Annotated in this window: 60 protein-coding genes, 1 other RNA gene and 1 pseudogene (2 of these 62 only partly in view); 52 read left to right on the top strand and 10 right to left on the bottom strand. The window is 48.4% G+C overall.

Annotation, left to right across the window (positions count from 1 at the left end):
* The 8 genes in view from ABDB98_RS16110 to ABDB98_RS16075 are tightly spaced (at most 11 nt apart) and all read left to right on the top strand, a layout consistent with a single transcriptional unit that may run on beyond the window.
* Positions 1-632: the 3' portion of a DegT/DnrJ/EryC1/StrS family aminotransferase gene (locus ABDB98_RS16110; RefSeq protein ID WP_438420668.1), read on the top strand. 499 nt of this gene lie to the left of the window's left edge; the window shows 632 of its 1131 coding nt (coding positions 500-1131); the start codon falls outside the window, past its left edge; its stop codon occupies positions 630-632.
* Complete coding sequence (locus tag ABDB98_RS16105; RefSeq protein ID WP_438420667.1) at positions 629-1558, top strand: NAD-dependent epimerase/dehydratase family protein; 930 nt, start codon at positions 629-631, stop codon at positions 1556-1558. Before ABDB98_RS16110 ends, ABDB98_RS16105 begins: the two co-directional genes overlap by 4 nt.
* The gene (locus tag ABDB98_RS16100) at positions 1524-2780 is read left to right on the top strand and encodes an aminotransferase class V-fold PLP-dependent enzyme (protein WP_438420666.1); all 1257 of its coding nucleotides are present in this window, start codon (positions 1524-1526) and stop codon (positions 2778-2780) included. The genes ABDB98_RS16105 and ABDB98_RS16100 overlap by 35 nt, the downstream gene beginning before the upstream one ends.
* 11 nt (positions 2781-2791) lie before the next feature.
* Positions 2792-3673: a GNAT family N-acetyltransferase gene (locus tag ABDB98_RS16095; RefSeq protein WP_438420665.1), complete on the top strand. Its 882-nt coding sequence runs from the start codon at positions 2792-2794 to the stop codon at positions 3671-3673.
* Positions 3646-4404, top strand: a complete 759-nt coding sequence (locus ABDB98_RS16090) for a WbqC family protein (RefSeq protein ID WP_438420664.1) — start codon at positions 3646-3648, stop codon at positions 4402-4404. Before ABDB98_RS16095 ends, ABDB98_RS16090 begins: the two co-directional genes overlap by 28 nt.
* Entirely contained in the window at positions 4367-5044 is a 678-nt protein-coding gene (locus ABDB98_RS16085; RefSeq protein WP_438420663.1) for a PIG-L deacetylase family protein, read from the top strand. Before ABDB98_RS16090 ends, ABDB98_RS16085 begins: the two co-directional genes overlap by 38 nt.
* A gap of 7 nt (positions 5045-5051) precedes the next feature.
* Positions 5052-5972, top strand: coding sequence for a TIM barrel protein (locus ABDB98_RS16080; RefSeq protein ID WP_438420662.1), 921 nt, complete (start codon positions 5052-5054; stop codon positions 5970-5972).
* The gene (locus ABDB98_RS16075; RefSeq protein WP_438420661.1) at positions 5947-7182 is read left to right on the top strand and encodes an MFS transporter; all 1236 of its coding nucleotides are present in this window, start codon (positions 5947-5949) and stop codon (positions 7180-7182) included. The genes ABDB98_RS16080 and ABDB98_RS16075 overlap by 26 nt, the downstream gene beginning before the upstream one ends.
* A gap of 45 nt (positions 7183-7227) precedes the next feature.
* On the opposite strand, the gene ABDB98_RS16070 is transcribed toward ABDB98_RS16075, so the two are convergent.
* Positions 7228-7689: a GNAT family N-acetyltransferase gene (locus ABDB98_RS16070; protein ID WP_438420660.1), complete on the bottom strand. Its 462-nt coding sequence runs from the start codon at positions 7687-7689 to the stop codon at positions 7228-7230.
* 132 nt (positions 7690-7821) lie between these two features.
* On the opposite strand from ABDB98_RS16070, the gene ABDB98_RS16065 reads away from it, so the two are divergent.
* Positions 7822-9600, top strand: coding sequence for a zinc ribbon domain-containing protein (locus ABDB98_RS16065; RefSeq protein WP_438420659.1), 1779 nt, complete (start codon positions 7822-7824; stop codon positions 9598-9600).
* 40 nt (positions 9601-9640) lie between these two features.
* Here the strand turns inward: ABDB98_RS16065 and ABDB98_RS16060 are convergent, their stop codons facing one another.
* Positions 9641-10336: a zinc ribbon domain-containing protein gene (locus ABDB98_RS16060; RefSeq protein WP_326351477.1), complete on the bottom strand. Its 696-nt coding sequence runs from the start codon at positions 10334-10336 to the stop codon at positions 9641-9643.
* A 413-nt stretch (positions 10337-10749) separates the two neighbouring features.
* Here ABDB98_RS16060 and ABDB98_RS16055 point away from each other — a divergent pair, with 413 nt between their 5' ends.
* The gene (locus ABDB98_RS16055) at positions 10750-11382 is read left to right on the top strand and encodes an NAAT family transporter (RefSeq protein ID WP_438420658.1); all 633 of its coding nucleotides are present in this window, start codon (positions 10750-10752) and stop codon (positions 11380-11382) included.
* 21 nt (positions 11383-11403) lie between these two features.
* Here the strand turns inward: ABDB98_RS16055 and ABDB98_RS16050 are convergent, their stop codons facing one another.
* The gene (locus ABDB98_RS16050) at positions 11404-11961 is read right to left on the bottom strand and encodes a GbsR/MarR family transcriptional regulator (RefSeq protein WP_438420657.1); all 558 of its coding nucleotides are present in this window, start codon (positions 11959-11961) and stop codon (positions 11404-11406) included.
* 260 nt (positions 11962-12221) lie between these two features.
* Between ABDB98_RS16050 and opuCA the strand changes: the two genes are divergently transcribed.
* The 4 genes from opuCA to opuCD are packed head-to-tail and all read left to right on the top strand — an operon-like array spanning position 12222 to position 15658.
* Positions 12222-13361 carry an osmoprotectant ABC transporter ATP-binding protein OpuCA gene (opuCA, locus tag ABDB98_RS16045; RefSeq protein WP_016937896.1) on the top strand — a complete coding sequence of 380 codons (1140 nt, stop codon included), beginning with the start codon at positions 12222-12224 and terminating at the stop codon, positions 13359-13361.
* A 20-nt stretch (positions 13362-13381) separates the two neighbouring features.
* Entirely contained in the window at positions 13382-14035 is a 654-nt protein-coding gene (locus ABDB98_RS16040; RefSeq protein ID WP_045925938.1) for an ABC transporter permease, read from the top strand.
* A 37-nt stretch (positions 14036-14072) separates the two neighbouring features.
* Positions 14073-14966: an osmoprotectant ABC transporter substrate-binding lipoprotein OpuCC gene (gene opuCC / locus ABDB98_RS16035; RefSeq protein ID WP_438422160.1), complete on the top strand. Its 894-nt coding sequence runs from the start codon at positions 14073-14075 to the stop codon at positions 14964-14966.
* A gap of 17 nt (positions 14967-14983) precedes the next feature.
* On the top strand, positions 14984-15658 hold the full coding sequence (gene opuCD / locus ABDB98_RS16030; RefSeq protein ID WP_060964245.1) for a glycine betaine/carnitine/choline/choline sulfate ABC transporter permease OpuCD: 675 nt from the start codon (positions 14984-14986) through the stop codon (positions 15656-15658).
* A gap of 32 nt (positions 15659-15690) precedes the next feature.
* Here opuCD and ABDB98_RS16025 read toward each other — a convergent pair whose 3' ends face one another.
* Positions 15691-16224 (bottom strand): GbsR/MarR family transcriptional regulator, encoded by a 534-nt coding sequence (locus ABDB98_RS16025; protein ID WP_003151660.1) that lies wholly within the window; start codon positions 16222-16224, stop codon positions 15691-15693.
* Positions 16225-16509: 285 nt separating this feature from the next.
* Between ABDB98_RS16025 and ABDB98_RS16020 the strand changes: the two genes are divergently transcribed.
* From ABDB98_RS16020 to ABDB98_RS15980, 9 genes are all read left to right on the top strand, one after another.
* Positions 16510-17655 (top strand): betaine/proline/choline family ABC transporter ATP-binding protein, encoded by a 1146-nt coding sequence (locus tag ABDB98_RS16020; RefSeq protein ID WP_438420656.1) that lies wholly within the window; start codon positions 16510-16512, stop codon positions 17653-17655.
* Between the two features lie 16 nt (positions 17656-17671).
* Positions 17672-18325 (top strand): ABC transporter permease, encoded by a 654-nt coding sequence (locus tag ABDB98_RS16015; protein WP_438420655.1) that lies wholly within the window; start codon positions 17672-17674, stop codon positions 18323-18325.
* A gap of 62 nt (positions 18326-18387) precedes the next feature.
* Entirely contained in the window at positions 18388-19257 is an 870-nt protein-coding gene (locus tag ABDB98_RS16010; protein ID WP_438422159.1) for an osmoprotectant ABC transporter substrate-binding protein, read from the top strand.
* Positions 19258-19275: 18 nt separating this feature from the next.
* Positions 19276-19953, top strand: a complete 678-nt coding sequence (locus ABDB98_RS16005; protein WP_049627419.1) for an ABC transporter permease — start codon at positions 19276-19278, stop codon at positions 19951-19953.
* 110 nt (positions 19954-20063) lie between these two features.
* On the top strand, positions 20064-20777 hold the full coding sequence (locus ABDB98_RS16000; protein ID WP_438420654.1) for a lantibiotic protection ABC transporter ATP-binding protein: 714 nt from the start codon (positions 20064-20066) through the stop codon (positions 20775-20777).
* Positions 20774-21508: a lantibiotic immunity ABC transporter MutE/EpiE family permease subunit gene (locus ABDB98_RS15995; RefSeq protein WP_438420653.1), complete on the top strand. Its 735-nt coding sequence runs from the start codon at positions 20774-20776 to the stop codon at positions 21506-21508. Before ABDB98_RS16000 ends, ABDB98_RS15995 begins: the two co-directional genes overlap by 4 nt.
* Positions 21505-22275, top strand: coding sequence for a lantibiotic immunity ABC transporter MutG family permease subunit (locus ABDB98_RS15990; protein WP_438420652.1), 771 nt, complete (start codon positions 21505-21507; stop codon positions 22273-22275). Before ABDB98_RS15995 ends, ABDB98_RS15990 begins: the two co-directional genes overlap by 4 nt.
* A 21-nt stretch (positions 22276-22296) precedes the next feature.
* Positions 22297-22959, top strand: coding sequence for a response regulator transcription factor (locus ABDB98_RS15985; RefSeq protein ID WP_016937907.1), 663 nt, complete (start codon positions 22297-22299; stop codon positions 22957-22959).
* The gene (locus ABDB98_RS15980; protein WP_438420651.1) at positions 22950-24353 is read left to right on the top strand and encodes a sensor histidine kinase; all 1404 of its coding nucleotides are present in this window, start codon (positions 22950-22952) and stop codon (positions 24351-24353) included. Before ABDB98_RS15985 ends, ABDB98_RS15980 begins: the two co-directional genes overlap by 10 nt.
* A gap of 84 nt (positions 24354-24437) precedes the next feature.
* Here ABDB98_RS15980 and ABDB98_RS15975 read toward each other — a convergent pair whose 3' ends face one another.
* From ABDB98_RS15975 to ABDB98_RS15965, 3 genes are all read right to left on the bottom strand, one after another.
* On the bottom strand, positions 24438-24755 hold the full coding sequence (locus ABDB98_RS15975) for a winged helix-turn-helix transcriptional regulator (protein WP_016937909.1): 318 nt from the start codon (positions 24753-24755) through the stop codon (positions 24438-24440).
* Between the two features lie 81 nt (positions 24756-24836).
* Positions 24837-25268, bottom strand: a complete 432-nt coding sequence (locus ABDB98_RS15970) for a helix-turn-helix domain-containing protein (protein WP_016937910.1) — start codon at positions 25266-25268, stop codon at positions 24837-24839.
* Positions 25269-25292: 24 nt separating this feature from the next.
* Positions 25293-25703, bottom strand: coding sequence for a helix-turn-helix domain-containing protein (locus ABDB98_RS15965; protein WP_045925948.1), 411 nt, complete (start codon positions 25701-25703; stop codon positions 25293-25295).
* Positions 25704-25898: 195 nt separating this feature from the next.
* On the opposite strand from ABDB98_RS15965, the gene ABDB98_RS15960 reads away from it, so the two are divergent.
* The 8 genes and pseudogenes from ABDB98_RS15960 (at position 25899) to ABDB98_RS15925 (ending at position 32081) form a co-directional block, all read left to right on the top strand.
* Complete coding sequence (locus ABDB98_RS15960) at positions 25899-26087, top strand: helix-turn-helix domain-containing protein (protein ID WP_095241444.1); 189 nt, start codon at positions 25899-25901, stop codon at positions 26085-26087.
* 121 nt (positions 26088-26208) lie between these two features.
* Positions 26209-26439, top strand: a complete 231-nt coding sequence (gene secG / locus ABDB98_RS15955) for a preprotein translocase subunit SecG (protein ID WP_013353627.1) — start codon at positions 26209-26211, stop codon at positions 26437-26439.
* Between the two features lie 118 nt (positions 26440-26557).
* Positions 26558-27298 carry an alpha/beta hydrolase gene (locus tag ABDB98_RS15950; RefSeq protein ID WP_016937913.1) on the top strand — a complete coding sequence of 247 codons (741 nt, stop codon included), beginning with the start codon at positions 26558-26560 and terminating at the stop codon, positions 27296-27298.
* Between the two features lie 18 nt (positions 27299-27316).
* Positions 27317-29650 carry a ribonuclease R gene (rnr, locus tag ABDB98_RS15945; RefSeq protein WP_438420650.1) on the top strand — a complete coding sequence of 778 codons (2334 nt, stop codon included), beginning with the start codon at positions 27317-27319 and terminating at the stop codon, positions 29648-29650.
* A 139-nt stretch (positions 29651-29789) separates the two neighbouring features.
* Entirely contained in the window at positions 29790-30260 is a 471-nt protein-coding gene (smpB, locus tag ABDB98_RS15940; RefSeq protein WP_438420649.1) for an SsrA-binding protein, read from the top strand.
* Positions 30261-30428: 168 nt separating this feature from the next.
* Positions 30429-30791: a transfer-messenger RNA gene (gene ssrA, locus ABDB98_RS15935) on the top strand.
* 75 nt (positions 30792-30866) lie between these two features.
* Positions 30867-31172: pseudogene (locus ABDB98_RS15930) on the top strand (barstar family protein).
* Between the two features lie 114 nt (positions 31173-31286).
* A complete protein-coding gene (locus ABDB98_RS15925) occupies positions 31287-32081 on the top strand; it encodes an SDR family NAD(P)-dependent oxidoreductase (RefSeq protein ID WP_015418226.1) in 795 nt (264 codons plus the stop codon).
* Between the two features lie 40 nt (positions 32082-32121).
* Here the strand turns inward: ABDB98_RS15925 and ABDB98_RS15920 are convergent, their stop codons facing one another.
* On the bottom strand, positions 32122-33012 hold the full coding sequence (locus ABDB98_RS15920) for a LysR family transcriptional regulator (protein WP_438420648.1): 891 nt from the start codon (positions 33010-33012) through the stop codon (positions 32122-32124).
* Between the two features lie 151 nt (positions 33013-33163).
* On the opposite strand from ABDB98_RS15920, the gene ABDB98_RS15915 reads away from it, so the two are divergent.
* From ABDB98_RS15915 to azoRB, 10 genes are all read left to right on the top strand, one after another.
* Positions 33164-33703, top strand: a complete 540-nt coding sequence (locus tag ABDB98_RS15915) for a GNAT family N-acetyltransferase (protein WP_060964259.1) — start codon at positions 33164-33166, stop codon at positions 33701-33703.
* Entirely contained in the window at positions 33700-34512 is an 813-nt protein-coding gene (locus ABDB98_RS15910) for an amino acid ABC transporter substrate-binding protein (RefSeq protein ID WP_412676560.1), read from the top strand. Before ABDB98_RS15915 ends, ABDB98_RS15910 begins: the two co-directional genes overlap by 4 nt.
* 25 nt (positions 34513-34537) lie before the next feature.
* Positions 34538-35350, top strand: a complete 813-nt coding sequence (locus tag ABDB98_RS15905) for a transporter substrate-binding domain-containing protein (RefSeq protein ID WP_438420647.1) — start codon at positions 34538-34540, stop codon at positions 35348-35350.
* A 22-nt stretch (positions 35351-35372) separates the two neighbouring features.
* Complete coding sequence (locus ABDB98_RS15900) at positions 35373-36095, top strand: amino acid ABC transporter permease (protein WP_438420646.1); 723 nt, start codon at positions 35373-35375, stop codon at positions 36093-36095.
* A 14-nt stretch (positions 36096-36109) separates the two neighbouring features.
* A complete protein-coding gene (locus ABDB98_RS15895; RefSeq protein ID WP_438420645.1) occupies positions 36110-36817 on the top strand; it encodes an amino acid ABC transporter permease in 708 nt (235 codons plus the stop codon).
* On the top strand, positions 36814-37593 hold the full coding sequence (locus ABDB98_RS15890) for an amino acid ABC transporter ATP-binding protein (RefSeq protein ID WP_016937923.1): 780 nt from the start codon (positions 36814-36816) through the stop codon (positions 37591-37593). The genes ABDB98_RS15895 and ABDB98_RS15890 overlap by 4 nt, the downstream gene beginning before the upstream one ends.
* Positions 37590-38606 (top strand): LLM class flavin-dependent oxidoreductase, encoded by a 1017-nt coding sequence (locus ABDB98_RS15885; protein WP_438420644.1) that lies wholly within the window; start codon positions 37590-37592, stop codon positions 38604-38606. The genes ABDB98_RS15890 and ABDB98_RS15885 overlap by 4 nt, the downstream gene beginning before the upstream one ends.
* Before the next feature lie 2 nt (positions 38607-38608).
* A complete protein-coding gene (locus tag ABDB98_RS15880; RefSeq protein WP_438420643.1) occupies positions 38609-38896 on the top strand; it encodes a glutaredoxin family protein in 288 nt (95 codons plus the stop codon).
* Positions 38893-40221, top strand: a complete 1329-nt coding sequence (locus ABDB98_RS15875; protein ID WP_438420642.1) for an LLM class flavin-dependent oxidoreductase — start codon at positions 38893-38895, stop codon at positions 40219-40221. The genes ABDB98_RS15880 and ABDB98_RS15875 overlap by 4 nt, the downstream gene beginning before the upstream one ends.
* Positions 40222-40415: 194 nt before the next feature.
* Positions 40416-41051, top strand: coding sequence for an FMN-dependent NADH-azoreductase AzoRB (gene azoRB, locus ABDB98_RS15870; protein ID WP_003151719.1), 636 nt, complete (start codon positions 40416-40418; stop codon positions 41049-41051).
* Between the two features lie 42 nt (positions 41052-41093).
* Here the strand turns inward: azoRB and ABDB98_RS15865 are convergent, their stop codons facing one another.
* Entirely contained in the window at positions 41094-42134 is a 1041-nt protein-coding gene (locus tag ABDB98_RS15865; RefSeq protein ID WP_438420641.1) for an oxidoreductase, read from the bottom strand.
* A gap of 137 nt (positions 42135-42271) precedes the next feature.
* Between ABDB98_RS15865 and csoR the strand changes: the two genes are divergently transcribed.
* From csoR to ABDB98_RS15835, 6 genes are all read left to right on the top strand, one after another.
* A complete protein-coding gene (csoR, locus tag ABDB98_RS15860) occupies positions 42272-42577 on the top strand; it encodes a copper-sensing transcriptional repressor CsoR (protein ID WP_013353610.1) in 306 nt (101 codons plus the stop codon).
* 75 nt (positions 42578-42652) lie between these two features.
* Complete coding sequence (gene copZ, locus ABDB98_RS15855; RefSeq protein WP_438420640.1) at positions 42653-42859, top strand: copper chaperone CopZ; 207 nt, start codon at positions 42653-42655, stop codon at positions 42857-42859.
* Between the two features lie 83 nt (positions 42860-42942).
* A complete protein-coding gene (locus ABDB98_RS15850) occupies positions 42943-45372 on the top strand; it encodes a heavy metal translocating P-type ATPase (RefSeq protein ID WP_438420639.1) in 2430 nt (809 codons plus the stop codon).
* 149 nt (positions 45373-45521) lie between these two features.
* Positions 45522-47633 (top strand): heavy metal translocating P-type ATPase, encoded by a 2112-nt coding sequence (locus ABDB98_RS15845; protein ID WP_438420638.1) that lies wholly within the window; start codon positions 45522-45524, stop codon positions 47631-47633.
* A 117-nt stretch (positions 47634-47750) separates the two neighbouring features.
* Positions 47751-48422, top strand: coding sequence for a DsbA family protein (locus ABDB98_RS15840; protein WP_438420637.1), 672 nt, complete (start codon positions 47751-47753; stop codon positions 48420-48422).
* Entirely contained in the window at positions 48412-48831 is a 420-nt protein-coding gene (locus ABDB98_RS15835) for a disulfide oxidoreductase (RefSeq protein ID WP_013353605.1), read from the top strand. The genes ABDB98_RS15840 and ABDB98_RS15835 overlap by 11 nt, the downstream gene beginning before the upstream one ends.
* A gap of 33 nt (positions 48832-48864) precedes the next feature.
* On the opposite strand, the gene ABDB98_RS15830 is transcribed toward ABDB98_RS15835, so the two are convergent.
* Positions 48865-49665 carry a zinc-dependent metalloprotease gene (locus ABDB98_RS15830; protein ID WP_013353604.1) on the bottom strand — a complete coding sequence of 267 codons (801 nt, stop codon included), beginning with the start codon at positions 49663-49665 and terminating at the stop codon, positions 48865-48867.
* A gap of 225 nt (positions 49666-49890) precedes the next feature.
* Between ABDB98_RS15830 and ABDB98_RS15825 the strand changes: the two genes are divergently transcribed.
* The 5 genes from ABDB98_RS15825 to ABDB98_RS15805 form a co-directional block, all read left to right on the top strand.
* Complete coding sequence (locus tag ABDB98_RS15825; protein WP_016937932.1) at positions 49891-50499, top strand: trimeric intracellular cation channel family protein; 609 nt, start codon at positions 49891-49893, stop codon at positions 50497-50499.
* Between the two features lie 153 nt (positions 50500-50652).
* Complete coding sequence (helD, locus tag ABDB98_RS15820; RefSeq protein WP_438420635.1) at positions 50653-52968, top strand: RNA polymerase recycling motor HelD; 2316 nt, start codon at positions 50653-50655, stop codon at positions 52966-52968.
* Positions 52969-53143: 175 nt separating this feature from the next.
* On the top strand, positions 53144-54946 hold the full coding sequence (locus ABDB98_RS15815; RefSeq protein WP_438420634.1) for an assimilatory sulfite reductase (NADPH) flavoprotein subunit: 1803 nt from the start codon (positions 53144-53146) through the stop codon (positions 54944-54946).
* Positions 54947-54973: 27 nt separating this feature from the next.
* Positions 54974-56689, top strand: a complete 1716-nt coding sequence (gene cysI / locus ABDB98_RS15810) for an assimilatory sulfite reductase (NADPH) hemoprotein subunit (protein WP_438420633.1) — start codon at positions 54974-54976, stop codon at positions 56687-56689.
* Between the two features lie 287 nt (positions 56690-56976).
* Positions 56977-57084, top strand: the start of a protein-coding gene (locus ABDB98_RS15805) for a Na+/H+ antiporter (RefSeq protein WP_438420632.1). Its footprint extends 1908 nt past the window's final position; only the first 108 of its 2016 coding nucleotides appear in the window; its start codon is at positions 56977-56979; the stop codon falls past the right edge of the window.

The raw sequence follows: 57084 nt of genomic DNA, 5'->3' as shown, positions 1-57084 counted from the left end.
GCTTTTACGCCACCAAAAATATAACGACCGGTGAAGGCGGAGCCCTCGTCATGAAAGACGGACAGGCCGCGGAAAGAGCGAGACTGTACGGCTGGCACGGGATCACCAAAAACGCCTGGAACCGTTACGGTGAAAAAGGCAGCTGGAGATACGACGTTTTATTGCCGGGATTTAAATATAATATGACGGATATTCAGGCCGCTCTCGGTCTGGTTCAATTGAAACGCGCAAATGAAATTCAAGAGAAACGGGAGCAGATCGCTCAATTTTATGTGCGTGAACTGTCCGGCCAACCCGACAAAGCGGGGCTTCCGCTTTCTGACATTCCAACCGGCACAACGCACTCATGGCATTTATTTATTTTGCGGATACGAGAAAACGGCAGCATGGACAGAGATTTGTTTATTGAGAAAATGAAAGAAAAACAGATCGGGCTGAGCGTGCACTTTATTCCCGTGCATATGCATCCTTACTATCAAAAACATTTTCCTGCTGAGCTGCCGGTAACTGAACGTGTTTTCCGTGAGATCGTATCACTGCCTATTTACAGCCAGTTATCAGAAGAGGATTGCAGTTATATTGTAAAGTCTGTAAAAGAAGTTTTGACTATCAGCCAGGAGGTTGGATCATGAAGAATATTGCGATTATCGGAGGAGCCGGTTTTATCGGAAGCGAGCTGGCGTCATTATTACAGTCTAAAGGGTACCGAACCATTATTGCAGACCAAAAGAAGCCGGATTTTGACACTGAATTCCGCCAAACGGATATCCTTGACCGGACGTCTCTTAGAGAATCACTGCGGGGAGCGGATGCGGTTGTCCATTTGGCGGCAATGGTCGGAGTGGACAGCTGCCGAAGCAATGAAGAAGACGTCATACGGGTCAATTTTGAAGGAACGAAAAACGTCACCGAGGTATGCCGGGAATTGGGAATCGGCACTCTGCTTTTCTCATCGAGCTCAGAAGTGTTCGGCGATTCACCTGATTTTCCATATACCGAGACAAGCCGAAAACTTCCGAAATCGGCTTACGGAAAAGCCAAACTGCGATCAGAGGAATATTTGAGAGAACAGGCTTCCGATGAACTTCATATCCGGGTCGTCCGGTACTTTAATGTATACGGGCCGAAACAGCGCAAAGATTTTGTCATCAACAAGTTTTTCAGTCTGGCCGAGAAGGGCTCTGAACTTCCTCTTTACGGAGACGGCGGACAAATACGATGCTTCAGCTATATCAGTGATATCGTCACCGGGACTTACCTCGCGCTCGTTCATGAAGGAGCCGTCTTTGAAGACTTCAATATCGGCAACGACCAGCCGATCACGATCAAAGAATTGGCTGAGAAAGTCAATGTGCTCTCAGGCAGAGAGAAGGATAACTATCAGTTTAAAAAGCTCGGTGAAGACGGCGTGAGAGGAAAAGACATTGAAATTTTTAAACGGGCGCCGTCAATCGAGAAGGCGAAACGTTTACTCGGTTACGATCCGAAAGTAAGTCTGAATGAAGGCCTGGAGATCATAAAAGATGAAAGACAAAAGCACAAGCTTTCACTTTCCTAAAAACCCGGAAGTGGTCAAATATCCCGTTTATCCCGGACAGCTTTCCTTCAGGAACCGTCTGCGCGCGGTGAAGCACTTGCTTACTGCCGGACAAAGCGGACTGACTGAAAAACTGGAAAAACGGTATGGAAAAGGGGTGGTGCTGACCTCCAGCGGCAGTGCGGCATTGGTGCTCGCCTTAACATATTCGGGAGCCGGGCCGGGAAAAGAAGTGATTTTCTCATCCTTCAGCTGTCCGAATGTTATTGATGCCGTGCTCCAATCCGGTGCGACACCTGTTTTTGCACAGTTGGAGGAGCATCTTTCCTTATCGTTTGAGGATGTCAAAAAAAAAGCGACGCGGCAGACATGTGCGATTATCCTCACGCATGTATACGGCCGGAGAGAAAATACCGCCATTATTGATTGGGCGAAGGAACACGGTATTTTTGTCATTGATGATGCCGCTCAAGCCATGTTTACAAAACAAGCGGATACCTATGCCGGCGGTTTGGGCGATTTCGGTGTTCTAAGCTTTGGTCCGTCAAAACCGCTTGCGAGTATCGGAGGCGGCGCGTTAATCGCGCCGGAAGAATTACTGCGGCAGAACGCAGCTCCCCCGATGGAGCGGCGCGGCCAGGTGGCAGATGACTATCGATCCTATATCAAAAATCAAAGAATACAAGCTGTAATGAAGCTGAAACGGCATCATCCCCTTTCATATATTTATAGGAAAGCGGGCATCATGCCTTCCATGAAAGCCACAAAGCTCGAAACGCTGCCGGATAAACCGGCTGTTATACCGGTGCTGCGTATGCATCCGGCAAGGGAAGCCATTATTGACGATCAGTTCTCACGGATTGATCAGCTTGTAACAGCTTCGCTCCGTAACTTACAAGCGGCGGAAGCAATCTTTACGAAGGCGGAAGAGACATACGGCATAAAGATGATCCTGCCTCATGAAGGGGAACACCTGAATTATTTAACGATTGTATTTCCCCGGGATGAAGAGCGGTACGAGTGTTCCGTTTATTTAGCCGAGAGAGGAATTCAAACATGCTGGAACTATTTTCCCCTCGGACGCATTCCCATTTATGAAACATATGCGGAGGATGGAGAGGAAGATCCGCTTTGGAAAAGGGTTCTTTCTCTGCCGTTTAAAATGCCTCTTCAAAAGGAGCAAATCAGATATATAGCCGAATCCGTTTTATCATATGCTGAGCAAAAGAATAAGACTGAATAGTGGTGATATCGATGGAAAAAACAGCAGTATGCACGAGCCGCGAGGCATGGGATCGGGCCGCTGACATGTATCAGGCGGGACTGTTTCAAAGCTATGATTGGGGGACTCTTATGGAAGAGCTCCCAGGCACATCATTTCATCCTGTCAGACTGACAACGGACGGAGGACAAGTGATCTATCTGCCGCTTTTTGAACAGAATGGCGTATTATCCGGCAATATGATCGGATACGGCGGCGTTATTTCAGATCGTCCCATCTCATTTGAATGGCTTCAAAATGAAATTCATGCCATCTTCGGCCAAAACATATCCCGTATGCTGCTGCCATACGGTCAGACTTCTTTTACAGAAGAAATCGGAGATACGTGGACGGAGAAGACGACGCGGATCCTTTCGCTTCCGGACACGTTTGACGAACTTTGGACGGGCATTTCCGGAAAAGCCCGGACGGCAGTCAGGTATGCTGAAAAAGAGAACGTTGTCACCTGTCAGATCGGGCAGGATGAATTGGGAGCATTTTATGAACTTTATAAAGAGCATACGGCGGCAATCGGCGCGGCTTATGTGCTGAGTCAAAGCTTTTTTCAAAAGCTGCTTGACAATTTTTCAGACCGGATGTTTTGGATCGGAGCATACCAGGAGCAAACGCTGATCAGCAGCAGTATTTTTCTCTTTGACCGCTCCCATTTCTATTATTGGCAGAATGTTAACAGCCCTGCGGGGAAAAAAGCGCAGGCCTCTTACTTATTGATGCGTGACGCCCTGCAATTCGCCATTTGCCGCAAACTTCAATGGGCTGATTTTGGCTATTCACACAGTAAAGAAATCGCGAGACCTAAACGATATTGGGGAGCTGAAGAAAAACAATGCCGACTTTTTACGAAACCGGAGTGAAAACAATAAGCGGCCATCAATCCAGTTATCTGCCGTGGTACGGTTTTTTTGAAAAAATGTATAAGTCGGATCTGTTTGCCATTCATGACACGGCTCAATTTGAGAAAAAAGGATTTCTCAACCGCAACAGAATCAAAACGCCGCAAGGCCCCAGATGGCTGACGGTGCCTTTGCAGATGAAACAATATAAAGACATAGAGCTTCGGCATATGAAAATCGATCAGACACAGGATTGGCGGAAAAAACATTGGATGGCAATAAAAATGAACTATGCGAAAGCCCCGTATTTTGAGAGATATCAGTCTTTTTTTCAAGATGTCTATCAGCGGGAGTGGGAATATCTCCATGATTTGAATATGCACATTATTGATTTTTTCCGAAAAGAGCTCCGTATTGAAACGCCGATCTGTTATGTTTCTGAGCTTGAATGCCGAAAAGAGAAAAAAAGCGATTTTGTTTTAGCGCTTTGTCAGGAGCTGGGGGCGGACCGTTATTATTCAGGCAGTCAAGGTTCCGACTATTTAATAGAAAGCGATTTTGAAAGAGACGGAATTATCATTGAGTATCAGCAGATCAGGCATTTTGACTATCCTCAATTATTCGGGGAGCATATTCCTCATCTTTCCATGCTTGATATGCTGATGAACTGCGGGGCAGAAACAGCCGAAGTGTTAGTCAAAGGAGGTCAATATGATGAAAGTAATGGTATTTGCAGCGCATCCCGACGATGAAATTATCGGCGTCGGCGGCACACTCGCCAAACATGTCCGCCAAGGTGACAGCGTGTCGGCGGTCATTATGGCGGAAGGCAAATCATCAAGAAAAACCGATTATGAGAAGCCTGAAGAGTCCGTTATGCAGCATTCTAATCAAGAAACAGAACAGGCGCTCAGCACTCTCGGCATCCATGATTTTGTCAGGCTGAACCTTCCTGATAACAGAATGGATTCAATGGATTTGCTGGATGTCGTGAAGGAAGCGGAGAAACAAATCAGCCGTTTTCAGCCAGACATTGTGTATACCCAGTACGGCGGGGATATTAACATTGACCACTCCGTCGTATTCAGAGCGGTCATGACGGCAACCCGTCCGCTTCCCGGCCATACGGTAAAAAGGGTTTTTGCCTATGAAACATTGTCTTCGACGGAATGGAATTACTGTCAGAAGGATCAGTTCCATGCCAACTTCTTCGTTAATATTGAAGATGAGCTTGAAACGAAATTGAAATCGATGGCATGTTACGGTTCCGAGCTCAGGGACTTCCCTCATCCCCGCTCTTTGCAGGCGATCGAACATAATGCCCATGTGTGGGGGGCAAAAGCGGGTTTTGCGGCTGCGGAAGCGTTTATGCTTGTGAGAGGAACATGGTGACTGTCTTATGATTGCACAAATTCCGTTTTTCGGACTTGATCCGAAGCAGATTGATGAAAAATGGGTGGAAGCGGGATACGGTCTGGAAGCGAATATTTTTGACGGCCGCTCCTTTAGTGAAGCGGATTATCTCAAAACATTCAATCAGACGCTGCAATATGCAAAACAGCTTGATCCTTCATTATTGACGCTGCATTTCCCGACAGATCATGCCGATTATGTGCATGAAGATCACATCAAAAAACAGCTTTATCACTTTGCAGAGCTCGCTGTGAAATACGGTGCCAAAGGCATAACCGTTCATGCGAATCAATTTATGACGGTTGAGGAATTTCAAGTCTATGACCTGGAAGGAAACCGTAAAAAAATCATTGAATTTTTCGCGGAGTTTGATGAGCAGCTGAAAGGGACGGACATTTGGATCGGCGTGGAGAACCTTCCGATCATCGGGAATCTGGGAGAGGATTTTGATCCGATTTTCATTTATCCTGAAGATTTTACAGAACTGGTTCAGCTGGATCTGAAGCATGTCGGCATTACGTGGGATCTGTGCCATTGGGCGATTACCTATCAGACTCACTTGTCTTCTGCGCTTATGTTCAGAAATGACCGGCTGAGATACCCGGATTTCTTTCAGTTTCTCTCGATAAAAGAGAGCATTAAACATTATCACTTCAGCTCGTTTCGCCAGCTTGCGTTCCCTCATGGCGGAGTCCGCTGTTTTGAGGGCCGGCATCCGCGTGAAGGGACAATCGCAGAAGAGCTGCTCAGGCGGGCTGCCGATACATTGCAGGAACTTTATCGGAATCAAGATACCGGCATTGTATTTGAGGTGATGGAAAAGGATTATACCGAAAGACAGGAATCATGGAGAACGCTGGAATGGTTCGGCGGTGTTTCTGATGAACAGGATCAAAAAAGAGCCTGAAATGACGTACCGAACACCGAACTATGCAAAGCTTTGGTGTGCACAGGTGTTTTCCTCCGCAGCGGACGGGGTCTGGCTCATTGCACTGCCGCTGTTAGTGTTAGAATTGACCGGCAGTAAAATTCTTGTCGGCGTTATTTCTTTTATCGAACTCGTTCCGTTAACATTTGGCGTGCTGGCGGGACCGCTGATTGATCGATTCCGAAAAAAGCCGATCTTGTATGTGTGCAATACGGGCCGGGCCGTCATTATGATCCTCTTGGCTGTGCTCAGCGCGAACGATTTATTAACCGTGTGGATAGCCGGAGTGTGCGCCTTTTGTTTATCTCTGCAATCCATGTTGTTTGCGCCCGCGAAAGTCGCGATCATTCCGCTGCTCGTCCGCAAACGGCATCTTGATCAGGCGACATCTCTGATCAATACGAGTGATTTGATCGGCCTCATTGTCGGAAAGTTGATCAGCGGTATCATGATTGCGGCGATTCCCTTCGGATTACTGTTTGCCATAAACGGAACTGCTTTTTTTATCTCCGCGGTATTGATCGCATTTATCCGTATTTCAGAACAGCCCGGTGTAAAAAGCAACGGGGCTGAAGATATGAAGGCCGGCTGGAGAATGCTGAAAGGAAATGCGGCGTGGATGACATCAGTCGGGTATTTTTTCGTCGTGAACCTCGTCATTGCCGGTTTGATTTCAGTAATGGGGCCGATTCTTGCTGTCGAACGTTTTCAGCAGAACTATTCTGTATGGTTTGCCGTTATGTATTCCATGTTTCAGGCGGGGATGCTTTTGGGCAATCTGGCCGTATTTTTCAAATGGAATACAAAACGTCTCAACAGGCTGTACCCGCGGACGTTAACGGCAGCAGGACTGCTCATTATGGTGCTGTTTCTTCCGCTTCACGGGTTTGAGTGCATCATCTTCTTGGTTCTTGGCATTATCATCTCGTATATTGATGTGCAAACGGTGCTGTATTTTCAGAAGACGGTTCCGGCCGCATATTTCGGAAGAGTCTTTGCACTGATTTTTTCAATTGTAAAAATGGGTGAACCGCTGTCGGCGGCTGTTTACACAGGGCTTTTGCTGTTGATGAATGCGGACTATGTTTTTGCGGCGGTCGGACTGACCCTTACGATCGTTTTTGCTATTTTTTCAGTCAGACAGGGGAGTCAAAGAAATACAGAGAAACAAGCGGATCACTCCGTCTGAACCCTATATGAAGGGGCGCCGATTATCAGCCGGCGCCCCTTTTTATCATAAATCCAAATAAAGCCTTATCATATCCCGGCATTGAATGCCGTTTTCAAAAATATCTTCATCATAATGTCTGACAAAAAAATCATGGTCGACAGCCTGAATGCGGAATCCGCATTTTTGATAGAGTGACAGCTGATGAATGCTGGAGTTTCCGGTGCCGATTTCAATCGTGTCAGCTCCCGATTGTTTTGCTTTTTCAATGGCATCCCGCACCAGCTGCTTTCCAAACCCTCTGTTCTGCAGAGATTCTTTTACCGCGATGTTTACGATTTCTATGGTTTTCGGCCTTGTTTGCAATAAGACGTAAACCCCTGCAAGCTCGTCTGACGTCCAAGCCGTATAGCATTCGCCTCTGGCAAGATAATCATCGACAATTTCCCTTGACGGATCGGCCAGCAGCAATAATTCATACAGCGCTTCATCCCGCTCTGCCGCTTTTCGGATGCTCAGTTTTTGCATGTCCGTTTCTCCTCCTTCATTGTGATCGGCAGCTATTTTTTCAAAATAACTCCAAAATCATTCTACTTTATTATAAAATATGAAACATAGGAAAAGTTATACAAGTTTTGCAGATTGAATAGGAGGAAAGTCATGTTTTTTTGTAAATATTGCGGCCGACAGAATAATGAAGAGGCGCATTTCTGTAAAGAATGCGGAAAGCCGATCGGGAAAGGAAGCCGGCTGGAGCGGCAGGCGGCTGAATCCGCATCACAGCCGAGAAAGCCGATCCCTAAAAAAACGCTCTTCTTATGGGGAAGCATCGCCGCAGCGCTGATCTTATTGATTGCCGCATATAAAACCGGAGCCTGGCTGACATCTGAAAAAAGGCTCACGGATCAATTCGAACAGGCGGTTCATGACGGGGATACGAAAAAGCTCGCAGCCCTTCTCACTCCTTCAGACAAAAAATTGAAGCTGAATGAGACCAATGTCAAACCGCTCCTTGCATACGCAAAGAAACACGGTGAACTGCTGGAATCGCTTCGCGGCCATTCATCTGAAAAAGATGCGGTATACGTCAAAAAAGAGGGAAAAACCCTTCTCTTGTTCGACCATTATGAACTGAAAGTCGATCCGGTTTATTTCCGCATCACCAGCAATTATAAAGGCGCCGATCTTTATATCAACAGCGAGAAAATCGGTACGGTCAAAAAAGCTGATGAAGTCCAAACATTCGGTCCGTATGCACCCGGTGTCTATACGGCGGAAGCCAAGCTTCAAAATGACACGGTTGACGTTGTCAAAAAGCAAGAGGAGGAGGCAGCCGGAAGCCGGAATGTTGAGTTTGACCTGCCGTTAGACGCCGAGGATGTGACGTTCACTCCGGCAGACAGCTTCAAAAACGCGAAAGGCGATCTGCTGATAAACGGCAAGTCCGTCCATAAAGATCCTTTTAAGTCCGTTACATACGGCCCGCTCTTAACTGACGGCTCCATGACAGCCGCCGTGGAGGCTGATTTTCCTTGGGGGGAAACAAAAACTGCCGATGTTCCGATCAATGGCACTGACATGGAACTAACGCTAATTCCCGATCAAGATACACAAAAAACAATCATGGACACGATTGTCAAAACAACGAAGCAGTATACGAAAGCCATGGCAGACGGAAATACGGACCAGATGACAGAGGCTGGTTCAGCGTGGAAGGAGCAGACGAAAGAAGTGGTTTCCGGCATGAAGAGTTCCGGCACTTTTTTGAAGGATCAGTATAAAGAGACAAGCTTTGATCTGGACTCATTTGCGATTTCACAAGAGAACGGCCGCTGGCAAGTAACTGTTACAGGTAAAGAGCTTCATGAGTCTGCTTATTTCGACGGGAATACGAAGCCTGATATGGAAGAGGCTGAACCGAGCTTTCATTATGTACTGTCATATGATACAAAGCATAAAAAATGGGTTTTTGAAAAAGCTGATCCAGCCTCAGATTCTTCTGGGGCAAATGTGAAAAAAATAAAAAACGACCAGCCGAAAACCTACACATCCGCATGGGCGTCATCCAAAGGAAAGGCAGCTTCAGGCAGCCTCACGAATGAACAAGTCACATCGTTTATGGCTGATTACCTGACAAATCAATCAAGCGCCGTCAGCCTGAACAATTTCGCCATCATGGCGGGCAATTTGGAAGAGGGAAGCCCTTTGTATGCTGATCAGCAAAAACTGGTTAAAAAACTATACGGCGAGGGAACGACAGAAGTATTTAATGAAGTGAATGTCAAAAGCTTTTCGCAGAACGGCTCCCATCTGACGATTCATACGTATGAGGAGTTTTATATTACGAAAGCCGGCGGCAGTCCGAAGCTCAGAACATACAATTGGACGTATGGCGGCGTTGTGAAAGACGGAAGAATTTATTTAACATCCATTCAATAAAAAAATCCCCGCGCCAACCAGGCGGCGGGGGTTTTCGTTTTTAAAAGAAAAAATAATTCATGAGTTCTTTTGTGTAATGCTTGATTGTGAATTGAAACGTGACGCAAATGATGAAATAGATGACGATAACAGCATAAGTGATATCCGCTTTAGCCGTGAGCTGGTGCTGGTAGCTCGCCAGCATGAGCGGAGGCACGGCAAACGCCGCTCCTAAAAGACCGACAGCCAGGATGGTAAAGCAAACGGTTGTGTGCATCAGCATAAAAATGAGTGCAAGAAGCAAAATAGCCGTAAACGGAATCAAAAACGCCCCGAATCTGGACAGCGAATCTTTAAATGACACCTGCGCGCCGCCGGCCTTCAACGCGATAAAAATCAGGAGATACAGGCAGAATACACATATGGCAAAGGTAAGCGCCGGTTTGATCACAACCGCGGTAAAACTGACGTCACGAAAGCCGTCTGATAAGAGAATATACATCATAATCGGCGTTACCAGACAGAAAAGCACCATGTTGATTATGCTGCTGACAAGCTGTTCACCGCCTGTCGTTTTGCATGTCTGATACGGTTTCTTTAACACATTAAGCACGAATAAGGCAAATTGCTTTGAAGCCTGTTTAGCAGCAGCGCCGGCCTGCATTTGGCCTGAACCGGTCTGGTTGGGCTGGGGCGCACCGCACTTTTCACAAAACTTTCCGCCATCTGTATGATGGCCGCATTGAGGACAATACATTCTAAAACTCCTTTTACATGTAAGATAGGGATTTTGTTTAATATTTACATTATAAAAGAAAATAGGACGGATGTAACGGAGATTTCTAAAGATATACAATTCACTTTCTCTATTATTTGATAATAGAGAAAAAGTACCCATTATGGTAGAATTTTTAACGAGAGTATTGATTCAGGGTGATAGAGGAAATTAACAGATGCTAAAAAAATTAAAAATGCTTTATCGGCTGTTGAAATTCGGAAAAGGCTTATGGAGATAGCAAACGGAAAAAACCGTCCTGTAAGGGCGGTTTTTTTCTGTTTCCGGATCGGCCGGCTGAGGTTACAAGAAGCAGGCACCGGGGTAAAAATCATGCATAAGAAACAGCGGAAAACAAAACATAAATCACAACGGCAAGTCATAAGGAGGTACGCATGTTTTCATTTATCATTCATGTCTTCATTTCCCTGTTTGCAGTGTCCAACCCCATCGGAAACGTGCCGATTTTTCTTTCACTGACAGAGGGCTGCCCGGAGAAAGAACGGACAGCGATCGCACGCAAGGCGTCCGTGCTGTCGTTTATCATCTTGGCGGCATTTTTAATCTTCGGCCATCTGATCTTTAAACTGTTTGACATTAATATTCATGCCTTGCGTATCGCGGGCGGCATTTTTATTTTCGGCATCGCTTATAATCTTCTGAACGCGAAACAATCACATGTGCAGTCCCTTCATCATGAAGAGAAAGGGGAAAGCAAGGAGAAAGCGGATATTTCCGTGACGCCTCTGTCGATTCCGATTATCGCCGGTCCCGGAACGATTGCGACGGTAATGAGCCTGTCGGCCGGCCACGGCGGCATCTTCCATTACATCAGCGTGCTGATCGGTATTGCGGCCGTCATCGCGATGACTTTCATCTTCTTTCACTATTCTTCTTTCATCAGCAACAAGCTCGGAAAAACCGAAATGAACGTGATTACCCGGCTGATGGGTTTGATTTTGGCGGTAGTGGCGATCGGCATGATCGGCGCCGGTCTGAAAGGCATGTTCCCGATATTGGTATCCTGATTTAAAAAAAGCAGCGCCCGGTTATCTGCGGGCGCTGCTTTTTTCTATTTTCGGCACATGCTGAAACACTTCTTCACTCTCAAAAAATTCTATCAAACGGCTCAGCCAGTCATAATAATGAAGCCAGTCCGTCAGTTCGTCCAAAAGCTGACGGGCTTTTTCTTCAATTCCGGGACTGAGGTTTTCCGATTCCAGAAGCTCAGTCAGCTCACGGTTCAGCTTCTTATACAGCATTTTATTTTTGCTGACCGCCTTTGTCCAATTTGCCGTAAACAGGGAGATGAACGTCTGGTAATAATCACGCTCCACGTCGTAAAGGTCTTTCCGAACGCCTTTTTCAAACACTTTTTCAGCCAGATTGGCATCGGTCATCTCGCGGACCACCTGGCTCATCCTCGTTTTGCTCATGCCGGTCGCCTCTGACAGCTCATTTAACGTCATCGGCTTTCGGTTCATATAAATAATACCGAGCACACGCCCCAGTGTGGCCGGCATTCCGAATGTATGCATATTCTCGGCGATTCTCTCAATGAGATGCTCTTCAGCTTGACCGATGATATCAAGAGCGTTTTTTTCCACGGCTGATCATCCCTTCACTGGCTTTTCATGCTGACAATATATCATATTTTTTACAGTTGTTGAAAAAGATGATGCGGCAGGATATGCGAGCTATCCGGAGCGATTGTAAGAACGTCCCCGTTGTCAGCGGGATAACATCAAATAATACGTATATTATATGTAATTTCAACACATTGTAAACTTTTTATTTTATAAACTTCATCTTATAATAAAGATTATACTTTTCAGAAAAATAACGGAATCCTTCGGAGGTGCACGGATTGCTGAGATTAGAAAATGTATCAAAAATCTATAAAGGCGGAAAAAAAGCCGTCAACAGCATTGATTTAAATATCGAAAAAGGCGAGTTTATTTGTTTTATCGGGCCGAGCGGCTGCGGAAAAACAACGACGATGAAAATGATTAACAGACTGATTGAGCCGTCATCAGGAAAGATTTTTATCGATGGCGAAAATATCATGGAGCAGGACCCCGTGGAGCTGAGACGGAAAATCGGCTACGTCATTCAGCAGATCGGACTTTTCCCCCACATGACCATTCAGCAGAACATTTCCCTCGTGCCGAAACTGCTGAAATGGCCGGAACAAAAGCGGAAGGAACGGGCGCGGGAGCTTTTGAAGCTCGTCGATATGGGCCCGGAATATTTAGACCGCTATCCTCACGAGCTGAGCGGCGGACAGCAGCAGAGAATCGGCGTGCTGCGGGCCCTGGCAGCGGAACCTCCCCTTATTCTCATGGATGAACCGTTCGGAGCGCTTGATCCGATTACACGTGATTCGCTTCAGGAAGAATTCAAAAAACTGCAAAGAACACTGAATAAAACGATTGTGTTTGTAACCCACGACATGGATGAAGCCATTAAGCTGGCTGACCGGATCGTCATTTTAAAAGCGGGAGAGATCGTTCAGGCCGGCACTCCTGATGACATCCTCCGAAATCCGGCTAATGAGTTTGTCGAAGAATTTATCGGCAAAGAACGGTTATTGCAATCAAGACCGGACATTGAACGCGTCGAGCAAATGATGAACAAAAAGCCCGTCACCGTTACGGCGGACAAAACGCTTTCGCAGGCGATACAGGTAATGCGGGAGCACCGGGTCGATTCCCTGCTTGTCGTTGATGACCTGAATGTGCTGCAAGGATATGTAGATGTCGAAATCATTGATCAGAACCGGAAAAAAGCAAGCCTCGTCGGCGACGTGCTCCGCTCTGATCTGTATACGGTCGAACAGGGGACGCTGCTCCGCGATACTGTACGCAAAATTTTAAAGCGCGGAATGAAATACGTACCCGTCGTTGATGAACAAAGGCATTTGGTCGGGATTGTCACGAGAGCGAGCCTTGTCGACATCGTTTACGATTCAATCTGGGGCGAGGAAGACCAGCTGGTGACAGGCTGACAAGGGGAGGAACGCTTACAATGAATGAAATGATCAAGTTTTTGCAGACGAACGGCGGAGAGCTGTTATATAAAACGTGGGAGCATTTATATATTTCAATCATCGCCGTCATATTAGGCATTCTCGTCGCCGTTCCGCTCGGAGTGGCGCTGACGAGAATGAAAAAGGGCGCAGGCGCTGTCATCGGCGCCGTCAACATTGTGCAGACCTTGCCGAGCCTCGCGATACTGGCATTCTTTATCCCGCTGTTAGGGGTGGGAAAGCTGCCGGCGATCGTCGCGCTGTTTTTCTATTCGGTGCTGCCGATTCTCCGGAACACGTACACCGGCATTCAAGGCGTAAACAAAAATCTGCTGGAATCGGGAAAAGGCATCGGGATGACGGTCTGGGAGCAGATCAGGCTTGTGGAACTGCCGCTTGCGGTTCCGGTAATCATGGCGGGCATCCGCACATCCACCATTTATCTGATCGGCTGGGCGACGCTTGCTTCTTTTATCGGGGGCGGCGGGCTCGGAGACTATATTTTTATCGGCCTGAATCTCTATCAGCCTGAATATATTATCGGCGGCGCCGTGCCTGTCACCATTTTAGCCATTATCATCGATTATCTGCTGGCGGCGACGGAACGGAAGGTGACGCCGAAAGGGCTGAAAGGACTGAAGGAAGTATCATAAGGAGTTGGCTGTTTTGAAAAGAAACCTAAAGAGATGGATGTGCGCGCTGGCGCTGTCGGCTGCTCTATTTTTAGGCGGCTGTTCCCTTCCCGGGCTGAGCGGGGCTTCCGATGATACGATTAAAATCGGGGCGCAAAGCATGACGGAATCAGAAATTATCGCCAATATGCTCGCACAGATGATTGAGCACAATACAGATTTGAATACGGCATTAATTAAAAACCTCGGATCAAACTATGTCCAGCAGCAGGCGATGCTCGGCGGTGAAATCGATATCGCCGCGACGCGTTACTCAGGAACTGACTTAACGAGCACCCTCGGCATGGAAGCGGAAAAAGATCCGAAAAAAGCATTATCCATCGTGCAGAAAGAATTTGAGAAACGCTTCCATTACAAATGGTTTGATTCTTACGGGTTTGAAAACACATACGCTTTTACCGTCACGAAAGAGCTTGCGGAAAAAGACCATTTAGACAAAGTATCAGATATTAAGAAGTATGCGGATCAATTTAAGCTCGGTGTAGATAATGCGTGGCTGAAACGAAAAGGCGACGGCTATAAGGGCTTCACCGATACGTACGGCTTTGAATTCGGCACAACCTATCCGATGCAGATCGGACTTGTATACGATGCCGTGAAAAACGGGAAAATGGATGCCGTCCTCGCTTATTCAACGGACGGACGGATTAAAGCATACGATCTGAAAATTTTAAAAGACGACAAGCAGTTTTTCCCGCCGTATGACTGTTCGCCGGTCATCCCCGACAGCGTGCTGAAACAGCATCCGGAACTGAAAGGCATTGTGAATAAACTGATCGGCAAAATTGATACGCAAACGATGCAGGAATTGAATTACGAGGTGGACGGCAAGCTGAAAGAACCGTCCGTCGTCGCTAAGGAATTTTTGGAGAAACATCATTATTTTGAATAAGAAATGAGGTGGGGCAAATGGAAGTGCTGCAGCAGCTCGGCACTTATTATTCTCAAAACGGCGCCTATGTGCTTCAGGAGTTTTACCGCCATTTTCTCATGTCGGTATACGGCGTTTTATTTGCGGCGATCGTTGGGATTCCGCTCGGCATCTTCATTGCCAGATACAGAACATTAAGCGGCTGGGTATTCGCGGTGACAAACGTGATTCAGACCGTGCCGGCGCTTGCGATGCTCGCGGTGCTGATGCTTGTCATGGGGCTCGGCGCCAATACGGTGATTTTGTCGCTGTTTTTATATTCGCTTCTTCCGATCATCCGGAATACGTACACGGGAATCGCCAGCATTGAACACGCTTATCTTGAATCGGGAAAAGCGATGGGCATGACCAAATTTCAAGTGCTCCGCATGGTGGAATTGCCGCTTGCGCTCTCCGTCATCATGGCGGGGCTGCGGACGGCGCTCGTCATCGCGATCGGCATTACGGCAATCGGTACGTTTGTCGGCGCTGGCGGACTCGGTGACATTATTGTCAGAGGCTCAAACGCCACGAACGGAACCGCGATTATTTTAGCCGGCGCCATCCCGACAGCGCTGATGGCCGTTATCGCAGATCTTGTGATGGCGTGGCTGGAGCGGGCGCTGAGTCCGGGGAGAAAGAAAAAACGATCCAAAGCGCCGAATGCGGCATGAAAAAAACGCCTTGCGGGTCAGGGCGTTTTTTCTTATGGCTTCGGAACATGCTTGAAAATTTCTTCGCTTTCGAAAAACTCGATCAGGCGGCTGATCCAATTGTAGTAATCAAGCCAATCCTTTAATTCTTTCAGCAGTTCATTGATTTTTTCCTCAGCTTCCTCCGGCACGCCGTTTTCAAGAACGGCCGTCAGTTCGCGGTTCAGCTTTTTATGCATCATCTTATTTTTGCTGACGACCTTGCTCCATGTGGCCGTAAACAGCGTAATAAAGGTTTGGTAATAATCCTGCTCGACGTCGTATAAATCTTTGCGGACGCCTTTTTCAAACACTTTTTCCGCCAGATTGACGTCAAGCATTTCACGGACGGCCTGGCTCATTCTCGTTTTGCTCATGCCGGTCGCTTCTGATAATTCAGTTAAGGTCATCGGCTTGCGGTTCATATAAATAATGCCTAAAATGCGTCCCACCGTCGCGGGCATCCCGAATGTATGCATATTTTCAGCGATTCGTTCTATTAAATGATCTTCGGCTTGTTCGATTACGTGTAACGGATCTTTCTCCAACAGTTTCAATCCTTTCAGTCAGCAATTCCGATGTCAATATACCATATTTTTAAACCGGCGGAAATGCTCTTCCGAGAGAATTTGGCAGTAATTCGGAGCAATAAGAAGAACTTTGCCGGTCAATACGGGTAAATCAGTGCTTACACAACCTTTATATATAATATGGACAAATTGTAAACTTTTTTATTTATAAAGTTTAATTTATAATGGGAAACATTCAATTGTCTGAAAAGTTAAATACAAATTTAACGAATTGAATAAACTTAATCATGGAGGTGTGAGTATTTGCTGACATTAGAAAATGTCTCGAAAACGTATAAAGGCGGAAAAAAAGCCGTCAACAGCATCAACCTGAATATCGCTAAGGGCGAATTTATTTGTTTTATCGGGCCGAGCGGTTGCGGGAAAACGACGACGATGAAAATGATCAACCGCTTAATTGAACCGACAGAAGGCAGAATCCTGATAGAGGGCCGAAACATTATGGAACAAGACCCGGTGGAACTTAGAAGAAGCATCGGCTATGTCATTCAGCAGATCGGGCTGTTTCCGCATATGACCATTCAGCAAAACATTACCCTCGTTCCGAAACTTTTAAAACATCCTGAAAAAGAACGGAAGGAACGGGCGCGGGAGCTTTTAAAGCTCGTTGATATGGGGCCTGAATATTTAGACCGTTACCCTCATGAACTGAGCGGAGGACAGCAGCAGCGAATAGGTGTATTACGGGCACTTGCCGCAGAGCCGCCGCTTATCTTAATGGATGAACCGTTCGGGGCGCTTGACCCGATTACGAGGGATTCCCTTCAGGAAGAATTTAAAAAACTGCAAAAAACCTTACATAAAACCATCGTATTTGTTACCCATGATATGGACGAAGCCATCAAACTTGCGGACAGAATCGTCATTCTGAAAGCGGGAGAAATCGTCCAAGCCGGAACGCCTGATGACATTCTCAGATTTCCGGCGGATGAATTTGTCGAGGAGTTTATCGGCAAAGAACGGCTGATTCAATCATCCAGCCCTGATATTGAACGGGTGGAGCAGATCATGAATTCCGCCCCGGTGACGGTAACACCTGAGAAAACGCTGTCAGCTGCCATTCAGCTGATGCGCGCCGAGCGGGTGGATTCGCTGCTCGTCATCGATGAGAAGAATATTCTCCAAGGTTATGTCGATGTGGAAATGATTGACCGCAAACGAAGACAGGCGGCAACCGTCTCGGAAGTACTTGAGCGCGATCTATACACGGTCAGAAGCGGCACCCTGCTTCGCGACGCCGTCCATAAAATTTTAAAAAGAGGCATGAAATTTGTGCCCGTCATTGATGAAGCCGGCCGTTTAACGGGAATCGTGACAAGGGCAAGCCTCGTTGACATCGTCTATGACTCCATTTGGGGAGAAGAGAAAGAGCTCGCGGTGATGTCATGAGGAGGCTTCAATTGATATGAATCAGACCATGCAATTTTTACAGACAAACGGTGCGGAACTGCTTTATAAAACATGGGAGCACTTGTACATCTCATTAATCGCCGTCATGGCGGGCATTCTCGCCGCCGTTCCGCTCGGCGTCCTGCTGACGAGGATGAAAAGAGGCGCCGGCACAGTCATCGGCATCGTCAATATCATCCAAACTTTGCCGAGCCTTGCCATTCTCGCATTTTTTATTCCGCTTTTAGGCGTGGGAAAGGTCCCGGCCATTGCGGCGCTGTTTTTCTATTCCGTGCTGCCGATTCTCAGAAACACGTATACGGGAATCCTCGGCGTCAACCGGCATCTTCTTGAATCGGGAAAAGGGATCGGCATGACCGCATGGGAGCAGATCAGGCTTGTAGAGCTCCCGCTTGCCGCCCCGGTCATCATGGCGGGCATCCGGACGTCTTCGATTTATTTGATCGGCTGGGCGACACTTGCCTCATTTATCGGCGGAGGCGGGCTGGGAGATTACATTTTTATCGGCTTGAACCTTTATCAGCCGGAGTATATTATCGCCGGCGCCGTTCCGGTCACGATGTTAGCGGCGGCCGTCGACTGCATGCTCGGGATGACAGAACGGAAAGTCACGCCTGACGGGCTGAAAGACATAAAAAACGCTTCATAAGGAGGAGGTCTCTCGTGGGGAATAGATGCAAAAAACGGCTGCTCGCATTCGCCTGTATCGGCATGCTGCTCCTTGGCGGCTGTTCGCTTCCGGGATTGAGCGCCGCGTCGGAGGATACCATCAAAATCGGTGCGCAAAGCATGACCGAATCAGAAATCATCGCGAGCATGCTCGGACAGATGATTGAACATCACAGCGATTTGAAAACATCAGTTATTAAAAATCTCGGCTCCAATGCCGTACAGCAGCAGTCCTTGATAAACGGTGATATTGATATCGCCGCGACGCGCTATACGGGAGACGCGCTGACCGGGACGCTTCGCATGGAGCCGGAAAAAGACCCGGACAAAGCGCTGCGGCTCGTTCAGCGTGAATTTCAAAACAGATATGACATGAAATGGTTTGATTCTTACGGCTTTGATAATACATACGTCTTTACCGTCTCCGGACAGCTTGCCCGCAAATACCATTTAGAAACGGTATCCGATGTCAAAAAAGAGGCGTCTCATCTGAAATTCGGCGTTGATAACTATTGGATGAAGCTGAGAGGCAACGGATATCAGGATTTTATGAACACATACGGAATGTCATTTGAAGGCACGTATCCGATGCAGATCGGCCTCGTTTATGACGCGCTGAAAAGCAGGAAGATGGATATCGCGCTCGCTTATTCCACAGACGGAAGAATCATTGCTTACGGACTGAAAACACTGAAGGATGATAAGCAGTTCTTTCCTCCGTACGACTGTTCACCCGTCGTTCCGAAACGTGTATTAAACGAGCATCCCGAGCTGGAAGGCGTGATCAATCAAATGATCGGCGCGATTGATACAAAGATGATGCAGAAAATGAATTACGAAGTTGACGGCCAATTAAAAGAGCCGTCCGTCGTGGCAAAGGAATTTTTAGAAAAGCATCATTACTTTGAATAACGGAAAGGAGATATGCGGATGGACACGCTGAAAGAGCTGTTTACGTATTACGCTCAAAACGGCAGCTATGTTCTGTATGAGTGCTGGCGGCATTTTCTCATGTCGGCGTACGGCGTCGTTTTCGCCGCCGTTTTCGCCATTCCGGCCGGCATTGTGACAGCGAGGCACGGGCGTCTCTCCGGCTGGGTGTTTGCTGTGGCGAACGTGATTCAAACCGTTCCGGCGCTGGCGATGCTCGCCGTCCTGATGCTTGTCATGGGACTTGGCGCCAATACGGTCATCACGGCTTTGTTTCTGTATTCACTGCTGCCGATTCTCAGGAATACGCACACGGGCATTATCAATATTGAGCACGCTTATCTTGAGTCGGGAAAAGCGATGGGCATGACGAAATATCAAGTGCTTCGCATGGTGGAGCTGCCGCTTGCGCTTTCCGTCATTATGGCGGGTCTCCGAACGGCGCTCGTCATTGCCATCGGCATCACGGCGATCGGCACTTTCGTCGGCGCAGGCGGCCTCGGGGATATGATCGTCAGAGGCTCGAACGCGACAAACGGAACCGCCATTATTCTTTCGGGCGCCATTCCGACCGCGCTGATGGCGGTAGCCGCAGACCTGCTGATGGCGTGGCTGGAACGAGCCCTCAGCCCTGTGAAAAAACAAAAAAGAAAGCTGATCGTACGCTCAGCCTCATGAAAAAAAGCATTCTTCCGCGTGAAGGATGCTTTTTTTGATTTCTTGATTAAATTTTGATAACTGCGCTGTAAAGTCTTACATATCAAATAACAAAGCAGAGGGGTAATCATATGAGCAACATCTTAGAAACGAGACAGCTGCAAAAATCATTCGGCAGACAACAGGCAGTGGCTGATGTGTCGCTATCGGTTAAGCGCAACAGTATTTACGGCCTGCTCGGTCCGAACGGCGCCGGAAAATCAACGACTCTTAAAATATTGACCGGCATCTTGCAGCAAACATCCGGCGAGGTTCTGTTCGACGGGCATCCATGGAAGCGCGAAGATTTGAAAAAGATCGGTTCCCTGATTGAAGCGCCGCCGCTTTACAGCAACTTGACAGCCGCTGAAAATCTGAAAGTCCGCTGCGTGATGCTCGGGCTTCCTGATTCAAGAATTGCGGAAGTGCTGGAAATCACGGGATTAACGGGAACCGGAAAAAAGCGCGCCGGCCAATTTTCCATGGGAATGAAACAGCGTCTCGGCATTGCGTTGGCATTAGTCAACCGTCCGTCGCTCTTAATTCTTGACGAGCCGACAAACGGATTGGACCCGATGGGGCTTCAGGATTTGCGGGAATTTATCCGCTCCCTGCCCGGACAGGGAATGACGGTGATTTTATCAAGCCACCTGTTATCAGAAGTCGAGCAGATCGCAGACCATATCGGAATCATCAGTGACGGTGTTTTGGGATATCAGGGAGAAATCAGCCGGGAAGACGATCTGGAGCAGCTGTTTCTGGAGGTAGTCAAATCAACACGGGAGAAAGCGGGGACAGGAAAATGATTCAGTACATGCAGGCGGAACACCTTACATCTAAAAGAACATTTATCAGAAAGCTGATCATTCTGATTCCGCTTCTGAACACAGCTTTTTCTTTTCTGCTGAATACAGCCTATTTTATGACGGGCACGTTCAATTGGTGGGCGGTTATTTTCATGCCGCTCATGATTGCTCTAATGTGCGGTTTATCTGTTAAAAAAGAGAAAAAATCTGCGATTGACCGCGCGGTGTACTCATTGCCGGCAGGCTTAAAAAGCATCTGGCTCTCAAAAATAAGCTTGATCGCGCTGTATTCACTTCTGTCGCAAATCGTCTTTTTCATCATCATGTTTTTACTAGGCCTTGTGTTTCCGGGAATTGCTGCGCTGCAGCTGAAAGGCGTTGAAGCGGGCTCCCTTTTATGGCTGACGACGCTTTGGGAAATCCCATTGTGCTTATGGATTGCCAGACAGTTCGGGTTTACGGCAGTCATTCTCGTGAATATGATCGCCGCCTTTGTTTTGGGTATTGTGCCGGCGTCCGGTTCATTGTGGTGGCTGAGTCCATGGAGCTGGTCAGTCCGGGTGATGTCACCGATTCTCGGAATCCATCCGAACGGAATTCCGCTTCCCGCAGACAGCGGCTTATTAAACGGAAATGTGATCTTTCCGGCTATTATTCTTTCTATCCTTTCTTTTATCGCAATAAGTTTGATTTCCGCCGTGCCTTTTGCAAAAGGGGGAAACCGGTCATGACCATGCTTTTCAGATCTATGTGGGCCGATGTATTAAAAATGAAGCGCACACCGCTCATATGGATGCATGCGGCAGCGCCGGCCGTATGCGCGGGATTTTTCCTGTTGTATATGTATGGAAGGATTCAGGAGCCTTATGTGCTGTACAGCGACTTTTTCAACGCGATTGCCGTTTTATACCCTTTAATCATCAGTATTGTCTGCGGCATGTCTGCCTCGGTTGAGGAACAGGCGGGTCATTTTCAGATGATGCTGGCGGTTCCGCATTCTAAAATCGTCAGTTTTGCGGGCAAGCTGCTTCTATTGCTGCTGTTGAATGTGTTATCGATAGGTCTTGCCATCTGTCTTTATTTGGCGGGGATGAAATTTGTTCTTCACATTAATGACCTTCCGTACTTTCTCTTTTTAAAGGGAGGGGCGTGGCTGATTGCCGGCAGTATTCCGCTTTATATGATGTCTTTTTTTGTCGGCATACAGTACGGCATGGGACCGTCCGGGCTTTTAGGGGGAGCGGGTTTATTAATGGCGGCGCTGATGAATACAGGATTGGGCGATGTCATCTGGCGTTTTTTCCCGTGGGCATGGAGCGTGCGGCTGTCGGGCCTTGCAGGACTGCTGCATTTTGACAAAGTCAAAAAAGAGTTTCTCCCTTATGTGAGATACGATATGAGATTCGGAGAATTAATGTTATATTTTTCTATAGTGATATTATGTCTGGCCGGTCTCCATTGGTGCAGAAGATGGGAAGGGCGGCGTTCATATGAATAAAGGCAAGGAGCGATTCGGCCGGTGGCAAACATTTTAGCGGTAGATGATGAAAAAGATATTCTCGTTCTGATCAGAAACATTTTACAGCGTGATCAGCATACAGTAACGATTCTGGAAAAAGCGGAAGATCAGTCATTGGATTTTTTTCAAGGCTATGATTTGATTCTTCTTGATGTCATGATGCCCGGAACGGACGGGATTGAACTCTGCCGGAGGATTCGGCCGCTGGTGGACAGCCCGATCCTGTTTTTAACGGCAAAGTCTGACGAAGAATCCATTGTGAAAGGCCTCATGACAGGCGCTGATGATTACATCACAAAGCCGTTCGGCGTACAGGAATTGATGGCAAGGGTAAACGCGCATGTCAGAAGGGAACAGCGGGAAAAGCGTCAGACAAAACGTCTGATATCAGGCTTCATGTTTGATTTTGACAATAAAGAAGTATGGTTTGATGACCGGAAGCTGCCTCTTACGAAAAACGAATATAAAATCGTAGAATTTCTGGCACAGCATAAAAACAGAACATTCTCACGGGAGCAGATTTACGAGGAAGTGTACGGCTTGGACGGCGATGCGCTCTATTCAACCATTACGGAGTTTATCAGAACCATCCGGAAAAAATGTAAAGAACACGGGGCTGATCCGATCAAAACGGTGTGGGGTGTCGGATACAAATGGGAATAGCCAAAGGAAAATCCAGCATCCGCAAAGAGCTTGTCAAATTTACCATCACGCTGTGTCTGAGCACGATGGGGGTGGCGGCATTATGCGTCGCCTTAAATGCCATTGCCCTGAATGCCGGAGCGATCCTGCCGGCAAATTACAGCGAGCATGAGGCGGAACAGATCAAGCCCCGCCTGAAATCGGCGGAAAAGATAACAGAAGACATGATCCCCGACGGTATGACATACGCCGTTTTTGATAAAAAAACAAAGCGGATGACGAAAGGAACGATGACGGAAAAAGACGCGGTAAGCGCCAGAAAAAAGATCCAGCATCAGCCGTATTTTAATTATGCTCAAAAAGGATTCATGGTGGTTGATCGGAAAAATGAATACGGCGTTCTCCAATATTCACTCAGGTCGGAATTTCAGTCGCCGCTGCTAAGGCGCTATCTGCCCAATTATGAATGGACGGGCCTTGCGGTTCTGATCACTTTGCTTCTTTTAACCGTGTTTATCGTAACGACGCGATTCGCCAATCAGCTGAGACGGCATTTCAGCACACTCAGCTCCATTACGGCAAGCATTCAAAAACAGAATTTAAATATCAATCCCAAAAGGCCGCGCATCAAGGAATTTGACGATGTCATTGACTCTCTGCTGAAAATGAAAGACGCGCTTCAGGCATCTCTGGCGGCGCAATGGGAGGCTGAGCGGATAAAGAAGGAACAGATCGGCGCGCTTGCGCATGATATTAAAATTCCGGCAACGATCATTAAAGGAAATGCCGAGCTGCTTCAGTTAACAGAACCAGATGAGGAGCAGACGGAATACACGCAGTATATCCTTGATGCCGGAAACAAAATCGAGCAATATGTCGGGCAGCTGATTCAGCTTTCTAAAGCGGAGGAGGCAGTTGCCGTTCATCTGGAATATACCGATCTCAAAGAGTGGGCTCAAAACATATATCGTGACGCGGCGGCGCTTGCGGGGCCGAAACAGATTGATCTCGTCCTCAGTGAGCGGGGCATTGACCGAAAAGAAGCGCCGATTGATCAAGAACTGCTCCGCAGGGCGGTCATGAATATCGCGGCGAATGCGGTCGACTATACGCCGGAAAGAGGAGAAATCCGTGTGGACATCCTATGCACCGATACCGCACTCAGTATTGCCGTATCCGACAGCGGAAGCGGGTTCTCGCAGGAAGCGCTGAAAAGGGCGACACAGCTTTTTTACACGGAGGATAAAAGCAGACATTCGGCGGGGCATCACGGCATGGGGCTTACATTTGCCCATCATGTCGTACATCTTCACCACGGCGAATTAATACTTGAAAATCAAGAGTCTGGAGGAGCCCATGCGGAAATCCGAATTCCGCTGGAAGGCATCAGACAAAAACAAGCCCTGCACGCATGAGGGCTTGTTTTCCTGTTTAAGAAAGGCAAAATGAAAAACGGCTGTCCGTTTGAGAGATCAGCCGCTTATGCGGAAAAGCGTTTATCAGGAAGGATCAATCCATGTTGAAGACCACTTGGAAATTTCCTCTAAAATAGGGGCTAATGCACAGCCTTTTTTCGTTAAAGAATACTCAATACGGACAGGCGTTTCGGGGATAACATCCCGTTTGATGACACCTTCTGTTTCAAGTTCTTTCAGACGTTCTGACAAGACTCTTCCGCTTAAATTCGGAAGCGCCGCTTCAATTTCGCTAAATCGCTGCTGTCCGTTCAATAACTGAAAGACGATTAGAGCCACCCAGCGTTTACTTAGGATGTCGACCGCTTTTTCGAATCTGGGGCACATTTCTGATTGGTTCATGCTTTTTCACCTCGTCTTCTGCTATTATACCGCAAAATCGGAGGGAACGTACGTCTGGCGCTTGTTAAGTTGAGGAGAGGATCAAAAAGAGGATGAGGAATCCGGGGAGCGCTTTTTCGCTTCAGCCGCGATAAAATCAAAGTATTTGCTGACGCTTTCAATATCTTCCTTTGTGAAGTGCTGCCACTTTTTGCTGTCAAACAGCGGCAGATGCTCCGCGCCTCTGTCAACGGCGGTCTGATAGATGGCGCGGATGGATTGATAGCTTTCGGATGTTTCGCGGATTTCCTCCTGAAACGCCTTGATGTGTCCGGCCCGCGCCATTAACTCTTCGTACGGAATTTTTAATGTGTCCGCCAATTTCTTGATGGTCGCCGGTTTAGGAATGCCCCGGTGCCCGTTTTCAATTCTGGAAATGGTCGCCGAGCTGACGCCGGAATAGACGGCAAGCTGATTGACGGTAAGCTTCCGGGCGCGGCGCAGCTCTCTTAATTGCTTTCCGAATGTATTCAATAAGATCGCCTCACATGTGCAAAGTCATGAGTCTTCATTTTTTCTTTTTTTGGCTTCCGCTGACAAGAACGCAAAGTATTTATCAAGCAGAACCAAGTCTTCTTTCGACAGGTGCCGCCAGTTCTCCCGCTCCAAAAGTGATAAATCATCCAGCTCATACGTTTCGGCTTTTTCCAGCAAGGTGCAGCCTGTGTCGTATGAGGCTCTCGTTTCCTGAACGGTCTCTATGTATCCCGCCGTCTGCATCAATTCCTCATACGGGATTTTTAACGCATCTGCGAGCTTTTTAATGGTTGCAGGTTTCGGCACCCCGCGCTTGCCGTTTTCAATCCGCGAGATTCCCGCGGCGCTGACGCCTGAATACGTTGCCAGCTGGTTCACTGTCAGATGCCGTTTTTCCCGCAATGTCCGTAATTGTTTCCCGAAGCTTTCCACAGTCTCTCCCCCTCCCGCGGTCTATTTATATTCTAGTATGTTTATTGACTAAAGGGAATAGTCAGGCTGGAAAAGTATTGACAAAAGTTAACAAAAGCCGTATCTTATGTATAAGAAAGAAAGTATTTGACAGAACGGAAGGTGAAGAAAGTGGTCGAAAAGATACAGATCAGAAGAGATTATGTGCTGCAGTATATGGTCAATAATGACTACTCGTTAAACCAGCTTGCCCTGGAGATCGGAATATCTCCCGCCACACTGAGCCGTGTACTGAATGGAGAGCGGAGGCCGGGCCAGCTGGTCATCGGAAAGATGCTCTATTACTTTGACATGAAGTTTGAAGATCTTTTTTACTACGATTTTGTTGACAAAAGTCAACGGTGATGAAAGATTCAAATTGCATTTCCGTTTTTCTGACATGATGTGCACCGATACGGCGTGACATGCCTTTGCTTTTCATGTAAAATAGAAGCAATGTAGGCCAGTCAGTCTGGAGGTGTATGGGATGCACACTTTATTGATTACCTTATTGGTTATCGTCAGTATTGCACTTATTATTGTCGTATTGCTTCAATCCAGCAAAAGCGCCGGTTTATCGGGTGCGATTTCAGGCGGGGCGGAGCAGCTTTTCGGAAAACAGAAAGCAAGGGGCCTTGATCTGATTCTTCACCGCACAACCGTTGTGCTGGCAGTCTTGTTTTTCGTGTTGACGATTTCGCTGGCGTATATCGTATAAGGCAATGTTTGTATAAGGTCTGATTTAATATCAGGCCTTTTTCTTGTTGAGAGACGGCGTTTGTTTCTCGCAAAACTGTGGAAAACTAAATTGAATGTGCAAAAAAGGGGTTATGAGCATGAAAATTGTGACACCAAAACCATTTACATTTAAAGGCGGAGACAAGGCGGTGCTTCTGCTGCACGGGTTTACGGGAAATACGGCAGACGTCAGAATGCTCGGCCGCTACTTGAATGAGCGCGGCTACACTTGTCACGCGCCTCAATATAAAGGGCACGGCGTTCCGCCGGAAGAGCTGGTACATACGGGGCCTGAAGATTGGTGGAAAGACGTCATGGACGGTTATGAATATTTACAATCTGAAGGCTATGAAAACATTGCGGCCTGCGGACTGTCGCTTGGCGGGGTTTTTTCATTGAAATTGGGTTACACTGTACCCATAAAGGGAATTGTTCCTATGTGTGCGCCGATGCACATTAAAAGTGAAGAGGTTATGTACGAAGGGGTTCTCTCCTACGCGCGCAATTATAAAAAATTCGAAGGAAAACAGCCGGAGCAGATTGAAAAGGAAATGAAGGAGTTTGAAAAAACGCCGATGAATACGCTCAAATCGCTTCAGGAGCTGATTGCCGATGTGCGCAAAAACGTCGACATGATCTATTCCCCGACATTTGTGGTTCAGGCACGGCATGACCATATGATTAACACAGACAGTGCAGACATCATTTACAACGAGGTGGAAACGGACGACAAACAGCTGAAATGGTATGAGGAGTCAGGACATGTCATTACGCTGGACAAAGAACGGGACCTCGTTCATCAGGATGTGTACGAATTTTTAGAGAAACTCGATTGGTAACAAACAGGAGGTCGGATAATGGAAAAAGAAGCGTTTATGGACCGTCTTCTCGCGTTTATGAAGGAAGAGGCGTACAAGCCCCTTACCGTTCAGGAACTTGAGGAGATGCTGAACATCACGGAAGCCGAAGAATTTAAAGAACTGGTAAAAGCGCTGGTGGCGCTCGAGGAGACCGGACAGATCGTCCGCACCAGAAGCAACCGCTACGGGCTTCCGGAAAAAATGAATTTAGTAAAAGGAAAAATTTCCGCACATGCAAAGGGATTCGCGTTTCTCTTGCCGGAGGATACCTCTTTAAGCGATGTGTTTATTCCGCCGAATGAGCTGAATACAGCTATGAACGGCGATATCGTCATGGTGCGGCTCAATTCCCAGTCAAGCGGATCGAGACAGGAGGGCACGGTCATCCGCATCCTGGAAAGAAGCATCGACCGCGTCGTGGGCACATACACAGAAACGAAAAGCTTCGGCTTTGTCATCCCGGATGATAAGAAAATCACGAGTGATATTTTTATTCCGAAACATGCCAATAACGGCGCTGCGGAAGGCCATAAAGTCGTCGTCAAACTGACAAGCTACCCTGAAGGCAGAATGAACGCCGAAGGAGAAATCGTTGAAATACTCGGCCATAAAAATGATCCGGGCATCGATATTTTATCAATCATCCATAAGCACGGCCTGCCGGGAGATTTTCCGGCTGAAGCGATGGAGCAGGCAACAAGCACGCCGGATACCATCGATGAAAAAGACATCAAAGACCGCCGTGATCTCCGCGATCAGGTCATTGTCACCATTGACGGGGCGGATGCGAAGGATCTGGATGACGCCGTCACTGTAACAAAGCTTGATAACGGCAGCTACAAGCTCGGCGTCCATATTGCCGATGTCAGCCATTACGTCACGGAGAATTCCCCGATTGATAAAGAAGCGCTGGAAAGAGGGACAAGCGTGTACTTGGTTGACCGGGTCATTCCGATGATCCCGCACAGACTGTCTAACGGAATCTGTTCTTTAAATCCGAAGGTCGACCGCCTGACGCTTTCCTGCGAAATGACAATCAACCAGCAGGGACAGGTGACAGAGCACGAGATCTTCCAAAGCGTCATTAAAACGACGGAAAGAATGACCTATTCAGATGTCAACCGGATTCTCACAGAAGACGACGCCGAGCTGAAAGAAAGGTATGAGCCGCTCGTCCCGATGTTCAAAGACATGGAACGTCTGGCGGAAATTCTCCGGGCGAAACGGATGGACCGCGGCGCCGTGGATTTTGATTTCAAAGAGGCGAAGGTGCTCGTCGATGAGGAAGGCGCCGTAAAAGACGTCGTCATCAGAGAGCGCTCAGTAGCGGAAAAGCTGATTGAAGAATTCATGCTTGTGGCAAATGAAACGGTGGCCGAGCACTTCCATTGGATGAACGTGCCGTTTATTTACCGGATTCACGAAGAGCCGAACGCCGAAAAACTGCAAAAGTTCCTGGAGTTCGTCTCGACATTCGGTTATATCGTCAAAGGGAAAGCCGGAGACATTCATCCGCGCGCGCTGCAAAGCATTCTTGACGAAGTGCGGGACCGTCCGGAAGAAACGGTGATTTCAACCGTCATGCTCCGTTCCATGAAGCAGGCGAAATACGATCCGCACAGCTTGGGCCATTTCGGGCTGGCGACTGAATTTTATACACACTTCACATCGCCGATCCGCCGTTATCCTGACTTAATTGTTCACAGGCTGATCAGAACGTATTTGATCAACGGACAATCGGACGAAGCGACTCAGGAAAAGTGGGCCGAACGCCTTCCGGAAATCGCTGACCATACGTCAACGATGGAACGGCGCGCCGTTGATGCAGAGCGGGAAACGGACGATCTGAAAAAAGCGGAATATATGCTTGATAAAATCGGCGAGGAATTTGACGGCATGATCAGTTCCGTCACGAACTTCGGAATGTTCGTCGAGCTGCCGAATACGATTGAAGGGCTTGTGCACGTCAGCTTTATGACGGATGATTATTACCGTTTTGACGAGCAGCATTTCGCCATGATCGGCGAACGCACGGGCAACGTTTACCGAATCGGAGACGAAATCACGGTCAAAGTCGTCGACGTTAATAAAGACGAGAGAAACATCGACTTTGAAATTGTCGGTATGAAAGGCACCCGCCGTCCGAGAGAAACAACAGGCGACCGCAGAAAACGAGGCAGACCGGCGCGGAAACGTGTGTTAAACAGCAATACCCCGGCTTCACCGCCGAAATCGGAGGAAAAAGGGGAATGGTTTACAAAACCGAAGAAGAAAAAGAAAAAACGCGGTTTCCAAAACGCGCCGAAACAAAAACGCAAAAAGAAGAAGTAAATGCGAAAAGCAAATGGGGCAAAATGCTCTGTTTGCTTTCTTTCGCAAGCCGCATTTTCATTGTCGCGGAACGCTCCATTTGCTAAAATAAAGCGTATCGCACACATGAACGGTTTTTGCGGAGAGAGGAGGATAAGGCATGCCAAAAGGATCAGGCAAAGTATTATCACAAAACAAAAAAGCAAACCATGATTACTTTATAGAAGAAACCTATGAAACAGGCATCGTGCTGCAGGGGACGGAGATTAAGTCCATCCGCGCCGGCCGCGTAAACATGAAGGATTCCTTTGCGAAAATCGAGCGCGGCGAAGTGTTCCTCCACAATATGCACATCAGCCCGTACGAGCAGGGAAACCGCTATAACCACGACCCGCTCCGGACGAGAAAGCTTTTGATGCACAGGAAAGAAATCAATAAGCTGATCGGCCTGACGAAAGAGAAAGGCTATTCCCTCGTGCCGCTGAAGCTGTATTTGAAAAACGGCTTTGCCAAAGTGTTAATCGGCCTCGGAAAAGGGAAGAAAACATACGATAAACGCGAAGATTTAAAACAAAAAGACGCCAAAAGAGAAATCGAAAGAGCGTTCAGAGACAGACAAAAAGGCTTCTGATGCCTGAGCCTTGATGTGATGACTGCCCTATGCTATACTGTTCACACATCAGATTCACAGGCTGTTTAATTGAAGATATTTCCAATTGAATTTGTCTGTGATCATGATATAATAACAGTACAGCCAGTTGAGCAAGAGCTTGATAAATCTCCCGTATACCCTTAACAAGGGGACGTTACGGATTCGACAGGGATGGATCGAGCTTGAGCTGCGAGCCGAGAGGCGATCTCGTTAACACGCACCTAAATATAACTGGCAAAACTAAAAGTTTTAACCAAAACTTAGCACTAGCTGCCTAATAAACGCAGCGAGCTCTTCCTGACATTGCCTATGTGTCCGTGAAGAGCACATCCAAGTAGGCTACGCTTGCGTTCCCGTCTGAGAACGTAAGAAGAGACTGACAGACTAGCTCTCGGAAGGCCCGCCCGCAGGCACGAAGACGAGTGAAACACGAAATATGCAGGCTACGCTCGTAGACGCTTAAGTAATCGATGTTTCTGGACGTGGGTTCGACTCCCACCGTCTCCATACATAACATAAGAACCGCAGTGCCGTCACATGACCGCACTGCGGTTTTTTCGTGCCGAAATAAAGGAGTGAATGTGAATGGAAATCGTCATCATAGACGGAAAAGATATTACAAGCACAGAAGCTTTACACCGAATCTTAAAAGATCAATTAGATTTCCCGGACTATTATGGTGAAAACCTGAATGCCTTATGAGATTGTCTGACAGGATGGATCGAATATCCGCTGACTTTGGTGTGGAAGAATTTTGAGATCAGTCAGAAGGCATTGAGTTCGGATGCTGATGATGTCTTGGAGCTGTTTCAAGAGGCTCAGGAAGAGTTAGATGGTGAGTTTTTCATTCAAATCGAGCAGCCGTCAGCCGGGTCAACGGACAGGCACTAAAAAGTGCGTACTTCCCCTCATCCATTTTTCTATTCGATAATAGGGACGGAAGGTTTCAGGCTTTCGATTCCTGACCATATATAAGAAGAGACTTGCGATAGGGAGGAATGGACGATGGATTTGCAGTTGAAAGGGAAGACGGCGCTTGTGACGGGATCTACGTCAGGCATCGGGAAGGCGATTGCGGCTTCGCTGATTGCAGAAGGCGCGGCGGTGATCATTAACGGCCGCCGTGAAGAAAAGGTGAACGAAACGATCCGGGAACTAGAGAAACAGACGCCGGATGCCCGTCTCTATCCGGCCGCATTTGATTTAGGCACGGCGGAAGGATGCGGCGCGATTTTTCAGCAGTACCCCGATGTGGATATTCTCGTGAACAATTTAGGAATCTTTGAACCTGCGGAATACTTTGATATTCCTGACGAGGAGTGGCTCCGGTTTTTCGAGGTGAATATCATGAGCGGCGTGCGGCTGACACGCCGGTATGCAAAGCGGATGATTGAACGGAAGGAAGGGCGGGTGATTTTTATCGCGAGCGAAGCGGCCGTCATGCCTTCTCAGGAAATGGCCCATTACAGCGCCACGAAAACGACGCAGCTGTCGCTGTCACGCAGTCTGGCCGAGCTCACGGAAGGGACGAATGTGACGGTGAATACGGTCATGCCGGGCTCCACGAAAACAGAGGGCGTCGAAACGATGCTGGAGTCGCTTTATCCCGGTGAAAACCTGACAGCGGCTGAAGCGGAGAGACGATTTATGAAGGAAAATCGTCCGACGTCGATCATTCAGCGATTGATCCGTCCGGAAGAGATCGCCCATTTTGTCGCCTTTTTAAGCAGCCCGCTGTCGTCAGCCATTAACGGATCTGCTTTGCGGATCGACGGCGGCTTAGTGCGGAGCATTATATAAGATGAATATACAAAAACCCCCGCAAAGTGGCGGGGGTTTTTTAATGCGGATTACGCTGAAACCGGCTGATGATCCTGCTGATTAAATCTTTTGTGGCGGAGTCAAAATGCTCTTCTTTTTGGTTTGTCAACAGCCCGACCGGCGGTGAAATCGTTAAGTTATTGATCGGAATGACCTTCGTGCCCTCGATCGGCTCTGAGTGCGCCGTCGCCGTAAAGATCGAGACGCCGATATTTTCCCTGACATAATATTGGTGAGCCATGCTGCTGGTCAGCTCCATTTTTCGATAGCGGCTGCCGATGGCCCGCTGCAAGTGCTGTTCAATTTGAATCCGGATCGGGCAGTTGGCGGGCGTGAAAATCAGGCATTCATTTTCTAAGTCTTTGAGATTGATACTTGTTTTGGCTGCAAGGGGATGTGTGTCGGACACGATGACATTGAGCGAGTCATGGAAAAACGGATCGAAGTAATTTTCCAGAATCAGCTCCGGCTCGCCGCATACCGCAAAATCAATGGCGCCTTCCAGCAGTTTGCGGCTGCATGTATTGGCATCATCCACGCTGACATTGACCGACATGTCAGGATAATCATCTGAAAACTCCCGCAGCACGGCAGGAAAGATCAGGCTTGCCGTCGGTTCGGATATGCCGATCTGAATAAGTGCGGCCTGCCCCTGTCTGATGTCGGCCAGAGTATGGTCAAGCACCTCATACTGTGCGAGAAGCTGCCCGGCCCGCTCATGAAACAGCCGTCCCGCTCTTGTCAGTTTCAGCTTCTTTCCCCGTTCAAAAAGCTGCGCGCCTACATCCTGCTCCAGCTGTTTAATCCGCATTGAAATCGTCGGCTGTGAATAGTTCAGAATTTCGGCGGCCTTATAAAAGCTGCCTGACTGTACGATGGTATGAAACGTTTTAATGGTGCGTAATTCCAACGAAATCCCCTCCAGGCTATTCATTAATTTTCTTGAACTTTTCCTTTATTTTTTTTGATTAGTCAAATAAATCAGTTTGCTTTATAGTATAAACAATTAAAGCTTAGTAAACAAATTGGAATTATATATATTTGCGGGGAGAGTGAACGGAATGAGTGAAGACATATTTCGATTGGCTGAGAAAAAGGATGCGCCCGAATTTTTAGAACTGCTGTACAGCGCGTTTCAGCCGATTCGTAATTTGGAGATTGACTGGCCGTCGGCGCGGGCCGACATTGACATGGTAACAGAAAATATTGAAAATCATTCAGCCGTCGTGCTGGAACGGGACGGACGGCTTCTTTCAACCATTACGATCCGTTTTCCGTGGGAGAGTGACACGCCTCCGTCAAAATATCCGTTTGTCTGGTGGTTTGCGACGCTTCCTGAGCTGAAGGGACAGGGCATCGGCAGCAAACTTTTGACTTATGTGGAGGAACACGTGCTGCGGGATACGCTGAAGGCCCCGGCCATCACGCTCGGCACCTCGGCGCGCAAGCATCCCTGGCTATTGGATATGTACAGACGGAGGGGCTATGAAGTGTATTTTGAGCAGGAGAAAGACGGAGACATCGGGGTCATGATGAGAAAGGTGCTCATACCGGAGCGGTTTGACGCGTCGCTGTTAGGCACACCGAGCTGGGCGCAATGATGAAAAAGCGGATCAGAGCCGGCTGTCTGCTTCTGCTGCTCGGCGCGCTGGCCGGGTGCGGACAAGGAGAAAGCACGAAAGCGGGGAGCGGCGTGCAGACCGTCATCGTCGGCACGGGAACTGATTTTCCGAACATTGCTTTTATGGATGAAAAAGGCGAGCTGACCGGCTATGACATTGAAGTGATGAAAGCCATTGATAAACAGCTGCCGCAATACAAATTTGTCTTTAAGACGATGGATTTTTCGAATCTGCTCACAAGTCTCGGAAACCGGAAAATTGACGTGATCGCGCACAATATGGCGAAAAACAAGGAACGGGAGAAACGCTTTTTGTATCACAAAATCCCGTATAACTACTCGCCGATGTACATCACGGTGAAGGCGGATAATGACGCGATACACACGCTCCGGGACTTAAAAGGAAAAACCGTCATCGTCGGCGCGACGTCAAACGCGGCGGATTATATGACGGCATACAACAAAGCCCACGGCAGCCCGATACATTTGAAATACGCCGGGCAGGGCAGCAATGATACAGCGAACCAAATTGAGACAGGACGCGCTGACGCCACCGTATCTACGCCGTTTGCCGTCGATTTTCAAAATAAGACGCACGCGTTCAAACAAAAGACGGTCGGTGATGTGCTGCTGGATACAGAAGTGTATTTTATGTTCAACAAAAACAGCCAAACCTTGGCGGACGATACGGATCGGGCGATTCAAAAACTGGAGAAGAACGGCACATTGAAAAGGCTGAGTGAAAAATGGCTCGGCGCGGATTATTCAAAATCAAGTTTTACGAAATAATTGAAGCAGAAAACGGGGCGATCACATGAAAATAAGACTGGCGGTCATGTCATTAACAATTGCCGCAACGGCGGCGTTATCAGCCTGCGGCGCGGGCGGGGAGGCGGCATCAGGCAATCAGAAAAATGTGAAGAACATCACGGTCGGCACGGGAACTCAATTTCCGAATATTTGCTTTATTGATGATAAAGGAAAATTGACGGGCTATGATGTTGAGCTGGTGAAAGAGCTTGACAGGCGCCTGCCGGGCTATCGTTTCACTTTTAAAACGATGGATTTCTCCAACCTGCTTGTCAGCCTCGGACAGCATAAAGTCGATATCGTGGCTCATCAAATGGAGAAAAGCGCCGAACGGGAGAAAAAATTTCTGTTCAATCAAGTCGCGTATAACAACTTCCCGCTGAAAATCACGGTGCTCCAAGAGAACGGGAACATTCACGGCATTGAGGATTTGAAAGGGAAGCGTGTCATTACGAGTCCGACGTCAAACGGCGCGCTTGTGCTGAAGAAATGGAATGAAAAACACGGCAGTCCGTTTGAAATCGCCTATGCTGGCCAAGGCTCCAACGATGCGGCCAATCAGCTGAAATCCGGCCGCGCCGATGCGACGATTTCCACGCCGTTTGCCGTCGATTTCCAAAACAAAACGAGCGCGGTCAAAGAAAAAACGGTCGGCGGGGTGCTGTCAAATGCCAAAGTGTTCTTTATGTTTAACAAAAATGAGCAAACGCTGAGTGATGACATTGATAAAGCGCTCAAGGAAATCATTGATGACGGCACGCTCAAAAAGCTGAGTGAAAAGTGGCTCGGCGCGGATTATTCAAAGGAGCAATATTAAGTGAAAAAGAGAGGGATCGGCAATGGAAAAAGCGTTTGATATCAGTATGATCGCATCCTTTGTGCCGACATTGCTCGGGTATTTGCCCGTCACGCTGTATATATTGGCGGTGTCTTTGCTGTTCGGCTTTCTATTGGGGCTGCTTTTGGCGCTGCCCCGGATCTATCGCATTCCCGTGCTGAATCAGATCGCGAAGCTGTATATCTCTTTTTTCAGAGGAACGCCCATTATGGTGCAGCTGTTTATCGTATTTTACGGCATTCCGGCGCTCACAGCGCTCGCCGGAATTGACACTTCCAAAATGGACCCTTTGTATGCGGCCATCGCCACGTACGCGCTGAGCAGCGCGGCAAGAGCGGCGGAAATCATCAGGGGAGGTGTGAACAGTGTCGACCGCGGACAGGCGGAGGCGGCGTTCAGCATCGGGCTGAACGGGGGGCAGACATTCCGGCGCATCATTCTGCCGCAGGCGCTCGTGCAGGCTTTTCCCAACATCGGGAATATGGTGATTGGTTTTTTAAAAGATACGTCACTCGCTTTTTCAATCGGGGTGATGGATATGTCGGGCAGAGGGCAGACATTGATTACATCGAGCAATCATTCTCTTGAAGTGTATATCTCGCTTTCTGTTCTGTATTACGCGGCCGCCCTTTTATTTGAATGTGTCTTCAGATGGTGTGAAAAACGAATCAAGAAAGATGAGACGCGCCTTGTGACGGTTTTTGACATGAGCGTGCACAGCTGAAAAGGAGGGAGAACATGGAGCTGGATATTCCGTTTATCGGCACTGCGATAAAACAAATGATGAAAACCGTTCCGCTTACACTGGCAATGACGATCATTCCGATTATTGCCGGATTTTTCATAGCTCTCGGCAATATCACGGTGCGTATATTCCGCATCAAATGGCTGCTTGCCTGCTCAGCGTTTTACGTGTCTTTTTTTCGAAGCACCCCGGCGATTCTCCATATTATGCTGATTTATTTAGGCGTTCCGCTGATTGCCGATCATTTCAGCCGCACCTTTCATCTTGGCTGGTCGGCCAATCAGATTCCGGTCGCCGTGTTTGTCATCATGGCATTGTCATTAACGGCAGGCGCCTATATGACGGAAATTCTCCGATCTGGGATCATGGCCGTCGATACGGGGCAGGCGGAGGCGGCTTATTCAATCGGCCTGACGCGGGGCCAGATGATTCGGCGCGTGATTCTGCCGCAAGCGTTCATGATATCACTGCCGAACTTCACCAACATAGGCATCGGTTTTTTGCATACCACTTCCATCGCGGCAATCGTTGCAGTGCCTGAAATTACAGGAACGGCGACGATTGCGGCATCCGATAACTATGCATTTTTGGAAGCATTTATCGGGGCGGCCGTCATTTATTGGGGATTAACGCTGATTCTCGAGGCCGTAAACACTTTGGCGGAAAAAAGAGCGGCCAGATATCAAGGAGGCGCAGTATGATCGAAATCCGAAACATTCAGAAACATTTTGGCAGTCATCACGTGCTAAAAGGGATCAATTTAAGTGTCCGGAAAGGGGAAGTCGTGACCATCATCGGTCCGAGCGGTTCGGGGAAAACAACATTTCTGCGCTGCCTTAATTTACTTGAGCGGCCGGATGAGGGCGCCATTTCCGTACATGGTGAAGTCATTAACTGCAAAAAGCCGGCCAAAAAAGACATTCTCAGACTGAGGAAACAGACGGCGATGGTTTTTCAGCAATATCATTTGTTTTCGCATAAAACGGCGATTCAAAATGTCATGGAAGGCCTGACGGTCGCAAGGAAAATGAAAAAAACAGATGCGTACGCCATTGCGGAGCGGGAACTGGCCAAGGTGGGGCTTCAGGATAAATTGCACGCCTATCCGAATCAGCTGTCGGGAGGCCAAAAGCAGCGGGTCGGAATTGCCAGGGCGCTTGCCATTCATCCTGATGTGATGCTGTTTGATGAACCGACCGCAGCCCTCGACCCGGAGCTTGTCGGCGAGGTGCTTGAGGTGATGCTTAACATTGTGCGGACCGGCGCCACCATGATCATTGTTACTCATGAAATGGAATTCGCCAGAAGAGTGTCCGACCAAATTGTGTTTATGGATGAAGGAGCAATCGTGGAACAAGGAACGCCTGAGGAGGTCTTTTACAAGACGAAAAAAGAAAGAACGAAGAAGTTCCTCCGCCGCGTTCTTCCTGATTACGGTTATGACATAAAAGAACACATAAAGGAGCCTGTCGTATGATTCGTTTAAGCATTTTAGACCAAAGTGTCACCGCGGAAAACCAAACCGCAGAAGAAGCTTTGCGGCAAACGGTGAGATTGGCTCAAGAGGCCGAACAATACGGATATGACCGTTTCTGGGCGGCGGAGCATCATAACAATGAAGAGATAGCGGGATCAGCACCGGAAATTGTCCTGGGGTATCTGGCCGCCAGTACGAAAAAAATCCGCCTCGCATCCGGCGGGGTGATGCTGCAGCATTACAGCCCTTATAAAGTGGCGGAGCAGTTCCGGGTTTTGTCCGCCCTTGCCCCCGGCCGTGTAGCGCTCGGTGTCGGCAAAGCGCCCGGCGGATTTCAGCTGTCAACCGATGCGCTGCAGCGCGAGCTTATTCAGCCCGCCCGTTTATTTGAAGAAAAGCTTGAAGAGCTGACTCATTTCATCCGCAATGATTTTCCGGACTCGCACCGCTACGCGTCATTGCGGCCGGCGCCGCATACTGAGTATGCGCCTGACCTCTTTTTGCTCGGCGGCAGCGCGGAAAGCGCGATATCCGCGGCCAAACTCGGCATTTCCTTCGTTTTCGCCTATTTCATAAACGGTGAAGACGCTGCGTTAGAAAAAGCGCGCCAAGCCTTTGACGAACATCTGCCGAAAGGGGCAAAAGCGGAATTCCACCTTGCGCCGATGGTCTTTACCGCGCATACAAAAGCAGAAGCGGAAAAACACGTCGTATCGCGTGAATCGGTCAAAATCATTCTCGAAGACGGCAAAAAGGTGAATGTCGCTTCCCGAAAACAAGCGGATGCGTTTCTTGAACAAGTCACGCAGCCATACAAGCTGATTACACAAAAGACGGGTGTGATTGCCGGGACAAAAGAAGAGACTGCCGCCGAGCTGCGACGATTATCCGTTCAATACAGCATTACCGATTTTGTGATTTTGTCGCCTATCAAAAACGCTGAAGAAAAACGGTTGTCTTACCGGCTGTTAAGCGAAGCGGTGCAGCCGGCCGCACAATTACAGGAGGGATGAACATGAGTCATGAAGCAAATGTAGTGGTTTGGAGCAAAAAGGGCTGTGCGTATTGCGATGAAGTGAAAGGATACTTGCGGGAAAAGGCCATTGCCTACGAAACAATTGATGTGACGGAGCGGGACGAATTGCGTGACGTGCTGCAGACGAAGTACGGTATCCGCCATGTTCCCGTCGTTGAAATCGGCAGCGGTGACAGCCGTGTGTATCAGGCCGTTACTCAAGTCGGCATTGAACACGTAGAACGGGCGCTTGCCGATTACGAGGGAAAAAAGGGGGAGAGCAAATGAGCCGGACGGATCTTATTCAATTCGGAGCCATAATTCACGGTGTCGGCGGCACAACGGACGGCTGGCGTCATCCCGACGTCGATCCGTCAGCAAGTACGAATGCGGCGTTTTACAGGCAAAAAGCGCAGACTGCTGAAAAAGGGCTGTTCAGCTTCGCTTTTATTGCGGACGGCTTGTTCATTTCTGAAAAGTCCATTCCGCATTTCTTAAATCGGTTTGAGCCGATCACTATTTTATCGGCGCTTGCCGCCTCTACAACCCATCTTGGTTTAATCGGCACATTTTCCACCTCGTTCACTGAGCCGTTTACCATCGCAAGACAGCTCATGTCTCTTGACCATATCAGCGGCGGCCGGGCGGGCTGGAATCTCGTCACATCTCCGCAGGCGGGGGCTGCGCGCAATCACAGCAAGGAAAGCCTTCCCGACCACAGCCGGCGCTACGCCATCGCCCAAGAACATGTGGACGTGGTGCGCGGTCTGTGGAATTCTTGGGAAGAAGATGCCTTCGTCCGCAACAAAGAAACCGGACAGTTTTTTGATCCTGACAAACTGCATCGCCTGTATCACAAAGGCGAGTATTTTCAAGTGGAGGGCCCGCTGAATATCGGCCGGTCCAAACAGGGAGAGCCGGTCGTCTTCCAAGCGGGGTCTTCAGAAACCGGCCGGTCGTTTGCCGCGTGGAATGCCGATGCAGTCTTTACGCATTCCAATTCACTTGAGGAAACGAAAGCTTTTTATGATGATGTGAAGAAGCGGGCGGCGGATTACGGCCGGGACGCTTCCAAACTGCGGATCTTTCCGGGAATCAGTCCGATTATAGCCGGCTCACAAGAAGAAGCGGAAGCGAAATACCAAGAATTCGCCGAGCTGATTCCGATAGAGAACGCCGTTAAATATGTGGCCAGATTTTTTGACGATTATGATCTGAGCCGGTTTCCATTGGATGAGCCGTTTCCTGATTTGGGCGACGTCGGGAAAAACGCGTTTCAAAGCACGACAGACCGTATCAAAAGAGAGGCGAAAGCCCGGAATCTTACGCTGCGTCAAGTGGCGCGCGAAGCCGCGTTTCCGCGAACCAACTTTATCGGGACACCGGAACGTGTGGCATCATTAATTGAAACATGGTTTCAGCGGGAAGCGGCGGACGGGTTTATCATTCACTCTGACATCCCGGGCATGCTTGAAGCCTTTGTGGATCATGTCATACCGATCCTTCAGGAAAAGGGGCTGTACCGAAAAAGCTATCCGGCGGATACACTGCGGGGGAATCTTGGATTGGATATTCCGGTCTGCAAACCAAATCCGATTTTGAGCAGAAACTAAATGTTTCTGCTTTTTCTGGTGCTTACAACCCCCGTCATTAAAGCATTTCAAAAAAAATATACTGATTTCGAGATATTATTGTTGCTAAAAGATTTTTTTGTAACTATAATTATTACAGAACTGATCAGTATAAAAAAACATTCATATTTCATAATAAATATGTGTGTAATCTGAAAACGAAAGGGCTGTTTACAATGGCAAAAGTACTTTATATCACTGCTCATCCTCATGATGAAAAGACATCTTACAGCATGGCGACAGGAAAAGCGTTTATCGATTCTTATAAAGAATCAAACCCGAATGATGAGGTTGTACATATCGACCTTTACAAAGAAAACATTCCTCATATCGACGCGGATGTATTCAGCGGCTGGGGAAAACTTCAATCCGGCACAGGTTTTGAAGAGCTTTCTGAAAACGAAAAAGCGAAAGTCGGCCGTCTAAACGAGCTGAGCGATCAATTCGCATCAGCTGACAAATACGTATTCGTTACACCGCTTTGGAACTTCTCATTCCCGCCTGTTATGAAAGCGTACCTTGATTCTGTAGCTGTAGCCGGAAAATCATTCAAATATACAGAACAAGGCCCGATCGGTCTGTTGACAGACAAAAAAGCGCTCCACATTCAGGCGCGCGGAGGCTATTACTCTGAAGGCCCGGCGGCTGACATGGAAATGGGCCACCGTTACATCGGTATCATGATGAACTTCTTCGGCGTTCCTTCTTTCGACGGATTAATCGTTGAAGGCCATAATGCTGAACCGAATAAAGCACAGCAAATTAAAGAAGATGCGATTGCCCGCGCGAAAGAAGCCGGAAAATCATTCTAATCTAAAAAAACCTCCCAGCTGATACGGCTGGGAGGTTTTTCATTAAAGTGCGATCGTCCGTTTTTGTTCGCTGCTTTTCATCACCGCTTCAATGACACGGATGACATCGATGCCTTCTTCCGCCGTAACGGGAAGCGGTTTTCCGTTTAAGATGCTGTCTGCCAGCAGTTTGTAGTACGTAAGGTAAGAGCCGTTCTCAGAGGGGATTGTTTCTGTATGTCTTTTCTCATCCGCTGCGGTTGTCAGCTCACCGAAGCTGTCAGGGTCATCGGCGCCCCAGTCCTCGTCAATCGGTTTTTGGCCGGCTGAAAGCGCAGCTTCCTGTCCGTCCTTTCCGTATTTGATAAAGCTTGCATTCCGTCCGTGAATCTGATAGCGCGGGCCGCTTGCCGCATTCATGGAGCCGGATTGAAGAATAACCTGAAGCTTGCCGTAATGGAGGACGGCCAGAAACCAATCGTCCGTTTCACTGTTGTCCCGCTGTTTCATCACATGTGCGGTGACGGATTCCGGCATTCCGAAAAGCAGGAGTGTCTGGTCAATAATATGTGAACCGAGATCATACAGCGTTCCCGTGGCGGGTCCGTTTTTTTCGCGCCATCTTTCTTGTACAACCGGGTTGTATAGATCGTAGTTGACTTGATATGTATGAATGTCTTGAAGCGCCCCGTCCCGAATCAGCTTTTGAATCGTTAAAAAATCATTGTCCCAGCGTCGGTTGTGATACACGCTCAGCAAGACGCCTTTATGTTCAGCCGTTCTTCTCAGCTCCTCCGCTTCTGCTGAAGTCGCCGTCATCGGCTTTTCCACGACGGTGTGTTTCCCCGCAAGAAGACATTTCATCGCTGATTCATAATGCATTCCGCTCGGTGTCGTAACGATGACGAGATCAATGTCAGGGTCACCGGTGATGTCTTCAATCGTGCGCACGGCTTCAGCCCCCGGCAGATCACGTTTGACCTCATCCGTTCTGGAGGTCATGACTTTTTTGATCTGATAATCATCAAGGACGTCCAAAAGCGGCGCATGAAAGACTTTCCCCGACAGACCATATCCTAATAGGCCAACCTGTATCGTTTTCAATGAACTTCCCCCTCTTGATATGTGATAACAATATATACCCCGCGGGTGTACTGGTAAAACTTGTGTGTTGAAAATTTTTTACACCGGTTTTTCAAGTCTGTATAATGAAGATAACGAAGAAAAAAACGAGGTGGAAAATGGACAAACATACCGAACATCAATCGTTAAATCATAAAAGCGCCAAGGAAAAAGACCAGATTCTGAACCGGCTGAAACGGATTGAAGGCCAAGTCAGGGGCATTCAGAACATGGTGGAAAACGAACGATACTGCGTGGATATTCTCGTGCAGATTTCAGCCGTGCAGGCGGCCATGCAGAAAGTCGCGTTTCATCTGCTGGAAGATCACGCCCATCACTGCGTAGCCGGCGCCATTGAAAGCGGAAACGGGGAGCAGGCGATTGCCGAGCTGCTGGATGTCGTGAAAAAAATCGCGAAATCATGAAATAAAATGTTTTGAAATACCCTACAGGGGTATGGTAACATAAAGAAGAAAAAACAAGACGTGGAGGGAATCATCATGGAACAAAAAACACTGCAAGTCGAAGGCATGTCCTGTCAGCACTGCGTCAAAGCAGTAGAGACCGGAGTAGGAGAACTGAACGGAGTGACGGCGGTTCAGGTGAATTTGGAAGCCGGACAGGTGGATGTGACGTTTGATGAGAACAAAGTCTCCGTATCAGATATAAAAGACGCGATTGAAGATCAAGGGTATGACGTCGTATAAGGTATATCGCGCTTCGGGAACGGGCGCGGTTTTCTTTTATGAAAATGATACCCCCTGGGGGTTTGTGAGAAGAGGTGAGGGCATTGAGTGAACCGAAAGAAATGACCATTCAAGTGGCAGGCATGACATGCGCCGCCTGCGCTTCAAGAATTGAAAAAGGACTGAAACGGATGGACGGCGTCAATGACGCTTCCGTCAATCTTGCGCTTGAGACCTCAAATATTTCCTATCAGCCTGACAAAATCAAAGCTGGCGCCATAAAGGATAAAATTGAAAAACTCGGCTATCACGTCGTGACGGAAAAAGCCGATTTTCAGATTGAAGGCATGACGTGCGCCGCCTGCGCCAATCGGATTGAAAAGCGCCTGAACAAAATAGAGGGCGTTGTGGGCGCGCCGGTGAATTTCGCCCTTGAAACGGTCTCCGTTGAATACAACCCCAAAGAGGTGACACCGAAAGAACTGAAAGAGACCGTGGCAAAACTCGGCTACCGATTAGAAGATAAGGAAGCGGACGGCCAAGACGGCGGATTATCCCAAAAGGAAAAAGAACAGCGTAAACAGCTGATCAGGCTGATATTTTCTGCCGTTCTCTCCTTTCCGCTTCTATGGTCGATGGTCAGCCATTTTTCTTTTACTTCTTTTATTTGGATGCCGGATATCCTGATGAATCCGTGGCTGCAATTTGCGCTTGCCACCCCGGTGCAGCTCGTCATCGGCTGGCCTTTTTATACGGGAGCGTACAAGGCGCTGAGAAATAAAAGCGCCAATATGGATGTTCTCGTTGCGCTCGGAACGACGGCCGCTTACGCGTACAGCCTGTACATGACGATTGCGTCTCTCGGACGAAACGGCCATGCCGAGGGGCTTTATTATGAAACGAGCGCCATTTTGCTGACTTTGATTTTGCTTGGAAAGCTTTTAGAGATGAAAGCAAAAGGCCGCTCATCAGAAGCGATTAAAAAGTTAATGAAGCTTCAGGCGAAGACGGCGGCGGTCGAGCGGGAAGGGAAGGTACAGGTGATTCCGATTGACGAGGTCCGGACGGGGGACATCGTATATGTGAAACCGGGAGAACGCGTTCCTGTCGATGGCGAAGTGATTGAAGGCCATTCCGCGATTGATGAATCGATGATTACGGGAGAAAGCATGCCAGCAGATAAGTCTCCGGGAAGCACCGTCACCGGGGCTACGATCAATGCAAACGGCTTTCTCAAAATCAGAGCGGTGAATGTCGGGAAAGATACCGTGCTTGCACACATTATTAAAATCGTGGAAGAAGCCCAAGGATCAAAAGCACCCATTCAGCGGCTCGCGGATCACATTTCAGGCATTTTCGTTCCGATTGTGCTGGGGCTGGCCGTGGTGACTTTTCTCATTTGGTATGTATGGGCGTCTCCGGGACAGTTTTCTGAAGCGATCGGCAAATTCATCGCCGTGCTTGTCATTGCCTGTCCGTGCGCCCTCGGGCTCGCCACTCCGACGAGCATTATGGCGGGCTCCGGCCGCGCCGCTGAATTCGGCATTCTTTTTAAAGGCGGAGAGCACTTAGAAAAGACCCAGCGTCTGACGACAATCGTACTGGATAAAACCGGAACGGTGACAAACGGCAGACCGGTGCTGACAGACGCCGTACCGGCAGCGGGAATGAACGAAGAGGAGCTCCTGCGGCTTGCGGCTGCCGCTGAAGCGGGATCGGAGCACCCGCTTGGAGAAGCCATCGTTTCAGGAGCCGAAAAACGAGGGATTTCCATTCCGAAACTAACCCGTTTCCAAGCCCGGATCGGTTCCGGAATCTATGCAGAGGCTGACGGGAAAACGATTCTTGCCGGATCAAGACGGCTGATGGAATCGGAACACATTGAACATGAAGCATTGCTTCCGCACATGACCCGCTTGGAGGCGGAAGGAAAAACGGTGATGCTAATTGCGGCAGACGGCAAAGCGGCGGGGCTTATCGCAGTCGCCGATACGATCAAAGAAACATCTCCGGCTGCGGTGAAACGCCTGAAGGATATGGGCCTTGACGTCATCATGATGACCGGTGACAACCAAAAGACGGCGGAAGCCATTGCTAAAGCCGCAGGCATCGACAGCGTGATTGCCGAAGTGCTTCCCGAACAAAAGGCAGCGGAGATTTCCCGGCTGCAAAAAGAAGGCCGGCGCGTGGCAATGGTCGGCGACGGCATCAATGATGCTCCGGCGCTGGCTGTGGCCGATATCGGGATGGCCATCGGCACCGGCACCGATATCGCAATGGAAGCAGCGGACATTACGCTGATCCGCGGAGATCTGAACGGCATTGCCGACGCCATCGGCATGAGCAGGCTGACTATGAGAAACATCAAGCAGAATTTAGGATGGGCATTGGGCTACAACACCATAGGCATTCCGATTGCGGCAGCCGGCTTTCTGGCTCCGTGGGTGGCAGGCGCCGCCATGGCGTTCAGCTCGGTATCGGTCGTCCTTAATGCTTTGCGTTTACAGAAGGTGAAAAAAGACAAAATCGGCTGATGCCGGTTTTGTCTTTTTTATTGACACTTTATTCAAAACTTGCATATAATATAAAAAACAACTATATGAACATATGCTCATATATATAATTTCGTTTAGCTGCATTGATATTATGGGAATCCTATTACGGAAAGTAGGGTGAGTCGAAAATGAAAGCGGCAAAAGGTGAATTTGTGTTAGACGGACTTGATTGCAGCAACTGTGCAAAAAAAATAGAAAACGGCGTAAAAGCCATTGACGGCATCGACGGCTGTGCTGTCAATTTTGCGGCAAGCACCATTACAGTTTCGGCCGGGGGCAAAGATGAGCAATGGATGAAAGATGAAGTTGCAAAAAAAGTAAAGTCCATTGATCCTCATGTGACCGTCCGTTCGAAGCATGAAGACAAACCCGGCGAGGATGAATACCGCAAAAAGCTGCAGCTGATGTTAGTGAGATTGGCGGCGGGCGCTGTTTTGGCCGTCATCGCTTACTTCGCGCACACAGGCGCCGTCCTTGAGTTTCTGCTCTTTTTTGCTTCATATTTGATCATCGGCGGCGATATCGTAGCCAGAGCGGGAAAAAATATTGCCCGCGGCCAGGTATTTGATGAGCATTTTCTGATGGCGCTTGCGACAATCGGCGCATTTATAATTCACCAGTATCCGGAAGGCGTCGCGGTCATGCTGTTCTATCAAATCGGTGAATTGTTTCAGGGAGCTGCCGTCAGCCGATCCAGAAAATCGATCAGCGCGTTATTGGACATCCGTCCTGAGTACGCCAATGTGAAAACGGAAAACGGCATGACTGCCGTTCCGCCGCAGGACGTCAAAGTCGGACAGGTCATCGTCGTGAATCCAGGAGAACGGATTCCGCTGGACGGAAAGGTGCTGAGCGGCTCATCGATGGTTGATACCTCCGCTTTAACGGGCGAATCCGTGCCGAGAAAAGCGGAGCCGGGGCAAGATGTGATGGCCGGATTTATGAACCAGAACGGCGTGCTTCATATTGAAACCTCTAAAGGATATGAAGACTCTGCTGTATCAAAAATATTGGATCTGGTCGAAAATGCGGCCGGACGCAAAGCGAAAACGGAAAACTTTATTACGAAGTTTGCCAAGTACTATACACCGGCCGTTGTCATTGTTGCGGTGCTTCTCGCCTTTTCACCGCCGCTTCTCGTGCCTTCAGCCGCGCTATCCGACTGGGTGTACCGGGCGCTGATTTTCCTTGTGATTTCTTGTCCGTGCGCACTCGTCGTCTCCATTCCGCTCGGGTTTTTCGGCGGTATCGGAGCCGCGTCTAAAGCAGGGGTGCTCGTGAAAGGCAGCAACTATTTAGAAGCGCTCAATCAGGTGGCATACGCCGTGTTTGATAAAACGGGAACCTTAACGAAAGGCAATTTCGCCGTTACTGATATCAAACCGGCGCCAGGATTTACACAAGACAGCCTGCTTCATGCGGCTGCGCTTGCCGAAGTCCATTCCAATCATCCGATTGCTTCATCCATCCGTGAGGCTTACAATCAACCGCTCGCGGCTGAGGAGATTGAAGAATATGAAGAAATACCCGGACACGGCATTCGGGTGAAAACCGGCGGATCAACGATTTTGGCCGGAAATCAAAAACTGATGGCAAAAGAACAAATCGCTTTCGGCACAGCTGAAAACAACGGAACCGTCGTTTACGTTGCCGTTGATCAGCAGTATGCGGGGGCGATCGTGATTGCCGACGAAATCAAAGAGGACGCCAAACAGGCCATTGCCCGTTTAAAAGCGCTCGGCGTCAAACGGACAGTGATGCTGACGGGTGATTCAAAGCAGACCGGTGAAGCGGTCGGCCGCGAGCTCGGTATTGATGACGTGTATACAGAACTGCTGCCGGGTGACAAAGTAGACCGAGTCGAAGAACTCGAAGCGGCGCTTGCACCGAATGAAAAACTGATGTTTGTCGGTGACGGGATTAACGATACGCCTGTGCTTGCCAGAGCTGACATCGGAGCTGCCATGGGGGCTCTCGGTTCTGATGCCGCCGTCGAAGCGGCCGATGTCGTCCTGATGACAGACCAGCCGTCAAAAGCAGCCGAAGCCATCCGGATTGCACGCCGCACACGCCGGATCGTCTGGCAGAACATTGGATTTGCTTTAGGTGTGAAAATTATTTTTCTCCTGCTTGGCGCATTCGGATTCGCCACCATGTGGGAAGCGGTTTTTTCAGATGTAGGTGTTACGCTGATCGCCGTTGCCAACGCGATGCGCGTCATGAGGGTGAAAGCGGAATAATTGTCAAAGATAATTCGTTTTTCAGGGTTTTCTTAAACAAGGTTGTCTTGGTAAAATAGAGAAGCGGGCCATCCGGCATCCGCTTCTTTTTTATTTTAAAAACAATGAGGTGTCTGAGTGAAAAAGAAACAATCGTCTGCGAAATTTGCGGTGATTCTGACGTTAATCGTTGTCGTTTTATTTGCGGTCATCGTAATTATTAACAACCAAACGGAAAAAGCGGGCGAAACAGCCGCCGAACAGCCTTCCATTAAAGGACAGCCCGTGCTTGGCAAAGACAGCGCGCCTGTGACGGTAGTTGAATTCGGAGATTACAAATGTCCGTCATGCAAAGTATTTAACAGCGATATCTTTCCGAAAATCAAAAAAGATTTTATCGATAAAGGCGACGTGAAATTTTCATTTGTGAACGTCATGTTCCACGGAACCGGCTCGCGTCTGGCGGCACTTGCCTCAGAAGAGGTGTGGAAGGAAGACCCAGCATCATTCTGGGCTTTCCATGAAAAGCTGTTTGAAGAGCAGCCGTCAAGCGAACAGGAATGGGTCACGCCTGCATTGCTTGAAAAGACGGTCAAAAGCACCGCGAAAAAGGTTGATCCTGCCAAGCTGAAGGAAAACCTTGATAAAGAAACCTTCGGAAAAGAGCTGAAAGCTGACACTGACCTGAATGATAAATTAAATATCACGGCGACACCGACGATTTACGTAAATGACAAAGTGATTAAAGAATTCGCTAATTATGAGGAGATTTCAAAAACGATTAAGAAAGAGCTGAAAAATGAAAAATAGAATCGTATTTTTATATGCTTCTTGGGTGATAGCTCTTGTTGCCATGCTCGGCAGCCTATATTTCAGCGAGATCAGAAAATTCATACCGTGTGAGCTGTGCTGGTATCAAAGAATTCTCATGTACCCGCTTGTCCTGATTTTAGGAATCGCCACCTTTCAGGGTGACACGCGCGTGAAAAAATATGTGCTCCCGATGGCCGTCATCGGCGCGTTTATATCGATCATGCATTACCTTGAGCAGAAGGTGCCCGGTTTCAGCGGCATCAAGCCATGCGTCTACGGCGTGCCTTGCTCCTCTGAATATATTAACTGGTTCGGTTTTATTACCATTCCATTCTTAGCATTGACGGCATTTATTCTCATTATTGTCTGCATGTGTTTTGTCAAAGCAGAACGCACGGCAAAATAAAGAGCCTGCTCCATGGGAGCGGCTCTTTTTCTATTATCTGTACCAAGCTTTGTTAGTCTCAATCTGTCTGTTATGGGAACTGTCCCAAATATCCACGGAATAGGCATAATCATAATTCATGACGCAGCGGATGCCGCTGCCTTGGGCGTCATGCTGAAGTCCGAAATTATGGGAAAACTCGTGCTGGGCCGCTTTCGCCGTGTTGGCCGTTCCTTGATCAAGGTTCACGCTGAAAGCCGGGCCGCTCGGTTTGCCGTTATATACATACGCGATACCGCCGGCGTCAAAACTCGATTTTGCGGTAAAACCGACGACAAAATGATAATTTTGATTTCTGAAGCTGCTTTGGAGATTTGATAAAATCTGAGAACTGTTTGAGCCGGAGGAATTCCAGGCTTGCACGGCCTGTACGACAAAATCAATGTTATGATCACGGTTGAAGGCGACATCAGCCTGCTCCACGATCTGAACGATTCGCGTTTGCCAGTCGCTGTATTTGGCGCGGTATTCAGCGTCCGCCACCGCCAGCACTCTGACCTTCTGAGAGCCCGTGCTGGCTTTAGTTGAAGCTTTATCCTGATTGACATTGGCGTCGAATCGTTTCGTGCCGACCTGCTTACCGTTTTCATCCAGAATTTTTGTATCAACCGTCTGTTCAATCTGAACCGGACCTTTCAGATCTTTAAAATGATCGGCTTTCGGAAGCGGGTCCGTATACACCGTTTTGGCCGGCTCCGCATGAGTGTGCGAATGCGTATGGTTTTCGGCTGACGGCAGGCCGGGAATTAATCCGGCGGCCAATAAAACTGGAAAAACAAGTGAACTGATTTTCATTTTATAACCCCCCTTTTTTGTTAAGAGAAGGTATTCAATGAAACTTCCAATAAACCTCCTAATATAGTATAAAATAGGAAAATATTCTCGCCTCCAGCCATGCTGAATGCAGTTGTCCCGATTTTGGAATCAGAATCTTTCAAAAATAAGGTTGATTTTAAGAGAAAGCGATTATAAAATCTAATGGTCGTCAGAAAATTTAACAAATAAAAAGGAGCATATGGAATGGCCTGGGAGCTGCTTAGTGTAATCGGCATCATTGCGTTTGCGGTCAGCGGAGCGATTGTTGCGATGGAAGAGGAGTATGATATTTTAGGCGTGTATATCTTGGGGATTGTAACGGCGTTCGGCGGCGGAGCCATCCGAAACCTGCTGATCGGTGTTCCGGTCTCCGCCTTGTGGGAGCAAGGCGCGTTTTTTCAAATCGCACTCGCATCAGTTACGATTGTCTTTTTGTTTCCGAAGCTGCTGTTAAGACATTGGAGTAAATGGGGCAACTTATCCGATGCCATCGGGCTTTCGGCGTTTGCCATCCAAGGCGCTTTATATGCCGTGAAAATGGGCCATCCGCTCAGCGCGGTGGTTGCGGCCGCGGTGCTGACCGGAAGCGGGGGCGGTATCATACGGGATCTGCTCGCGGGCAGGAAGCCCCTTGTGCTCAAGTCGGAAATTTATGCAGTCTGGGCCGCACTCGGAGGATTAATCGTGGGCCTCGGCTGGGCCGGGAATGCCGCAGGTTTGTATGTGCTGTTCCTAGTGCTTGTGGCATGCCGCATCTGCAGTTATGTTTTCAGGTGGCGCCTGCCGATTCGTTCCTATCATATAGATCAGTAAAAAACCGATTTCTTTTATGAAATCGGTTTTTTTGCATAACAGATAAAAAAGACGCCCGATATGATAAGAAAAAGGGTATTTGACTATAATGCTGAATAATATGTTTGTGTAAAGAAAGCCGGATTTGTCAGCTTGATGTCGGAGGTGCCGCTGATGGCAAAACGTGATGAAGAATGGAAAGAAGAGCAGGAAAGAATCAATTTTGTCATGAAGGAACTGGATCAGAAACAAACGCGTCTTGAAGCATCATCGGGCGGATTGAAGCAGGATATTGTCGGCCTGAGAAAATCGTTTTGGGATGATGTCACGGTTAATTTGGATGATGCCCATGAAGCGGCGGAAACATTTTCAAGCATTAAACAGCAGGCTGAAATGCTTTCAGAACGTGAACGGACGCATCGGCTTCAATACCGGCAGCTTCAAAAAATCCAAAAGCTGAAAGCCTCTCCTTACTTCGGCCGTGTCGATTTTACGGAAAAAGGGGAGTCCTCTGCCGAGCAGATTTATATCGGGCTGACTTCTTTAATGGATGAAAACAATGAGCATTTTCTCATTTACGATTGGCGTGCGCCCATTTCATCTCTTTACTATCAATATTCCCCGGGAAAAGCCCGCTATGAAGTTCCGGAAGAAACGATAGAAGGAGACATCACACTGAAGCGGCAGTTTATCATTAAAAACGGGACGCTTAAAGCGATGTTTAACACGGATATGACGATTGGTGACGAAATGCTGCAAGAGGTGCTGAGCGGCCATTCCGGCCAGCATATGAAAAACATCGTGTCAACTATCCAAAAAGAACAGAATGAAATCATTCGTGATGAAAAAAGCAAATATCTCATCGTTCAGGGAGCCGCCGGAAGCGGGAAAACATCCGCAGCGCTTCAGCGGGCCGCTTACTTGCTGTACCGCGGGCGCGGTGTGCTTGACGCCCGTCAGATCGTGCTGTTTTCTCCGAACATTTTGTTCAACAGTTACGTTTCCGCCGTATTGCCGGAACTGGGAGAAGAAAATATGGAGCAGGCCACGTTTCAGGAATATATCGCCCGCCGGCTCGGACGAAAGTTTGAATGTGAAAGCCCGTACGAACAGCTCGAATATTGCCTGACCGAGCAGAATCAGGAAGCCCTTTCCGTAAGGCTCGAAGCCATTGCTTACAAAGCGTCACCAGCTTTTCAGGCCATGATTGACCGTTATGCCGGGTCGCTTTCGGTCTCCGGCCTGATATGTAAACAGATCAGCTTCCGGGGAGACATCCTGATTTCAAAAGAGCGGATTGAAGGCTATTTTTATTCGCTTGATAAGCAGCTGCCGATTCCGAACAGAGCGGAGCTGACGGCGGAATGGCTACTTACGGAAATCAGCGCACTCGAAAAAAAGGAGCGTAAGAAGGAATGGGTGCTGCAGGAGAGTGAGCTGCTTGATAAAGAAGATTATGCTGAGGTTTATCAAAAACTTAAGAAGCAAGCGGCGGATGATGAACCTGTATTTGACGACCACCAGCGTGAACAGTCCCTGCTTGGCGCCATTATTGTCCGCAAAGCTTTTAAACCGATTAAGCAGGCCGTCAGACAGCTCGGCTTTCTCGATATAAAACGGATGTACCTCCGGCTGTTTTCAGACTGGGGAGCTGATGAAAAGCCCGATCATTGGCAGAGCATCGGCGCTTTAACCCGCAGCGCATTTGCAGAACGGTCACTCCCGTATGAAGATGCCGCTCCGTATCTGTATTTGCAGGACCTGATAGAAGGAAAAAGAATAAACACACAAATGAAGCACGTCTTCATTGATGAAGCGCAGGATTATTCCTCTTTTCAGCTCACGTATATTCAAAGCATCTTCCCGGCTGCAAAAATGACGGTGCTCGGTGATGTCAGCCAGTCGATTTATGCACACACCATTACCGGTCCTTCTTCACTCGCCGGCTGCTTCCGCAATGGCACAGAAAAGGATGTCAGCCTGAAGAGGACTTACAGATCGACGCGGCAGATTGTTGAATTTACGAAAGCGCTGCTGGCTGACGGTGATGACATTGAGCCTTTTAACCGGAACGGGGAAAAACCGCGGGTTCTGCGGGCGGATACTGAAAAAGAGCGCCGCGAGCAATTGACTCAAACAATACGAGAGCTCAGGCAAAAAGGCCGGGAGACGATCGCCGTCATCTGCAAAACGGCTGCGGAAGCGGAAAAAGTGTTTCAGACAGTCAGCGCCGGGAGCGGTGTCCGTTTGATCAATAAAGAAAACCAGCCTTTTCAAAAAGGGGTATGCGTCATTCCCGTGTATTTGGCAAAAGGCATTGAGTTTGACGCCGTCATTGTCGCTGACGCCTCTGCTGCCCAGTACAAAAGCGGGCATGACCGCAAGCTGTTATATACGGCCTGCACGCGGGCGATGCATCATCTGACCGTGCTGTCTCCGGGAGAACTCTCTCCTTTTATAAACGAAGTGCCCGCCGGCTTATTCGAGTAAGCCCTTTGCCCAAGTGCAAAGGGCTTTTAATCATTAGTAATCTTAATCATTATCATCATGATTATATATTTTACTTACACACAAACTTTCGGTAAAGTTTCAATTAGAATATTATTTTGACAATTCCTATAGAAATAACGTACGTTACGTTTAATTCCTTGTGAGGTGGATATCGTTGCAACTTCAGGTCATGAACAGTCCGTTTAATCAGGAGCAGGCAGAGCTCCTTAACCGCCTTCTGCCGACCTTGACAGAATCACAGAAAATCTGGCTGAGCGGTTATTTGGCTGCGGCCCGGTCCGAGTCCGGTGAAGCAGCCGCACCCGAGGCTGCGGCAGAAAGCCCGGCAGTCTCGAAAGAAGTGACCGTATTATACGGATCGCAAACGGGAAATGCGGAAGGTCTTGCGAAACAGACGGTAAAGACGCTTGAGGAACGGGGATTCCAAGTCACCGTCGCGTCGATGAACGATTTTAAGCCGAATAATCTGAAAAAAATAAACAATTTACTGATCGTGGTGAGCACGCACGGAGAAGGCGATCCGCCGGATAACGCGCTGGCTTTTCATGAATTTCTTCACGGCAGACGCGCGCCGAAGCTTGAAGCGCTCCGTTTTTCCGTTTTGGCGCTCGGGGACAGCTCGTATGAATTTTTCTGCCAGACCGGCAAAGAGTTTGACGAGCGTCTTAAAGAGCTCGGCGGCACGCAGCTTGCGCCCCGGGTTGATTGCGATCTTGATTATGATGAACCGTTTTCCCAATGGCTTGATGCGGTTATCGGCGGCCTGAACGAAGGAGCGGGAAACCAAACAGCCGAAGCGCCTGCCGAGACGCCGGCTCTCAGTGAATCCGTTTATTCCAGAACGAACCCGTTTCGGGCGGAGGTTCTTGAGAACATCAATCTGAACGGGCGCGGTTCGAATAAAGAAACACGCCATCTGGAGCTTTCGCTCGAAGGATCGGGCCTCGCGTATCAGCCCGGAGACAGCCTCGGCATCTATCCGGAAAATGATCCGGCGCTTGTGGATGAGCTGATCAATGAGCTGAAATGGGACCCACAACAGGAAGTGGCGGTGAATAAGCAAGGAGAGACCCGTCCGCTGAAAGACGCGCTTACTTCTCATTTTGAAATTACAGTGTTAACAAAACCGCTCTTGCAAAAGGCCGCACAGTTTACGACTGACAAAAAGCTGAGTGAACTTCTGGCCGAAGGAAATGAAGATCAGGTGAAAGCATACATCAACGGCCGTGACCTGCTTGATCTCGTCCGGGATTTCGGTCCGTGGGAAGCGTCCGCGGAAGACTTTCTTTCCATCCTGCGTAAAATGCCGGCCCGGCTCTATTCGATCGCAAGCAGTTTAGAAGCGAATCCGGAAGAAGTGCATCTGACCATCGGAGCGGTCAGATATGACGCGCACGGCAGAGAACGAAAAGGCGTCTGCAGCATTCTGTGTGCGGAAAGACTCCAGCCGGGAGATACGCTTCCGATTTACATTCAGCACAACCAAAACTTCAAGCTGCCGGAAAACCCGGATACACCGATCATCATGGTCGGACCGGGGACAGGCATCGCGCCGTTCCGTTCCTTTATGCAGGAGCGTGAAGAAACCGGAGCTGAGGGGAAAACATGGCTGTTTTTCGGAGATCAGCACTTTGTCACTGATTTTCTGTATCAGACGGAATGGCAAAAATGGCTGCAAAACGGTGTACTCACAAAAATGGACGTCGCTTTTTCCCGGGATTCGGAGGAAAAAGTATATGTGCAGCACCGTATGAAAGAACAAAGCAAAGAGCTGTATGAATGGCTGCAGCAGGGAGCCGCCGTATACATCTGCGGTGATGAACAGCATATGGCGCATGACGTGCACCAGGCGCTTCTCGATATCATTCAGGAAGAAGGCGGCATGAGCCGTGAAAAAGCGGAAAGCTTCCTGGCAGACATGCAGCAGAAAAAACGCTATCAGCGTGACGTATATTGACTTTGGTTTGAAAGGAGCTTATTCAGCATGGTGAACAACATTTTAAAAGCGCCGGAAGGCCCTCCAAGTGATGTTGAGGAAATTAAAGAAAAAAGTGATTATTTGCGCGGCACATTGAAAGAAGTCATGCTTGACCGGATTTCAGCCGGCATCCCGGACGATGACAACCGGCTGATGAAGCATCACGGCAGCTACCTGCAGGATGACCGCGATCTCCGCAATGAACGTCAGAAACAAAAGCTTGAACCGGCTTATCAATTCATGCTGCGCGTCCGGATGCCAGGCGGCGTGTCAACTCCGGAACAATGGCTTGTCATGGATGAACTGGCGCAAAAATACGGAAACAATACATTAAAGCTGACAACGCGCGAAACGTTCCAAATGCACGGAATTTTAAAATGGAACATGAAAAAAACGATTCAAAAAATCAATGCGGCGCTGCTTGATACCATTGCGGCCTGCGGAGATGTCAACCGAAACGTCATGTGCGCTTCAAATCCGTATCAGTCTGAAATCCATGCGGAAGTGTACGAATGGTCGAAAAAACTGAGTGACGACCTTCTTCCGCGCACGAGAGCCTATCATGAAATATGGCTTGATGAGGAACGGGTGGCGGGCACTCCTGATACGGAAACGGAACCGATGTACGGGCCGCTGTATTTGCCGCGGAAATTCAAAATCGGAATCGCCGTGCCTCCGTCCAACGATATTGATGTCTTTTCTCAAGATCTCGGCTTCATTGCCATTGTAGAAGAAGGCAGACTTATCGGATTCAACGTGGCAATCGGCGGCGGTATGGGAATGACGCACGGTGATACGGCCACTTATCCGCAGCTTTCAAAAGTCATCGGCTTCTGCAAACCGGAGCAGCTGTATGATGTAGCGGAAAAAACCATTACGATTCAGCGTGATTACGGAAATCGTTCCGTCAGAAAGAATGCCAGATTTAAATATACTGTTGACCGTCTCGGTCTGGAAAATGTAAAAGCCGAGCTGGAAAACCGCCTCGGCTGGCAGCTGGATGAGGCGAAATCTTATCATTTTGACCATAACGGCGACCGTTACGGATGGGTGAAAGGCGTAAAAGGAAAATGGCACTTTACAATGTTCATCGAAGGCGGCCGCGTCACGGACTATGAGAATTATAAGCTGATGACGGGATTACGTGAAATCGCCAAAGTCCATACGGGAGATTTCCGTCTCACCTCTAATCAAAACCTGATTATCGGCAATGTGACGAGCGAGAAAAAGAAACAAATCAGCGCATTAATCGAACAATACGGTCTGACAGACGGCAGGCAGCATTCCGCCCTGCGCCGCAGTTCAATGGCTTGCGTCGCGCTTCCGACATGCGGGCTTGCGATGGCAGAAGCGGAGCGGTATCTGCCGAAGCTGATTGATAAAATTGAAGCCATTGTTGACGAAAACGGTCTGCGGGATGAAGAAATCACCATCCGTATGACTGGCTGCCCGAATGGCTGCGCCCGCCATGCGCTCGGCGAAATCGGATTTATCGGAAAAGCGCCGGGTAAATATAATATGTACTTAGGAGCTGCATTTGACGGCAGCCGTTTAAGCAAAATGTACCGGGAAAATATCGGTGAAGAGGAGATTCTCAGTGAGCTCCGCACCATTCTGCCGCGTTATGCGAAAGAGCGCGAGGAAGGCGAACACTTTGGAGATTTCGTCATCCGTGCGGGTATTATTAAAGCGACAACAGACGGAACGAATTTTCACGAATAAGATGAGCTGCTGAAACAATTTACTAAACAGTAAGAACGCAGCCGTGCGAAAAGCTTGTTTTCATAGAAAACAGGCTTTTTCTTTTTTCGGAAAAAAGTAGCCGAAGGTAAAAAAAGTTCCCCGTGAGCACGCTATGAGAAATTTTAAATAAAAACGGGTAAAATAAAAGAAGAATGGTTGTGTGCGGAAAATATACCGGGCCAGCCCGGTAATTGGCTCCGGCCTTTGACAGGGGCCATGAGAACAGGCAATGATGATTCAATGCAGCAGATGAAGGAGGTCATGTTTTGGACATATTTTTAGTCGTACTCGTACTTTTAACCATCATTGCGGTCTCAAATATTATAAATCGGTTTGTCCCCTTTATCCCGGTGCCTTTGATTCAGGTGGCGCTC

The organism is Bacillus siamensis (assembly GCF_051628075.1).
Lineage (GTDB): Bacteria > Bacillota > Bacilli > Bacillales > Bacillaceae > Bacillus > Bacillus siamensis.
Note: the sequence above shows the minus strand (reverse complement) of the source record. Positions and strands in the feature narration are given on the sequence as shown.

Coding starts and splice junctions, on each gene's coding strand:
- ABDB98_RS16105 (WP_438420667.1), top strand. CDS start 629: ATGAAGAATATTGCGATTATCGGAGGAGCCGGTTTTATCGGAAGCGAG.
- ABDB98_RS16100 (WP_438420666.1), top strand. CDS start 1,524: ATGAAAGACAAAAGCACAAGCTTTCACTTTCCTAAAAACCCGGAAGTG.
- ABDB98_RS16095 (WP_438420665.1), top strand. CDS start 2,792: ATGGAAAAAACAGCAGTATGCACGAGCCGCGAGGCATGGGATCGGGCC.
- ABDB98_RS16090 (WP_438420664.1), top strand. CDS start 3,646: ATGCCGACTTTTTACGAAACCGGAGTGAAAACAATAAGCGGCCATCAA.
- ABDB98_RS16085 (WP_438420663.1), top strand. CDS start 4,367: ATGAAAGTAATGGTATTTGCAGCGCATCCCGACGATGAAATTATCGGC.
- ABDB98_RS16080 (WP_438420662.1), top strand. CDS start 5,052: ATGATTGCACAAATTCCGTTTTTCGGACTTGATCCGAAGCAGATTGAT.
- ABDB98_RS16075 (WP_438420661.1), top strand. CDS start 5,947: ATGAACAGGATCAAAAAAGAGCCTGAAATGACGTACCGAACACCGAAC.
- ABDB98_RS16070 (WP_438420660.1), bottom strand. CDS start 7,689: ATGCAAAAACTGAGCATCCGAAAAGCGGCAGAGCGGGATGAAGCGCTG.
- ABDB98_RS16065 (WP_438420659.1), top strand. CDS start 7,822: ATGTTTTTTTGTAAATATTGCGGCCGACAGAATAATGAAGAGGCGCAT.
- ABDB98_RS16060 (WP_326351477.1), bottom strand. CDS start 10,336: ATGTATTGTCCTCAATGCGGCCATCATACAGATGGCGGAAAGTTTTGT.
- ABDB98_RS16055 (WP_438420658.1), top strand. CDS start 10,750: ATGTTTTCATTTATCATTCATGTCTTCATTTCCCTGTTTGCAGTGTCC.
- ABDB98_RS16040 (WP_045925938.1), top strand. CDS start 13,382: ATGAATGAAATGATCAAGTTTTTGCAGACGAACGGCGGAGAGCTGTTA.
- opuCC (WP_438422160.1), top strand. CDS start 14,073: ATGTGCGCGCTGGCGCTGTCGGCTGCTCTATTTTTAGGCGGCTGTTCC.
- opuCD (WP_060964245.1), top strand. CDS start 14,984: ATGGAAGTGCTGCAGCAGCTCGGCACTTATTATTCTCAAAACGGCGCC.
- ABDB98_RS16015 (WP_438420655.1), top strand. CDS start 17,672: ATGAATCAGACCATGCAATTTTTACAGACAAACGGTGCGGAACTGCTT.
- ABDB98_RS16010 (WP_438422159.1), top strand. CDS start 18,388: ATGCTGCTCCTTGGCGGCTGTTCGCTTCCGGGATTGAGCGCCGCGTCG.
- ABDB98_RS16005 (WP_049627419.1), top strand. CDS start 19,276: ATGGACACGCTGAAAGAGCTGTTTACGTATTACGCTCAAAACGGCAGC.
- ABDB98_RS16000 (WP_438420654.1), top strand. CDS start 20,064: ATGAGCAACATCTTAGAAACGAGACAGCTGCAAAAATCATTCGGCAGA.
- ABDB98_RS15995 (WP_438420653.1), top strand. CDS start 20,774: ATGATTCAGTACATGCAGGCGGAACACCTTACATCTAAAAGAACATTT.
- ABDB98_RS15990 (WP_438420652.1), top strand. CDS start 21,505: ATGACCATGCTTTTCAGATCTATGTGGGCCGATGTATTAAAAATGAAG.
- ABDB98_RS15980 (WP_438420651.1), top strand. CDS start 22,950: ATGGGAATAGCCAAAGGAAAATCCAGCATCCGCAAAGAGCTTGTCAAA.
- ABDB98_RS15975 (WP_016937909.1), bottom strand. CDS start 24,755: ATGAACCAATCAGAAATGTGCCCCAGATTCGAAAAAGCGGTCGACATC.
- ABDB98_RS15960 (WP_095241444.1), top strand. CDS start 25,899: ATGGTCAATAATGACTACTCGTTAAACCAGCTTGCCCTGGAGATCGGA.
- secG (WP_013353627.1), top strand. CDS start 26,209: ATGCACACTTTATTGATTACCTTATTGGTTATCGTCAGTATTGCACTT.
- ABDB98_RS15950 (WP_016937913.1), top strand. CDS start 26,558: ATGAAAATTGTGACACCAAAACCATTTACATTTAAAGGCGGAGACAAG.
- rnr (WP_438420650.1), top strand. CDS start 27,317: ATGGAAAAAGAAGCGTTTATGGACCGTCTTCTCGCGTTTATGAAGGAA.
- smpB (WP_438420649.1), top strand. CDS start 29,790: ATGCCAAAAGGATCAGGCAAAGTATTATCACAAAACAAAAAAGCAAAC.
- ABDB98_RS15925 (WP_015418226.1), top strand. CDS start 31,287: ATGGATTTGCAGTTGAAAGGGAAGACGGCGCTTGTGACGGGATCTACG.
- ABDB98_RS15915 (WP_060964259.1), top strand. CDS start 33,164: ATGAGTGAAGACATATTTCGATTGGCTGAGAAAAAGGATGCGCCCGAA.
- ABDB98_RS15910 (WP_412676560.1), top strand. CDS start 33,700: ATGATGAAAAAGCGGATCAGAGCCGGCTGTCTGCTTCTGCTGCTCGGC.
- ABDB98_RS15905 (WP_438420647.1), top strand. CDS start 34,538: ATGAAAATAAGACTGGCGGTCATGTCATTAACAATTGCCGCAACGGCG.
- ABDB98_RS15900 (WP_438420646.1), top strand. CDS start 35,373: ATGGAAAAAGCGTTTGATATCAGTATGATCGCATCCTTTGTGCCGACA.
- ABDB98_RS15895 (WP_438420645.1), top strand. CDS start 36,110: ATGGAGCTGGATATTCCGTTTATCGGCACTGCGATAAAACAAATGATG.
- ABDB98_RS15890 (WP_016937923.1), top strand. CDS start 36,814: ATGATCGAAATCCGAAACATTCAGAAACATTTTGGCAGTCATCACGTG.
- ABDB98_RS15885 (WP_438420644.1), top strand. CDS start 37,590: ATGATTCGTTTAAGCATTTTAGACCAAAGTGTCACCGCGGAAAACCAA.
- ABDB98_RS15880 (WP_438420643.1), top strand. CDS start 38,609: ATGAGTCATGAAGCAAATGTAGTGGTTTGGAGCAAAAAGGGCTGTGCG.
- ABDB98_RS15875 (WP_438420642.1), top strand. CDS start 38,893: ATGAGCCGGACGGATCTTATTCAATTCGGAGCCATAATTCACGGTGTC.
- azoRB (WP_003151719.1), top strand. CDS start 40,416: ATGGCAAAAGTACTTTATATCACTGCTCATCCTCATGATGAAAAGACA.
- csoR (WP_013353610.1), top strand. CDS start 42,272: ATGGACAAACATACCGAACATCAATCGTTAAATCATAAAAGCGCCAAG.
- copZ (WP_438420640.1), top strand. CDS start 42,653: ATGGAACAAAAAACACTGCAAGTCGAAGGCATGTCCTGTCAGCACTGC.
- ABDB98_RS15845 (WP_438420638.1), top strand. CDS start 45,522: ATGAAAGCGGCAAAAGGTGAATTTGTGTTAGACGGACTTGATTGCAGC.
- ABDB98_RS15835 (WP_013353605.1), top strand. CDS start 48,412: ATGAAAAATAGAATCGTATTTTTATATGCTTCTTGGGTGATAGCTCTT.
- ABDB98_RS15830 (WP_013353604.1), bottom strand. CDS start 49,665: ATGAAAATCAGTTCACTTGTTTTTCCAGTTTTATTGGCCGCCGGATTA.
- ABDB98_RS15825 (WP_016937932.1), top strand. CDS start 49,891: ATGGCCTGGGAGCTGCTTAGTGTAATCGGCATCATTGCGTTTGCGGTC.
- helD (WP_438420635.1), top strand. CDS start 50,653: ATGGCAAAACGTGATGAAGAATGGAAAGAAGAGCAGGAAAGAATCAAT.
- cysI (WP_438420633.1), top strand. CDS start 54,974: ATGGTGAACAACATTTTAAAAGCGCCGGAAGGCCCTCCAAGTGATGTT.